The organism is Methylotuvimicrobium sp. (genome assembly GCF_050611805.1).
In the GTDB taxonomy this organism is placed as follows: domain Bacteria; phylum Pseudomonadota; class Gammaproteobacteria; order Methylococcales; family Methylomonadaceae; genus Methylotuvimicrobium.
The window spans coordinates 1-57,671 of sequence record NZ_JBNGHF010000003.1 but is presented as its reverse complement, the minus strand read 5'-3'; the positions used below and the strand labels follow the sequence as shown (position 1 = coordinate 57,671).

At 47.9% G+C, this 57,671-nt stretch carries 39 protein-coding genes (1 of these 39 running past the window's edge); 20 read left to right on the top strand and 19 right to left on the bottom strand.

Annotated features, from left to right (window positions below):
* Together ACRJJO_RS02570 and ACRJJO_RS02565 are read right to left on the bottom strand one after the other, a co-directional pair.
* On the bottom strand, positions 1-1,353 hold the 5' portion of the coding sequence (locus ACRJJO_RS02570) for a flagellar hook-length control protein FliK (RefSeq protein WP_431064378.1). It extends 210 nt beyond the left edge of the window; 1,353 of the gene's 1,563 nt are visible here — the first part of the coding sequence; the start codon lies at positions 1,351-1,353; its stop codon lies off the left edge, out of view.
* On the bottom strand, positions 1,320-2,516 hold the full coding sequence (locus tag ACRJJO_RS02565; RefSeq protein WP_431064377.1) for an alpha/beta fold hydrolase: 1,197 nt from the start codon (positions 2,514-2,516) through the stop codon (positions 1,320-1,322). Before ACRJJO_RS02565 ends, ACRJJO_RS02570 begins: the two co-directional genes overlap by 34 nt.
* Before the next feature lie 242 nt (positions 2,517-2,758).
* On the opposite strand from ACRJJO_RS02565, the gene ACRJJO_RS02560 reads away from it, so the two are divergent.
* Both ACRJJO_RS02560 and ACRJJO_RS02555 read left to right on the top strand, forming a co-directional pair.
* Complete coding sequence (locus ACRJJO_RS02560; protein WP_431064376.1) at positions 2,759-3,496, top strand: protein-L-isoaspartate(D-aspartate) O-methyltransferase; 738 nt, start codon at positions 2,759-2,761, stop codon at positions 3,494-3,496.
* Between the two features lie 3 nt (positions 3,497-3,499).
* On the top strand, positions 3,500-5,944 hold the full coding sequence (locus ACRJJO_RS02555; protein WP_431064375.1) for an SAM-dependent methyltransferase: 2,445 nt from the start codon (positions 3,500-3,502) through the stop codon (positions 5,942-5,944).
* A 1-nt stretch (position 5,945) separates the two neighbouring features.
* Here ACRJJO_RS02555 and ACRJJO_RS02550 read toward each other — a convergent pair whose 3' ends face one another.
* Positions 5,946-7,004, bottom strand: coding sequence for a PA0069 family radical SAM protein (locus ACRJJO_RS02550; protein ID WP_431064374.1), 1,059 nt, complete (start codon positions 7,002-7,004; stop codon positions 5,946-5,948).
* Between the two features lie 72 nt (positions 7,005-7,076).
* Complete coding sequence (locus ACRJJO_RS02545) at positions 7,077-7,511, bottom strand: hypothetical protein (protein ID WP_431064373.1); 435 nt, start codon at positions 7,509-7,511, stop codon at positions 7,077-7,079.
* A gap of 427 nt (positions 7,512-7,938) precedes the next feature.
* Here ACRJJO_RS02545 and ACRJJO_RS02540 point away from each other — a divergent pair, with 427 nt between their 5' ends.
* Positions 7,939-9,462, top strand: coding sequence for a sodium-dependent transporter (locus ACRJJO_RS02540; RefSeq protein ID WP_431064372.1), 1,524 nt, complete (start codon positions 7,939-7,941; stop codon positions 9,460-9,462).
* A gap of 67 nt (positions 9,463-9,529) precedes the next feature.
* On the opposite strand, the gene grxC is transcribed toward ACRJJO_RS02540, so the two are convergent.
* From grxC to putA, 5 genes are all read right to left on the bottom strand, one after another.
* Positions 9,530-9,784, bottom strand: a complete 255-nt coding sequence (grxC, locus tag ACRJJO_RS02535; RefSeq protein WP_431064371.1) for a glutaredoxin 3 — start codon at positions 9,782-9,784, stop codon at positions 9,530-9,532.
* A 33-nt stretch (positions 9,785-9,817) separates the two neighbouring features.
* On the bottom strand, positions 9,818-10,468 hold the full coding sequence (locus tag ACRJJO_RS02530) for a class II aldolase/adducin family protein (RefSeq protein WP_431064370.1): 651 nt from the start codon (positions 10,466-10,468) through the stop codon (positions 9,818-9,820).
* Between the two features lie 118 nt (positions 10,469-10,586).
* Positions 10,587-11,051 carry a bacterioferritin gene (bfr, locus tag ACRJJO_RS02525; protein WP_431064369.1) on the bottom strand — a complete coding sequence of 155 codons (465 nt, stop codon included), beginning with the start codon at positions 11,049-11,051 and terminating at the stop codon, positions 10,587-10,589.
* A gap of 246 nt (positions 11,052-11,297) precedes the next feature.
* Positions 11,298-11,495 (bottom strand): (2Fe-2S)-binding protein, encoded by a 198-nt coding sequence (locus ACRJJO_RS02520; RefSeq protein ID WP_404360832.1) that lies wholly within the window; start codon positions 11,493-11,495, stop codon positions 11,298-11,300.
* A 302-nt stretch (positions 11,496-11,797) separates the two neighbouring features.
* Positions 11,798-14,908: a bifunctional proline dehydrogenase/L-glutamate gamma-semialdehyde dehydrogenase PutA gene (gene putA / locus ACRJJO_RS02515; protein WP_431064368.1), complete on the bottom strand. Its 3,111-nt coding sequence runs from the start codon at positions 14,906-14,908 to the stop codon at positions 11,798-11,800.
* A gap of 131 nt (positions 14,909-15,039) precedes the next feature.
* Between putA and ACRJJO_RS02510 the strand changes: the two genes are divergently transcribed.
* Positions 15,040-16,035: a lysophospholipase gene (locus ACRJJO_RS02510; RefSeq protein WP_431064367.1), complete on the top strand. Its 996-nt coding sequence runs from the start codon at positions 15,040-15,042 to the stop codon at positions 16,033-16,035.
* Between the two features lie 554 nt (positions 16,036-16,589).
* Here ACRJJO_RS02510 and ACRJJO_RS02505 read toward each other — a convergent pair.
* From ACRJJO_RS02505 to ACRJJO_RS02470, 8 genes are all read right to left on the bottom strand, one after another.
* The gene (locus tag ACRJJO_RS02505; RefSeq protein WP_431064366.1) at positions 16,590-17,912 is read right to left on the bottom strand and encodes an erythromycin esterase family protein; all 1,323 of its coding nucleotides are present in this window, start codon (positions 17,910-17,912) and stop codon (positions 16,590-16,592) included.
* A gap of 1 nt (position 17,913) precedes the next feature.
* A complete protein-coding gene (locus tag ACRJJO_RS02500) occupies positions 17,914-18,489 on the bottom strand; it encodes a hypothetical protein (protein ID WP_431064365.1) in 576 nt (191 codons plus the stop codon).
* 276 nt (positions 18,490-18,765) lie between these two features.
* The gene (locus tag ACRJJO_RS02495; RefSeq protein ID WP_431064364.1) at positions 18,766-19,035 is read right to left on the bottom strand and encodes a hypothetical protein; all 270 of its coding nucleotides are present in this window, start codon (positions 19,033-19,035) and stop codon (positions 18,766-18,768) included.
* 211 nt (positions 19,036-19,246) lie between these two features.
* Entirely contained in the window at positions 19,247-20,533 is a 1,287-nt protein-coding gene (gene mtaB, locus ACRJJO_RS02490) for a tRNA (N(6)-L-threonylcarbamoyladenosine(37)-C(2))-methylthiotransferase MtaB (RefSeq protein ID WP_431064363.1), read from the bottom strand.
* Entirely contained in the window at positions 20,533-21,762 is a 1,230-nt protein-coding gene (locus ACRJJO_RS02485) for a nucleoside recognition domain-containing protein (RefSeq protein ID WP_431064362.1), read from the bottom strand. Before ACRJJO_RS02485 ends, mtaB begins: the two co-directional genes overlap by 1 nt.
* Before the next feature lie 581 nt (positions 21,763-22,343).
* Positions 22,344-23,294, bottom strand: coding sequence for a response regulator (locus ACRJJO_RS02480; protein ID WP_431064361.1), 951 nt, complete (start codon positions 23,292-23,294; stop codon positions 22,344-22,346).
* Positions 23,295-23,691: 397 nt separating this feature from the next.
* Positions 23,692-27,093: an ATP-binding protein gene (locus ACRJJO_RS02475; protein WP_431064360.1), complete on the bottom strand. Its 3,402-nt coding sequence runs from the start codon at positions 27,091-27,093 to the stop codon at positions 23,692-23,694.
* 928 nt (positions 27,094-28,021) lie between these two features.
* Positions 28,022-28,789, bottom strand: a complete 768-nt coding sequence (locus ACRJJO_RS02470) for a hypothetical protein (RefSeq protein ID WP_431064359.1) — start codon at positions 28,787-28,789, stop codon at positions 28,022-28,024.
* Between the two features lie 137 nt (positions 28,790-28,926).
* Here ACRJJO_RS02470 and ACRJJO_RS02465 point away from each other — a divergent pair, with 137 nt between their 5' ends.
* The 3 genes from ACRJJO_RS02465 (at position 28,927) to ACRJJO_RS02455 (ending at position 31,606) form a co-directional block, all read left to right on the top strand.
* Positions 28,927-29,100 carry a hypothetical protein gene (locus tag ACRJJO_RS02465; protein ID WP_431064358.1) on the top strand — a complete coding sequence of 58 codons (174 nt, stop codon included), beginning with the start codon at positions 28,927-28,929 and terminating at the stop codon, positions 29,098-29,100.
* Between the two features lie 218 nt (positions 29,101-29,318).
* Complete coding sequence (locus tag ACRJJO_RS02460) at positions 29,319-30,236, top strand: hypothetical protein (protein WP_431064357.1); 918 nt, start codon at positions 29,319-29,321, stop codon at positions 30,234-30,236.
* 515 nt (positions 30,237-30,751) lie between these two features.
* Positions 30,752-31,606: an SdiA-regulated domain-containing protein gene (locus ACRJJO_RS02455; protein WP_431064356.1), complete on the top strand. Its 855-nt coding sequence runs from the start codon at positions 30,752-30,754 to the stop codon at positions 31,604-31,606.
* Positions 31,607-32,169: 563 nt separating this feature from the next.
* Here ACRJJO_RS02455 and ACRJJO_RS02450 read toward each other — a convergent pair.
* Together ACRJJO_RS02450 and ACRJJO_RS02445 are read right to left on the bottom strand one after the other, a co-directional pair.
* Positions 32,170-33,087: a response regulator gene (locus ACRJJO_RS02450; RefSeq protein ID WP_431064355.1), complete on the bottom strand. Its 918-nt coding sequence runs from the start codon at positions 33,085-33,087 to the stop codon at positions 32,170-32,172.
* Positions 33,084-36,506 (bottom strand): hybrid sensor histidine kinase/response regulator, encoded by a 3,423-nt coding sequence (locus ACRJJO_RS02445; protein ID WP_431064354.1) that lies wholly within the window; start codon positions 36,504-36,506, stop codon positions 33,084-33,086. The genes ACRJJO_RS02450 and ACRJJO_RS02445 overlap by 4 nt, the downstream gene beginning before the upstream one ends.
* Before the next feature lie 550 nt (positions 36,507-37,056).
* On the opposite strand from ACRJJO_RS02445, the gene urtA reads away from it, so the two are divergent.
* The 13 genes from urtA to ACRJJO_RS02380 all read left to right on the top strand — a co-directional run bounded on the left by urtA (position 37,057) and on the right by ACRJJO_RS02380 (position 57,344).
* Positions 37,057-38,337 (top strand): urea ABC transporter substrate-binding protein, encoded by a 1,281-nt coding sequence (urtA, locus tag ACRJJO_RS02440; RefSeq protein WP_431064353.1) that lies wholly within the window; start codon positions 37,057-37,059, stop codon positions 38,335-38,337.
* A gap of 109 nt (positions 38,338-38,446) precedes the next feature.
* A complete protein-coding gene (urtB, locus tag ACRJJO_RS02435; protein WP_431064352.1) occupies positions 38,447-39,373 on the top strand; it encodes an urea ABC transporter permease subunit UrtB in 927 nt (308 codons plus the stop codon).
* A 12-nt stretch (positions 39,374-39,385) separates the two neighbouring features.
* On the top strand, positions 39,386-40,669 hold the full coding sequence (gene urtC / locus ACRJJO_RS02430; RefSeq protein WP_431064351.1) for an urea ABC transporter permease subunit UrtC: 1,284 nt from the start codon (positions 39,386-39,388) through the stop codon (positions 40,667-40,669).
* A complete protein-coding gene (gene urtD, locus ACRJJO_RS02425) occupies positions 40,659-41,408 on the top strand; it encodes an urea ABC transporter ATP-binding protein UrtD (protein WP_014148225.1) in 750 nt (249 codons plus the stop codon). Before urtC ends, urtD begins: the two co-directional genes overlap by 11 nt.
* Positions 41,409-41,432: 24 nt before the next feature.
* Positions 41,433-42,122, top strand: a complete 690-nt coding sequence (gene urtE, locus ACRJJO_RS02420) for an urea ABC transporter ATP-binding subunit UrtE (protein ID WP_431064350.1) — start codon at positions 41,433-41,435, stop codon at positions 42,120-42,122.
* A 35-nt stretch (positions 42,123-42,157) separates the two neighbouring features.
* Positions 42,158-43,387, top strand: coding sequence for a formamidase (gene fmdA / locus ACRJJO_RS02415; protein WP_125219964.1), 1,230 nt, complete (start codon positions 42,158-42,160; stop codon positions 43,385-43,387).
* 21 nt (positions 43,388-43,408) lie between these two features.
* On the top strand, positions 43,409-43,801 hold the full coding sequence (locus ACRJJO_RS02410; RefSeq protein WP_431064349.1) for a zinc ribbon domain-containing protein: 393 nt from the start codon (positions 43,409-43,411) through the stop codon (positions 43,799-43,801).
* A 522-nt stretch (positions 43,802-44,323) separates the two neighbouring features.
* On the top strand, positions 44,324-45,439 hold the full coding sequence (locus ACRJJO_RS02405) for an HD domain-containing phosphohydrolase (RefSeq protein ID WP_431064348.1): 1,116 nt from the start codon (positions 44,324-44,326) through the stop codon (positions 45,437-45,439).
* Entirely contained in the window at positions 45,436-49,746 is a 4,311-nt protein-coding gene (locus ACRJJO_RS02400) for a PAS domain S-box protein (protein WP_431064347.1), read from the top strand. The genes ACRJJO_RS02405 and ACRJJO_RS02400 overlap by 4 nt, the downstream gene beginning before the upstream one ends.
* A complete protein-coding gene (locus tag ACRJJO_RS02395) occupies positions 49,730-50,188 on the top strand; it encodes an Hpt domain-containing protein (protein ID WP_431064346.1) in 459 nt (152 codons plus the stop codon). Before ACRJJO_RS02400 ends, ACRJJO_RS02395 begins: the two co-directional genes overlap by 17 nt.
* Positions 50,189-50,202: 14 nt before the next feature.
* Positions 50,203-50,754, top strand: a complete 552-nt coding sequence (locus ACRJJO_RS02390; RefSeq protein WP_431064345.1) for a hypothetical protein — start codon at positions 50,203-50,205, stop codon at positions 50,752-50,754.
* Positions 50,755-50,836: 82 nt separating this feature from the next.
* A complete protein-coding gene (locus ACRJJO_RS02385; RefSeq protein WP_431064344.1) occupies positions 50,837-53,833 on the top strand; it encodes a chemotaxis protein CheB in 2,997 nt (998 codons plus the stop codon).
* Entirely contained in the window at positions 53,826-57,344 is a 3,519-nt protein-coding gene (locus ACRJJO_RS02380; protein ID WP_431064343.1) for a bifunctional diguanylate cyclase/phosphodiesterase, read from the top strand. The genes ACRJJO_RS02385 and ACRJJO_RS02380 overlap by 8 nt, the downstream gene beginning before the upstream one ends.
* Positions 57,345-57,671: the final 327 nt, after the last annotated feature.

Genomic DNA, 57,671 nt, shown 5'->3' with positions numbered 1-57,671 from the left:
TTTGCAGTGCAGCGTTCCTAAATTAGGCGGCGTTATCGTCAAAAAAACCGACCATTTGGTTTGTTCGTCCTGTTCGGAACCGTTACGTTTATCGCGCTCGATTTCTATTTTGACAGATTGCGCCTTGCTTTCGCCGAGGAATGGTATTTCCAGAAGCCAGACTTGTTTCGGCGAGTCGTCCTTGGGTAATGAGGCGAGTTGATCCAGAGTCAACTTAGCGACGCTATTTTCGGTCTTTTGCAGCAAATTTTTGAGTTGTTCCATTTCCGTAGCGTTGACCGGTTTTTCCGATTGAGGGGCCGTTTCCGGTTTGAGAATCTGGATCAATTTGAGTAATAAGCCTTTGAAATCCGATTTGAGAAGATCCGGTTGCTGTTTGGTCAATTCGAGCAATCGGGATTCGAGGAACAAACCGGAACGTTCGACTGCCGTTTTAAGTGTCTTACCGTCGGTCAATTGTTCCGGTCTTTGGAGATTTTGCAGTATTTCTTGGGCTAATTTTATCAATGTTTCGGAAACGGTTTTATTGGTTTGCAGAGACGGCAAGTCGGCAATGAGTTGATTGAGTAGTACGGTTGGCGTTTCGTGTCTCGGTAAAATGTCACGGACGACTGCCGGAATGTCACGGCGCGCGATCGGTAAGGTTTCGATTCCGCCGGTATTTTCGCGGCCAAGGGTAGCCGGAATATCTCTGAGAGTTGCCGGTACGATTTTAATTTCCCGGGATTGTCCGTGCCGGGCAATCTCCACAATAACGTTTTGTCCGGGCTTCAGATTTTGAACGGAATTTTTATCGGCCCGTAATTCAACCGTTTGCCAAGGCGTGCCCGCAGTTGATTTATCGGTCGAAAACGAAAGTTGAATTCTATCCGGGCCTACCGATACGACTTTAGCCTGTATCGATTCACTGGACGGTGGCGGTAAGCGGTTAAACGAGGTCTTGTCGGGCGTGGCGGTATCGAGTTTGGTTGCAGGAGCAGCCGCTTGTTCCGTTAGGGTAACCGGAGCGTTTTTGGTCTGTGACGGATTGGAATCTATTTTAAATTCGAGCGTCGGTATCAGCCGGGTAACGATGAGTTTTAAGGGTTGGCCATTTTCCAATGGTAAAGGCCGGTTGCTTTGAACCTCTACGGTATGATCGTTAATTTTTAAAGCGATGCCAGTTTGTTTGTTGTCGATTCGAATCACTGTAGCATCGAGCGCTTGACCGATTTTTTGTGCCAACGGATGATCTTTTACCTTGGCTAACGCGGTAAGCGTTTGAGTATTGACCGGTAATTTTATGTCCACCGCGACGACCTCAATCAGTATTCGTTCGGTTATTTGTGTTTCGCAATCAACGATTCGAGCCATCGATCGATTTTATCTACGATTTCTCGGCGCAACTTCGGTTTGGAAAACAATTGTTCGTGATGGCTTTTTCCGATAAGCGGCACGACTTCGTTCAGGGGGTGTTTTTCGATTGTTACGGCCGCGAAGTCGATGTTACCCCAAGCTGCGGTAATTGGGTCGAATTCGGAATAAATCAACAAATAGGGCGTGTCGAAATCGGCCATGTTTCGTCTGAATTGAATGATTTCCTTTTGCACGCCTTGCACGTAACGCAGTATCGTCCGATGCATGATGTAGCGATCATGTTTATGGCGTAAGCGCTCGACTTCCCAATCGCTGAGATAGGCTGAGACCCAGTCCGGGCTGCTGGGTGAAAATAAGTTTCGCATGCCGGGCAACGACAAAAATTCGATGATGCCGTTTTGTAAAGGCACGGTTAGCAAAGCCGTGATTTGATTGAACAGCATCAGCGGGAATGCTTCGTCATGCGGATGGAGGAAATGCTCCTGAGTATGATAGGAAAAACGGATCAAAGGGTTTTGAAACCAACCGCGCCAGCCCGGGACTTCGGTCACCGCGAACGCGGGGCCAGTAAAAATGATGCCGTCGACCGAATTTTGTAGTTTGGCTTCGAGTAAATAAGAAGCGCTGACCAATGACCCGAGGCTATGCGATAGAATAACCAGCGGCTTGTCGTCTCCCGCACTTTCATCGCAGCGTTGTCTCAGATGCTGGATCGCCAATCCCACGTCGCTACGCATCGCATCGAGGTTTCTGAGTTGGGCTTGTTTCAAAAACGCCGAGCCGACATCAAACTCATCGGCGCCGGCTTTGAGGCTTTCATGCGCCTCTAAATAGACCGGATTACTCAAACCATGTGCGGTCATATCGATGCCGGCGACGAGGTAACGGTTTGCGAAATGCCGGGCGATTTCAGCATAGCGGCCGGTGTGTTCGTTCATGCCGTGTACGATCAAAATACAAGCTTGGATGTCGTCGGTCGATTGCGAGGGTTGCCGGATTTGCATATGACGCCGTGATTCGCCGTTTTCCACCGGCAAAAAAATCGACTCTCCCCAAATCGGGAAAGGTTCCGTTGCGATTTGCGAATGCGAACAGCCGCTCCCGATAAGCGGCAGGGCTAAACAGCACGAAAAAGCGATAAGCTTGAAAGAGTTTGTCATAAAGTGAAGAATGCGACTCGGTTGGGTTTTTGGCAATGATTTTTTTGATCATGATAAGCAGGTGATGCCAACATCCCGATTAACGAAGATTTCGATTCACAATAAACCGAACTTTTTACGCTGACAAGTCTCGTAAATGATGAATCCGGCATGATTCATTTCATATTGAGACGCGGTTTATCATAACTAAGCCTAGACCTTTTCGGCGAATGCTGAAATGATCGGCGAGGAGGACGAAAACAGTGAATAAACAATTCCGATTATTATTTTTTGCATTCATGCTGTTTGGTGTGACTAACTATGCGCTGGCCGGCGAGATGGCCTATGAGCGGCAGCGCAATAGCCTGGTCGATGCGATTCAAGCAGATGTCAGGTCGACAAGCTATTTTCTCGGCAAAGACGCGTTGGATGAGAAAGTTTTGCAGGCCTTGCGTAAAGTGCCCCGGCATGAATTCGTGCAGGAGGCTCAGCGTCTTAATGCCTATCTGAATAGACCGTTGCCGATCGGATATGGGCAGACGATCTCTCAGCCCTATATCGTCGCGATCATGACCGATTTGTTGGACCTTGACGAAAATAGCCGCGTATTGGAAATCGGTACCGGTTCGGCTTACCAGGCAGCCGTTTTAGCGGAAGTGGCAGGTAGCGTCTATACGATAGAAATTATCGATGCTTTGGCGGAACGGGCCGCGGGTGATCTAAAACGCTTAGGCTACGATAAGGTACACTCGCGCGCGGGCGACGGTTATTATGGCTGGGAAGAGGCTGCGCCGTTCGATGCGATCATGGTGACCGCGGCCGCCAGTCATATTCCGCCGCCGTTGATTAAGCAATTGAAACCGGGCGGACGCATGATCATTCCGGTCGGAGGCCGTTTTACCGTGCAGCATCTCGTGCTGGTGAACAAGGATCAAGAAAACCGCATTACGAGCCGACAGTTATTGCCGGTCAGATTTGTGCCTTTAACGGGAGATCGTTAAGCCATGACACGAAGACCGGCTTTTCCGCTGTTATTGGCGATTGCGGCCACTTCGTCCGGTTCTTTGGCCTATGAAGTGCTGTTGATGCGCTTGTTTTCGATCGTACAATGGCATCATTTTGCTTATTTGATCATCAGTTTGGCCTTGCTCGGATACGGCGTGAGTGGTGTGTTTTTGGCATTCAATCGGGAGCGTTTGATCGGTGTCTACGGGTTGGCTGTCACGATCAATCTGCTGTTATTCGGCATGGCCGCGCCTGCTTGTTTTCTAATCGCGCAACAAATCCCGTTTAACCCGGCCGAACTGTTATGGGCGACAGAACAGCTTGGCTATTTAAGCGGTCTGTATTTATTACTGTCATTGCCGTTTTTTTTCGCCGCGAATGTGATTGGTTTGTCTTTTTTTCGCTATCGCCGCGATGTCTCGTCGATTTATGCGGCCGATTTATGCGGAGCGGGCATCGGTAGCCTGAGCATCATTGCCTTGTTGTTCGTCTTATTCCCGGAAAAAATATTGCCGGTCATCGGCGGTTTGAGCATTGTTGCCAGTTTGTTAGTGCAGCGTTTGTTTTTCCGGCGCTGGCGAGTCGGGGTGAGGTTTACCGTCGGTGCGGCTACCGTGGCCGCAATCTTCGTACTGGCCTTGCAGAACTGGACTCTAAACATCTCGCCTTATAAAGGCTTGAGCCAGCAATTGAGAATTCGGGGAACTAAAGTCGTCGAGAATTATTCCAGCCCGCTGGGTCTTTTAAGCGTCATCGAAAGCACGCAAATGCCGCTACGCCATGCGCCCGGATTGAGTCTGAATGCCGATGCCGAACCGCCCGAGCAATTGGGCGTCTTTACCGATGCCGACAATTTGTCGGCGATCACGCGTTATGACGGTAACCCCGATAATCTGGCTTATTTGGATCAAAGCACATCGGCCTTGCCTTATCATTTGCAAGACCTCGGAGAAGTGTTGATTTTGGGGGCGGGAACCGGTAGCGATGTGTTGCAGGCACTTTATCACAAGATACCGGCTATCGATGCGGTCGAGTTGAACCCGCAAACGATCGCTTTAATCAAGGATAAACATGCCGATTTCGCCGGCCATATTTACAGCGATCCTCGGGTTCGGTTGCATACCGCCGAAGCACGTGGTTTTGTTGCGACTTCGCGTGATCGCTATGACTTGATCAATCTTTCACTGCTTGACGCATTTGGCGCTTCGTCAGCCGGGCTTTATGCGCTGGCGGAAACCTATCTGTATACTGAGCAAGCGCTTAAGGCTTATTTGGAACATTTGACGCCGGGCGGTTATCTGAGCATGACGCGCTGGATCAAGATACCGCCGCGCGACACGCTTAAATTAATCGCGACCGCCAGCGCTGCCTTAAAAACGTTGGGTAGCGAACACCCTGAACGAAGCATCGTGTTGATTCGCAGTTGGCAAACCGCGACGATGCTGATCAAAAACGGGACGTTTTCCGAAGCGGAGTTGGCCGCTTTACGGCGATTTCGCGATGAACGAGGTTTCGATGCCGATTATTATCCGGGGGTTGCCGAGACTGAAGTCAATCGCTTCAATATTTTACAGGAGCCGTATTATTATCAAGCGGCAACGGCATTGCTAGGCGAGGAGCGCGAAGCGTTTATAGCCGATTACAAATTCAATATCAAACCTGCCACCGACGATCGGCCGTATTTCTTTCATTTTTTCAAATGGCGGACCTTACCTGAAATCTGGTCGCTGCTGGGCCAAGGCGGCATGTCCTTATTGGAAAGCGGCTATTTATTATTGATTGTCGGTTTAGCGCAGGCGGTCGCTGTCAGTTTTTTGTTGATCATCGTGCCGCTTTGGTTTTGGAAGCGCAAACTGGGTATCGAAACCGGCTCTGCGATGCATTGGCGTATCTTCTTTTATTTTTCATGTCTCGGTTTGGCTTTTCTGTTCGTAGAAATTGCGTTTATTCAAAAATTTATCCTGATTCTGCACCATCCGCTGTATGCCATTACCGTTGTGGTCAGTACCTTTCTGTTGAGCGCCGGGATCGGTAGCCGTTTTTCCAAAAAACTGTCCGACAAGAATAACCGGTTATGGATTGCCATGCCGATTGCCGCAAACGTGTTGTTAAGCGCTGCTTATATCTTGGAGTTTCAATTCATTACCGGCTTTTTATTGCAACGTAGCGAATTCAGTAAGGTACTCGGTTCGATAGCCTTGATCGTACCGCTAGGATTTTTCATGGGCATGCCGTTTCCGATGGGCATGGCGAGCCTTGGGCGTAGCGTTCCGGCATTGATTCCTTGGGCTTGGGGCGTAAACGGCTGTGCTTCGGTTATAAGTGCGATATTAGCGGCGCTGATAGCGACCGAGTTCGGCTTTACCGTCTTGGTGTTTTCGGCATTGTGGCTCTATGCGTTGGCGGCGTTGAGTTTTCCTGCCGCTGAGAACAGAGTTCGTTGATTCAGAATAGATCCATTTGAATCGGGCCAGATTTAAAACGGGAACAATCGAGTGCCGGCATGCCGGAATCGAGTCCGAGTCTGCGCGTAGCAATGCGAAAGCGTTGCGCTATTAGATCGGCATAGACGCCTTCTCCGCGTAGCCGGGTACCGAAACGCGGATCGTTAGCGCGCCCGCTTCGGCAGTCTCGAATACGATTGATTACATGCTTGGCTTGATTTGGAACGTGCGTATTCAGCCATTCTTCGAATAATTCCGACACTTCAAGCGGTAGCCGGATCAGGATATATTCGGCGGATTGCGCGCCGGCTTCGGCAGCGATTTTGAGAATGCTTTCCAATTCCGAATCGGTGAGTACCGGAATCACCGGGGCGAGCATGATATTGACCGGTATTTTATTCTCATGTAGCCGTGTAATGGTTTGCAGTCGGCGCTGTGGCGAACTTGCTCTAGGCTCGAGTGTTCGGGAAAGTTCGGGTTTTAATGTGGTGAGCGAAAGATTAACCTGAACTAAATTGCTTTCGGCCATCGGCGCTAATAAATCAATGTCGCGTTCAATCATGGCTGATTTGGTCGTAATCGTGCATGGATGGCGGAATTCGCTCAATACTTCGAGTATTTCCCGGGTGATGTGGTATCGGCGTTCGATGGGTTGATAAGGGTCGGTGTTGGCGCCTAAGGCTATCGGCGTACAGCGATATTTGCGGCTTTGAAGTTCTTTGCGCAATAATTCTGCGGCTTCGGGTTTTGCCGTGAGTTTGGTTTCGAAATCCAGACCCGGCGACAAGCCCAAATAAGCATGAGTCGGGCGAGCGAAACAGTAAATGCAGCCGTGTTCGCAGCCTCGATACGGGTTGAGTGATTGTTCGAAAGGAATGTCGGGCGATTGGTTACGGCTGATGATTGTTCTTGCGGTTTCCAGCGAAACTTCAGTGTGTAGCGGGGTTTCGATGTCGAAATAATCCCAACCGTCGTCAAACGCCTCACGGCTTTCTAGGTTATAACGGCCGTTAGGGTTGCCGGCCGCGCCTCGGCCTTTATGCGGAGGGATGGAAATCATTGGTTGAGTTGGGCTTTAGTTTGAAATCGCGGCCATGCCGGCCGCGACTTGAAAACGATCTTGAGATCGGTTTTACATTTTATGGCCTTTCATCATTTTATGCATTTTCATCATTTGCATATGATGTTGTTCCATTAGTTTTAATTGTTCGTCTTTAAGCTTTTGTTGTTTGGCGGGGTCTTTCTCGGCCAGAATTTTATTCGTTAGCCCATGCAATTTCAGTTGGTATTCTTGTTTCATTTTTAAATGTTCGCGCATTTTTTCATGATCCATACCGCCCATGTCACCCATGCCTCCCATTTTTCCATGGTCCATCTCGCCTTTTCCTTGCATCTTGCCGTGATCCATTTTTCCTTGGCCCATTCCTTCCATTTTCCCTTTGCCGCCCATGTCATGATCCATTTTCATTTCATGTTTCGGTTTTGCAGGCGTGTCTTCCGCTGCAACGGATACTTGGGTTAATGCGGATAATGCAATGATTGAAGCTAAGCTGATTATTTTTTTCATCGGGATTTTCCTCGGTTTTGTGATTATTTTTGATGTTCGCATTCAAAACTGGAAACATTCCTCGAACAAAGCATAGCCAATCCGAAAATGCGCCAAGTTTAAATGGAACGCTGATAAATCCTGACATAAAAGTCCGCGAATCGCTAGCGATAAAAATGCCCGTGTTAAGAACTGTCCGGTTTAATCATTTACACGCATCGTTAGTCGGGGGATTAAAAATGCTAAACTCGTAATCGAGAGAGTGATTCGATCGTTAATTTATACCTTTCGCACTTCAAATTTCGGCAGTGCTTGAGGAGGCACCGGGGTGTGCGACAAAGGCTTTGCCAGCATGGAGCTGGCATAGAGCCTACAGGGATGTATTCACGGCGTCCTTTGACGGACACCCCGGTGCCGAATTTTGATCTACGGGGTATAGGAGGCAATCATGGCGCGTGAAAGGTGGAACTCGCAGCTTGGTTTTTTGATGGCCGCGGTCGGTTCGGCGATCGGATTAGGTAATATCTGGCGGTTTAGTTATCTGGCTTACCAACACGGCGGCGGGGCTTTCCTGATTCCTTATTTGACGGCGTTACTAACGGCCGGCATTCCGCTGTTGATACTGGAAAACGGCATCGGTCATGAGCGCGTCGGTTCCGCGCCGTTGGCTTATCATAAAATAAGCCCACGCTGGGAATGGCTCGGCTGGTGGTCGGTGATTTTCGTCATGTTCGGTATCGAGCTCTACTATTCGGCGATTATCTCGTGGTGTTTGAATTATTTTGCGCTCTCGTTCGATTTGGCTTGGGGAGACGATCCTAACGCCTATTTTTTCAAGCATTTTTTACGAGTAAGCGATAGTCCTTTTCGATTAGGAGAAATTCGAACGCCTATTTTATTCGGTCTTATCCTTACATGGCTCGCGATTTGGTTAGTGGTTTACCGTGGAATCCAAAAAGGCATCGAGCTGGCCAATAAAATCATGATGCCTGTTTTATTGTTACTGACCGTTGTCTTAGTGGCTTGGTCTCTTCAATTGGACGGAGCGTGGCATGGCATTCAAGTGTATATCACGCCGGATTTTTCCCAGCTCAACGATCCGCAAGTCTGGATCGATGCCTACAGCCAGATTTTTTTCACGCTGAGCCTCGGTTTCGGAATCATGATCGCTTATGCCAGTTATTTGCCGGATAAAACCGACATCACTCGAAATGCGGTGTTGATTGCATTGATCAATAGCGCGTATTCGTTGCTAACCGGTTTCGGCGTGTTCGCGGTGTTAGGCTTCATGGCGCAAAGCGAAGGCAAGGAAATTGCCGATGTGGTGACGCAAAGCATCGGTTTGGCGTTTGTCGCTTATCCGAAAGCCATCGGTCTAATGCCGGGCGGTAATCTGTTCGGTGCGTTATTTTTCTTAAGTTTGACAGTCGCCGGATTATCATCGGCGGTATCGATCGTCGAGGCTTTCGTTTCGGCGGTAATCGATAAATTCAATTTCGATCGTAAATTGCTGGTGACCTTCGTTAGCGTATTCGGTTGTCTCGGCAGCATCGTGTTCACAACGCAAAGCGGTTTACTTTGGCTGGATATCGTCGATCGTTTTATCACCCATTACGGCTTGGTCACGGTCGGTATTTTGGAATGCATCGTGATCGGTTGGGCTTTCGACTTGTTCAAGTTGCGCCAGCATATCAACCGGATATCCAGTTTGAAATTAGGAATGGGCTGGATATTGTTAATCAAAGTATTCGTTCCGTTGATGCTCGGCATCATCTTTTTCGGCGACATTTACAACGAACTGCAAAGGCCCTACGGCGGTTACAGTTGGGCGGCCTTAATTCTAATCGGAAGGGATTGGTTGATTCTGACTTTGATCGCGGCCTTTATCGTTGCCGGCAGACCTTGGCGAAGCGATCGCCCGAGTAAACCGGGGCGATCGATCAAGAGCAGAGTGGGGCCGAGTGCCTCATAGCCGCGCCTTGGCTATCGAAGCCATTGACGGTCAAATCGGTGAAGAGGGTATTTTGGCTGGTACTTGTTTATGAGGTCAACAACGGGTCTAATCGGCTTTGTTGCTCCAGCGCGTACAAATCGTCGAAACCGCCGACATGGAAATCGCCGATATAGATTTGCGGTACCGTTCTGCGCTTGGTTTTGAGCATCATTTCCTGTCTCAAACCTGGTTCGGAGTCGACATTGATTTCGTTGTAAACCGCGCCTTTTTTGTCGAGTAGGCGTTTGGCCATTGTGCAGTAAGGACAGAAATTCGAGGTATAAATAATGATATTCGACATAATATTAATAGTTTCTAATATAGCCTAGTTATTCTACTGTTTATCGATCGTGTCTTCAATGCGTAATGCATCGCCCAGTGCTTTTATCAATAGCCATGCCGCGTGTTCGATCGAATCGCCGAAGGCGACGATGCCGTCTTGATGGCCGAGCATACTGAATATCTGTCTATCGTCGAGTCGTCCGGATTGAAAGAGTTCGGCGACGGCTCGGGCCATTTGCGGAGTTCCGTAAGCGGCATCGGCCGGCGTATGGGGGAGGGCGAGTTCGGCGGTTTTTTGCCAAATTTCGGGGCTATGAATATGAATGACCGATCGAATCGAGGCGTCTTGACTATAAACGCAGGCATGAGTAATCGCTTCCGAAGACGGCTTGGACAGGCCTTTAGATTGAAGAAAATAGCGCTCGATATCGGTATTCCACACTTTGCAGTAATGCTCGCGGCTCAATTCTGCGATATGGCCGGTTTGCGTTCCGCTGATCATAAACGCATTGCTATTGAGATCCGGTTTCAAACTGATGTTGCCGTATCCGAGCCCGCCGTAACGCGCGGGATCTCTGCCAATCAAGCCGAGTTTGAATAAGATCGAACGCCATGCGTTGAGAGAGCTTAAGGAAATTACTTGATCGATAGGCTGGTTTTGATGATCGAAGCGAAATTTAATGACGCCTTCTTGTTCTTGCATAAATGATGGCGATTTACGAGGGAAGGGAGGCGCTAAAGCCAATCGGCTTGGCAGTGTGCTTGATAAGAGGTCGGTTTCGTTGAATACGAAGGCGCTGCCGAAGCAGCGCCTGATAGAGTTACATCTGCGATTGCAGATAATTTTGCAGGCCGATTTTGCCGATCAATTCCAGTTGCGTTTCCAGCCAATCGAGATGATCTTCCTCGCTGTCGAGAATATGCTCAAAAATTTCTCTGGAGACAAAGTCTTTTACCGTTTCGCAATAAGCGATCGCTTCTCTGAGAACCGGAATCGCTTGTTGTTCGAGTTTTAAATCGCAAGCCAGCATTTCTTCGGGGTTTTCACCGACCAATAATTTACCGAGGTTTTGAAGATTTGGTAGGCCTTCGAGAAACAGTATTCTTTCGATCACTAGATCGGCGTGCTTCATTTCATCGATCGATTCGTGATATTCCTTCTCGTTGAGTTTGGCAAACCCCCAGTTTTTATACATCCTGGCATGCAAAAAATATTGATTGATCGCGGTGAGTTCGTTTTCCAAAACTTGGTTAAGGTATTGGATGACTTTTGCGTCTCCTTTCATGGCGGCTCCGATAATGATAATGAGATGGTCGATGTTCGGCAAAGACTTATGCAGCGTCTATTGGTCTTTGACGAGATATGGAATTCAATAGGTTCTGAATAATACAATATTTTATAAATTCTGCACATTCAAAAAAATGGTGCTGTACTGGCGTGATGGTTCCAAGGCTTCAAGAAATTTAAGCAAAAAAACGGGCAAACCGACGGAGGTCAAGCATCGGTTTGCCCGGTAACAGCAAGTAATCAATTAGGCGAAAGCAGCTTGCGGCATCAACTGATGTTCGGCATGGCTTTCGTCGAGAATTTGTTTGACGTGGCGGCTGCATTTGCCGCATACACTGCCGACGCCTAAACACTGATTTAGGTGTTTGCGTGAACAGTGGCCGTTTTCAATAGCGGATTTGATTTGCTTATCGGTAACCGCCTTACAGACACAAACATACATGAGTCATGCTCCAATAAATGTTGGTTATGCAAATAATAACAATTCTCATTAGAATGTAAAGCAGTTTTTTATAATTTGAGCAATTGATCGCAAATAGAGGGATGAGGGGAAAGATGAAAGAGGGTAACTATTTAGTCCCCCGGAAATTATCGTTCCCACGCTCTGCGTGGGAACGCCTGAGTACCGCTCCAGCGGTACGAGACGCTAGAGCGTCTCGGTCTTCATTCCCACGCCAGAGCGTGGGAACGATAGGGGGGTGAATAATTACGAAAGAGGAAAGGTGTACGGTGGCTTTTTGGTGTTTAGCGTAAATCTTGGTTCAAAAGGCTGGCATTGCCGCCGATCGCTGCGGTATTGATTGTGACGGTTTGTTCGACTGCGAAGCGTTTTAGATAATCGGGTCCGCCGGCTTTCGGACCAGTTCCGGATAGGCCCATTCCGCCGAAGGGTTGTACGCCTACCGTCGCGCCTATCATGTTGCGGTTGATATAAAGATTACCGACTTTGGCTTGCTGCTGAATCTTGCGTGCCGTTGCGTTGATTCGGCTGTGAATGCCCAGCGTCAAGCCGTAGCCGGTAGCGTTGATGTCGTCGATTACTTGCTCTAGGGCATCGTTTGGATATCGGACGATATGTAGTATCGGGCCGAACACTTCTTCTGTCAGTTGCGCAAGCGAGTCGATTTCGATTAATGTGGGGGCAAAATAGGTCCCTTCAGGCAAGTCGGGCGGTAACGGCGATTGATATATGACTTTGGCTTGTTGCCGCATGGCTTCAACATGAGCGTTTAATTTATCCAAGGCCTTATGGTCGATGACCGGGCCGATATCGCTGGCATAATGACCGGGGTCGCCGATCGTCAACTGCTGCATCGCGCCGGTCAGAAGTTCGATGATTTTATCGGCGGTTTCGTGGGGCAGGAATAATGCCCGCAAGGCCGAGCAGCGTTGGCCGGCGCTATTGAATGCGGATTGCACTGCATCCAATACCAATTGTTCCTTGTGCGCCGATGTGTCGGCGATCATCGCATTTTGACCGCCGGTTTCGGCGATCAATGGCGCGATAGCCTGGTGTTCGGCGAGTTGCCGATTGATCGAACGCGCCGTTTCGGTTGAACCGGTAAACGCGACGCCGGCAATACGCGGATCCCTAAGCAACAGGGGGCCGATTTCAGAACCGATGCCCGGTACGAAATTCAATACCGAGCCCGGAATGCCGGCTTGATGCAGAATTTTGACGCAAGCTGCCGCGGTGAGCGAAGTCGCTTCGGCCGGTTTAGCCACGACCGTATTGCCGGCCGCTAGCGCTGCAGCGATTTGGCCGGTAAAAATGGCAATTGGAAAATTCCACGGGCTGATGCATAAAAATACGCCGCGGCCGCAATAAGTCAAAAAATTATCTTCGCCGCACGGTCCGGGTAAAGCCATCGGGCGATCGAACAACTCAAGAGCGCGTGCGGCATAGTAGCGGCAAAAATCGACTGCTTCTCTGACGTCGGCCAAGGCGTCTTTGATTGTTCTGCCGCCTTCGCGGACGCATAAAGAGACCAGTTCGGTACGGTTATACTCGAACAAATCGGCAGCATTGTTAAGATAGCGCGCTCGTTTTTGCACGTTAGTCGAACGCCATGCATCAAAAGCCTCAGATGCGGTGTCGAGAGCGTCGGCAACGGTATCGGAATTGCAAAATGCAACGCTACCGACTTTATGCGAATGATTGGCGGGATTTACGATAACCCGTTCGAAACCGGCAGGGCTTATTCCGTTAATCAACGGGCCGGCATGATGAGAGATGCCGGATAGTTCGTCGAGGCGTTTTTGCAACGAGTACAACTGTTCGGTATCGGCCAGATTGAAGCCTTCCGAATTGCGTCTTTCCTTACCGAATAGATCGACCGGCAGCGGTACGCCGGTTTTCTCGAAATCATTGAGTTCAAGCCAGAAAGTGACTGGATTTTGCACGATGCGTTCAATATCGATATCGGAGTTTTCGATTTGATTGACGAAAGAGGTATTCGCTCCGTTTTCCAGCAAACGCCTGACCAGATAAGGCAATAGTTCTTGATAATGGCCGATCGGAGCATAAACCCGGCACGGAATAGACCAATTCGGGCGCTTCGCCAAATTTTGGTAAAGCGCTTCGCCCATGCCGTGTAAACGCTGAAATTCGTAATCGGCTTGATTGCCGGCCATTTGTTTGATTGCGGCGACGGTATGGGCATTATGGGTCGCGAACTGCGGATAAAATGCATCGGGTTCTGCCAATAAGCGCGTTGCGCAAGCCAGATAAGAAATGTCGGTCGCCGATTTTCGCGTGAATACAGGATAAGCGGAGAGTCCTAATTCCTGAGCGCGTTTGATTTCTGTGTCCCAATACGCGCCTTTGACTAAACGGACTGGTATTTTTCGTCGTTCCGATTTCGCCAAGGCAGAAAGCCACCCGATGACATGCGGCGCCCGTTTTTGATAGGCTTGGACCGCAAGGCCCAATCCGGGCCAATCTTTCAGGCTCGGATGAGTGAAGACCGCCTCGAAAATCGTCAGTGACATGGCTAATCGCTCGCTTTCCTCGGCATCGACTGTAACCGTCAAGTCGCTTTGTCGCGCGCATTTAGCCAGGGCGAGCAGTTTTGCAGTCAACTCCGGGACTGCTCTTAGGTGTTGCAAAGGCTCATAGCGCGGACATAATGCCGACAGTTTGATCGAAATGCCCGGCTTATCGTACAACGAAGCGCTCATGGTGGCATGCGACAGTTGCCGAATGGCATCGAGATAGGCCGAAAAGTAACGCTCCGAGTCTGAGTCGGTGACCGCCGCTTCGCCGAGCATATCGAAGGAGTAACGGTATTCCGGATGCTTTTGGCTGGCATGTAGCGCATCGGAAATCGTTTCGGCCATCACGAATTGCGCCCCCAAAAAATGCATCGCTTTTTGTAATGCCTTTCGAATGACGGGTACACCCAGTCGGCCAAGCAATTGATCGAATACTTGTTTTCCGTCCGGCTTGAAATGTCGTTCGAATAATCCTGTCAATAATAAAGCGCCGGTCGATAAATTTACCAGCATCGAGTCGCTTTGGTTGAGATGTTCTTGCCAATGGGCCGAAGTCAATTTATCGGCGAGAAAACGATCTTGGGTTGCGGCATCCGGAATGCGCAGCAAGGCTTCGGCAATGCTCATCAATATCAGGCCTTCAGCGCTATCGAGTCGGTATTCATGCAAAAAAGCATCGACAACGGATTGCTTGTCTTTATCGGCCCGGATCTGTTCAACCAGTAAACGAGCCAACGCTTCGACATCAGCGGGATTATAATCGGTCAAGCCAACCATTAATTCGATTACGCTAGCCGTTTCATCGTTCAAATAGGCTTGATCGATAGCTTTGCGCAAGGCAGATAAAGAAAGATTAACCATAGAAAGTTTACGTTATTATGTGAACGAATTAACTATTTTAAGGAAAAGATCTGCCGATACCATATTTAAGTTGAATCCTTGGTATTTTTTATACTCCAAAAAATGTTTGTCCACAAATAACTGTTGTATTGATGATTAGATTTTCGAGAATTTTGTTTGTTGTGCTTTTAAGTTGGCTCGTCGGGTGCGCGCCGGCCGTTTATAAGCCAGGTCAACCCGTCATAGAAGCGCTATTGCTGGAAGATCGCTATATCACACCGGACGGTTCCTGGTTGCCGGTTAGAAAGTGGCTCCCGGAGCCGGGCCAAACAAAGGCTGTATTGATCGCTTTACACGGTTTCAACGATTACAGCCGGTTTTTCGAGGAGCCTGGGGCATTTCTGAAAGAAAAAGGAATCGCCAGTTATGCCTACGATCAACGCGGTTTCGGTCAAAGCCCGCGTCGGGGTTTGTGGAGCGGTATCGATGCGTATACCGAGGATCTGGATTTATTTGTCAGACTCATAAAAAGCAAGCATCCTGGGTTGCCGGTTTATCTTTTGGGCGAAAGCATGGGCGGAGCCGTCATCATCGCGGCTATGTCCCGCGAGGAGGCGACGCCGGTCAGTGGTTTAATTTTATCGGCGCCTGCCGTTTGGTCCCGCGAAACGATGCCGTGGTATCAACGCAGTTTGTTGTGGCTTATGTCTCATACGATGCCCTGGATGACATTGACCGGGCGGGGCTTAAAAATACAAGCCTCGGATAATATTGAAATGCTTCGAGAGTTGGGCAGTGATCCGTTGGTGATCAAGGAAACTCGCGTCGAAACGATTCATGGCCTAACCGATTTAATGGATTCTGCATCCAATAATGCTCAGAATATTCATGTCGATACTTTGATGCTGTATGGTGAAAAGGACGAAGTCATACCAAAGCAGCCGACGCTGCGTTTTTTGCGGGATTTTCTCGACACCGAAGGCGCCGATAGAACCGTTGCTTTCTATGAGAACGGCTATCACATGCTGTTGCGCGATTTACAGGCGAAAGTGATTTGGCGGGATATCGCTGCATGGGTCAAAGCATCGCACAAGCCTTTGCCATCAGGAGCCGATCAGCGCGATTGGCGAATGTTGGCGAAAAGATAAACTTAGAAAAAGTATTTTGCCTACGCAAATTATTTTTGCTCTCCTAATGCTCATGAAGGACTGGCAGTAGCCCTGCAAATGAAAGTTCGAGGGGTGGGTGAGAGTGCGGTCACTCGCCCGACAGGACGCCGTGAATACGTCCGTGTAGGCTCGATGGCGGCTGTCCCTGCCGCCGTCGCCTGTCGGTCGAGCAACCACACCCGCTTCGGTTCGCATACTTTCACAGTAACGTTCATGAATGCCCGGCCATCGCCCCGGCAAATGAAAGTTCTCAGGTGGCGGAGGGTGCGGTCACTCGCCCGACAGGTCGCCGTGAATACGTCCATGTAGGCTCGACGGCGGCTCCCTGCCGCCGACGCCTGTCGATCGAGCAACCGCACCCTCTCCGGAACCGGCATTGTGTTGAATATCAAAAAATTAGATAAGGAATGCAAAACTGCAAACTTTCACAGTCAAAGGCTATTCAAAATTTTAGAAATTTTAGGGCAAGCCGTTGTAGGACTTCATGAACTTCATGTTTAAACAGCCGAACTTAGGTTCCTGCGAACATAGAACTATCGAACCGGCGTCAATTCCTGAGTCTTTTTGATGAAAACAAAACTATCGTAACGCCGCGCAATGCGTGATCCGACATACTGGCCGTAGTCCCGTCTTGGATCATAAATTACCCCGATCGCTCGGTTTCCAATCAGTTGATCGAGCGGTTCGTGGCGCCGTTCTTCGTCACCGAACATCAAATAAAACGCTTCCGGTTCGAGCCTTGCTAAGACTTCCTCGATGCTGCCTGGCTGGGCTTTGGGTATGGTCATGATCGACATCGGCGCGCCCCAATAAGCCCCGGCGTTTACCTTGCCTTGATCTGTTCCGAAACCGACGATATATACCAGGTCCGCGCCTAGCGATTGCCGGCTCAACTGACCGATATTCAAGGTTTCTCGCAGAATCATCGTGGATTTACTGGCATCGCCGACATGCGTGTTGTGCGCCCAAATAATACCTTTTGCATCGGAGCCATGACGTTCGAGTAAGCCTTCAACCGATACCCACATGTGTTTTGCGCGGCTGTTCCAGGCATCGGGGCCTTCTCGGATCGCCAAGCGGAAAAAATCCTCGGCATTCTTAATGACCAAGGCTTTTTGCCTGGCTCGAAAGCGGATTTTAGAATCGTTATCAGCGGCTTTAGGCTTTAGGTCTTGAATGATTTTAAGGACTTCGGCCAACTCCTTTTCACATGAAAAACCGCCTTGCGCCGTAGCTTTCGCATACATCCATTCATCACGGTCGTATTCCTTGAAACAGTTCAGCCGGCGTTCGATTTCGGGAAGCGTCTCGGGAAAATACGCTCCGGTTAGCGCTAGTAGGTCGTCGATCGCTTCCCATTGCCCGTAGACATCCATGCCGAACAAGCCGATTTTATCCGCTTCTGGACGGGTTTTGTTGAATTCGCGAAGCCATTCGGCTAAGCCCTCAATGTCCCGGTTCGCCCACATCCATTGCGGCCAGCGGGCGAAGGTTTTGAGCACATCGACAGCCGTCGTGCCTGGCTTGGTACGGCCTTTGACATAGTCGTTGAGGCGATAGAGCGAAGGCCAATCGCCTTCAACGGCAATGAATGAAAAGCCTTTTTCGGAAATCAAGCGTTTGGAAATTTCGCTTCGCCAATGGTAGAACTCATGCGTGCCGTGCGTCGATTCGCCGAGTAAGACCAATTTTTTGTCGCCGGCCGTTTCGATTAAACGGTCGAGGTCCGAATTTTGTCTGAGAACAAGGGCTTTCGGCGCTAAATAAGCCGACAAAGAGTCGGAATCGGCATGCGCAAACATTACGCCGAACAATAAAAAGACTGAAAAAAACAAAAATTGAGTGATGATTTTCATATCATGTAAGAGATTTGAGATACCGAATGAAAGCAAGCCGGGATCGGTTTATCGATAAGAATAACGATGATTTCTTAACGGTTTGAACCCAATTTTTCGGTAATAGTTTCTCAAGTTTTTGTTTCAAATTGACGATTTGGCCAACGATACTTTGATGTATTGCGCTGGTCTTGATCGTATCGATGATCCATATCAAAAAATCATAGGATACTTTGAACCACGCAAATGTTAGGAGCTTGGTCTTGGCAATGCGAAAAAGCCAGAAAGTAAATGCAGCGACCGGAATTTTACCGATATAAAGAGTAATGCCAAAAGCTAGACTGCCTTTGGCAAGCAAGCCGATTGCGATAAAGCCGAGCAGCTCGACCTGAATGAATAAAAACAGAAAAACGCACAGCAGCGCGTAGCGGTTCAAGTCGACAACCGAGGATTCTATTCGTTGCAAAACCTTCAGGCTATGGACAAACCTAAAAACCGGAATAGCAATCGTATCCCAGATCAGCTCTTCCAGCAGAATATAAATAAAAACCCAAAAGCCTAAGAATAAATTGCTGATTTTCTTTATAAATTTTGCCATAGAAAAGCCCGGGTGCAAAAGTAATCAAGCGTTGGGTGAAAAAGATTAGAAAAGCGTATGTTTTTTAAGGCTATGTTTGCGTTAATAATTGAAATTAATACTATGCGAATGCCGAAAAGACTGTAGGGTACGCTGTGCGTACCTCAGGAGACCACCCGTAGCTTAACGTGCTCCGTTGTGCCGACATTAGGTACGCGCAGCGTACCCTACAATTCGCTTTGAGTTTTTAAGTGTTTCCGGTAGCGGTGACAACTATTACCGCATACATAGCATTTATTAAACAGTGCAAGCCGAGACGATTTCGCCTTTGTTGTTCAACATCAGTTTTAAACGGCCATAGCAAGACTTTTGGTCGCATTGGCATCCTGAACCTTCCATGATGCTTTCAAGGAATGTGACATAAATCAACCATTCGCCGGGTTGCCGGTCCAAAACCTCATATTGTATCGATTCGTTGATAATCCACCCGTTTTGGCTGCAAAAATCAGTCAATACATGGGTGGCTTCCAAAAACTTTTTTATCGGGTCGTCTTTTGTTTCAAGCATCGCCGTTAGCACTCCCAGTTATTTGTTGTCGATTAAGATAAACAACCGGAACGGCTAAAGCAACCGACTAAGCGGAATAAAGTCGAATCAGGTTTCAAGCATTGTTGAAATCTATCTGGAAGGAGAAACGGACAGTTTCCATAAGGTGCGGTATGTGTTGTGTTTGGCGAACGCCTCACTGTCTCAATACCTTAATGCTGAATTATATTTCCTAAACCAGTGTCGCAACTAAATGATTGTGATCGGTTGCCATTAGCTTGGCATCGATAATTCGGTTTTCAATCGCTTTGGGTTCGTCGACCTCACAGCCGACTCGAAGATAATTCGGCGTATAACCGAAAATTCGATGTTTACCGTTGTCGAGGGGCTCGGTTTGGCTTTCCCAGAGTATCGGTATAATTTGTCCGAGATTTTCTATTTGGAATTGCCGTTTCATCATGTCGGCGAGTGAATGTAATTCTCGGCTGCGTTGTTTCTTGATCGTTTCCGATATTTGATTCGGTAATGTAGCGGCTTTCGTGCCTTCGCGGCGCGAATAGGCGAAAATATGAATATGACCGAAACCGGTGTTTTCGATGAAATCGAAGCTTTCTTGCCATTCTTGTTCAGTTTCGCCTGGGAAACCGACGATGATGTCGGTCGTGATGTTGAAGTGCGGAATCGCAGTTCTCAAGCCGGTCACGATTTCACTGAACTCTTCGGTTTTGCAGCGTCTGGCCATGCGTCGCAGCACCGAATCCGAACCGCTTTGCAGCGGGAGATGCAGATGCGGCATCAAGCGCGGATTATCGAAAAGATTGGCAAAATCGTTCGGCAATTCCCAAGGCTCCAGAGAACCCAGCCTGAGTCTCGGAATATCTGTATCGCTAAGAATTGCTTTGATCAGGTCGGACAGGCTTCGATCGGTGTCGGATCCGTAACCGCCGAGATGCACGCCGGTGATGACGGCTTCATTGATGCCTTGGCTGTGTAGCGCATTGATTTCGTCGACGATTTCTCGTATCGGTCGGCTTTTTTCCTCGCCGCGAGCGACCGTTACGATACAGAACGTGCAGCGATAACGGCAGCCGTCTTGTACTTTGATAAACGCACGTTGTCGGCCTCGGCTGAATAATGAGACTTCGCCGGGTTCGGTCGACATGGCCGGCATGCTGTCCATGTTCAGTTCGGTCAGGGTTTTGGCGACCAAACTATCTTTGTCTTGATTGCCCACGACGAGATCGACGCCCATCAATTGTTCGGCTTCTTCGCGGTTGAGTGTGGCGTAACAGCCGCTTACGACCAGTTTCGCTGCCGGATTGGTTCTGTGTATACGCCGTATCAGTTGGCGCGATTTACGTGCCGCATCTTGCGTAACCGCGCATGAATTAATCACGATCAGATTCGCGTTCTCGGCTTGGCGAGTGATTTGATGGCCTTTTTGTTGAAAGGCCTGAGCCCACGTTTCGAGCTCGGCTTCATTGAGACGGCAGCCCAATGTTTTAAGATGTACGTACATTATCCAAAAAACCAATAGGTAATGAGTATGGCGGCTAAGATGCCGAAAAAGTCCGCTATTATCCCACAAGCGGCCGCATGGCGAATATTTTTGATGCCGACTGCGCCGAAATACACGGCTAAAACATAAAAGGTTGTTTCGGTGCTGCCTTGCAAGATAGAGGCAAGACGTCCCGCGAATGAGTCGGCGCCGAGCGTTTGCATCGTATCGATCATCATCGCCCGCGCGCCGCTGCCGCTGAACGGTTTGATCAACGCGGTCGGCAATGCGTCGATGAAACGGTCGTCCCAAGACAACATTTTGACCAGTGCTCTAACCCCTTCAGCTACCAAATCCAACGCGCCGCTCGCGCGAAACACGCCGATGCCGACCAGCATTGCGACCAGGTATGGAATGATGCCGATTGCGGTTTGAAAGCCTTCCTTTGCGCCTTCGATAAACGCTTGGTATGCGTCGATTCGCCGGTATATCGCACCGCAGATAAATATGACGACCAACGTGAATAGAATGATGTTGCTGATCAGTGCGGACTGTTCGAGCATTTGTTCCTTAGGTAGCCGGTAAAAATATCCGACCACGGTAGCAATCAATATACTGAAGCCGCCAAGATATAATGCAACGACTCGATCGAACAAGTTGATTTTCTGAACCGCCGCGACAGCAATCAAGCCTGCCACGGTTGAAAAATAAGTGGCAATCAGTATAGGAATGAAGACGTCGGTCGGATTAGCGGCACCCAATTGTGCGCGGTATGTGAAAATCGTCACCGGAAACAAAGTGACCGCCGAAGTGTTGATGACCAGGAATAGGATTTGCGCGTTACTCGCGCTATTCGGGGTAGGATTCAAGGTCTGCAGTTCCTTCATTGCCTTGATGCCGAGCGGTGTAGCGGCATTGTCGAGACCGAGCATGTTCGCGGCGATATTCATGACCATCGCGCCCAAGGCCGGATGGTTTTTCGGTACTTCAGGCATCAGGCGCGTGAACAGCGGCGTCAAGCCGCGTGTTAGTAGGAGTATGAAGCCGCTACGTTCTCCGATACGCATGATACCGAGCCATAAGCTCAAAACGCCGGTCAAACCTAACGATATTTCAAAAGCCGTTTTTGAAAGCGCGAACATCGAAGACATGATGCGCTCGAAAACCTGATGGTCGCCCATAACGATCAGTTTGATGACGGCCGTCATGAAGGCGCTCAAAAAAAAGAAAATCCAGATGATGTTCAGCATGATCGGCGATGGTGTTATCGCGGGGTTCGGAGGACATTATAATTGCCGAAGTATAGCATGTACCGATTAGCGATAAAGCGGAGGTACGACGTAAGGAAATGCAGGAGCAAAAATCGATCGACTATCCTGGTGCCGTCTTACGTTAATACCGCAATCGGAAGTAAAAAAGACACAGATGATGAACGTTTGTTTGAGCTAATTTTAACTGAGATAAATCGGGAAAAAGAGGGCTGCCTCCAGGCAGCCCTAAAGTGGGGGTCAATCGAAAATTGACTATCTTGTACTGCGATATTTAAGTTCAAAGCCTAAAATCAAAAAAGATAGCGGTTACAATTGTTTCAGACGTTACCGTTATTAATTGCGATTTTGTCCGCAGAATAAACCTTTCGCACTTAAAATTACGGCAGTGCCTGAGGAGGCGACGGAGTGTCCGATCCTTCACCTAGCGTTAGGTGCTGGGTGAATGCAGATTTTGCAGGGAGCAAAATCTGCCCTGCTGCCGACATTCTCGCTAGCCACCCCCCCATACCTTCATAAAGTTAGTCATCTTTTGAGTATAAAAGGAGTAAGTCATTTCGTGCTCATTCCTTAGCTTTTAGCATGACCATGGCTACGGCGGCAGCTCGCGTGACAACGCCGAGTTTTTCGAAAATATGCTCCAAATGCTTGTTGACGGTGCGCGGACTGCTGCCGAGGATGATGCCGATTTCTTTGTTGGTTTTGCCGCGGGAAATCCACATTAGTATTTCCGCTTCTCTCAAGGTAAGGCCTAAGGAGTCTTTCAGCGACTCAAGATCCCATTCTCGTGAGACTACTCGATTTTGTAATAAGAGGAGAAATTCACGGGAATCGGCGCTTCGAGACAGTTTGATCGATAATTCTCCGAGTGTGTGATCTATTTCCAGAGGTAATTTCCGGCCTATATGATCGGCCTGGATTTGTTCTCGAAGCCATTCCGAAATCGGTTTCGGAGGGAGTGCGCCGATTTCGATTTGCGGGCCTGATTCAAGTTTTTCGGTTAATTGATTCAACAACTTTTCCGCGGATGGCGTCAACCAAGTAATACGCCCGGAGCTATCCACAGTTAAAGCGGCGAACGGGGCATGCTTTAACGCGGTTTTGGCGCGTAGGATCTTTCTGGTTTGAGTCAGATGGACTTCGACTCGTGCCAATACTTCGTTCGGTTTGATCGGTTTGACGATATAGTCCAAGCCGCCTTCGTCGAAGCCTCTTAATAGATTATCCAATTCGCTTAAGCCGGTCATGAACAAAATAGGAATGTCGGATGTTACAGGGTTGCTCTTTATTTTTCGACAGGTTTCGAAACCGTCGATTCCCGGCATGACGACATCGAGTAAAATGATATCGGGGGGCAAAAAGTCGATTTGCTCAAGCGCGGAAAGCCCGTCTGTGGCGACTAATACCCGATAACCGGCTTCCGAGAGCGTGTCGGATAAAAACGCCAAGTTACCGGGCGTATCGTCGATGATCAATACTGTGCCCTTATTATCGGAATGATTTGCCGCAGTCATAGTTTAAAATTGATTCCAAGCCATTTTGGTAAATGTTAAAAGCAGGCCCATAAACCTAAAAAAGCGTTTCACCATGAATAACATGAAGAATATAAATTTAATTCAATAACTTGCTATGAATTTGTATGGATCATTCACTCACCCAAGGTAAATATTCAGTCTCCTAGCAACTATCGTTCCCACGCTCTGCGTGGGAACGCCTGAGTACCGCTCCAGCGTCTCGGTCTTCATTACAACGCTGGAGCGTGGGAACGATAGGGGAGGGATGTGAATAATTACCACTCAAGATGTTAGCGAGAACGCTTAGATAATATATTGAAATTCTTCAGTAACTTCATGTGCTTCATGGTTAAGCTGCTGAATTTAGGATAAAGGCTGAATATTCATAATCGCAAGTTCAAAGCTTATCGATCGAATCGGTCTTCACTCGCGTAATTTCAACATCATTACTTGATAACAGCAGTTTTTTGATTTCCCCGATTTGAAATTCGTGGGCCAAATTTTTTATTTTGGCGGCGAATATCGCGTATTCCGACGCCAAAGGGTCTAATCGAGTCTTCAATCCAGTTAAATCGCCGATTCGAACGAATCCGGCGAGTTCGTCGATTACTTGTTGCGGTGGGAATACGATCGCATTATCTGCCGATTGATTCAAAACGTGCGTGTCATCATGGTGCGGAATCCATTCCAGCGAGAGATGCAGACCAAGTTTGAATAATAACTCGCGAATGTTTACCGGCTTCGAGAGAAAATCGTTGCAGCCGGCGTTGATTGCGGTGATTCGGTCCGTTAAATAGGCGTTAGCGCTCAGTACAACGATGGGGTTTTTAAAACCTTTCTCGCGTAGCTTTGTGGCAGTTGCTAAACCGTCGATATCCGGCATCGAAAGATCGAGTAGAATGAGGTCGAAAGGAATGTCCGAAACGATGTCGATACAGGCTCTACCGGATTCGGCTTCGTCCATGGCGAAACCGAGGGGTTCCAGAATCGAGATGATTAAATCGCGGTGTTCGGCCTGATCGTCGACGACGAGCAAGCGTTTACGGTGTCCCGAGTAGCCTTGGACGTCAGTGTCTCTGACGGCTTCCGGCGTCGCGCCTTGATTCGGTAAAAATAGGCGCACCGTGAATGCCGAGCCCCGACCGGGCTCGCTCGTGACCGACAGTTCTCCACCCATGATTTCGGCGAATATTTTGCTTATCGTAAGCCCGAGTCCGCTGCCTGAAACGGCATTGCCGCCATTGTCGTGTATTCGTGTGAAGGGTTGGAAGATGTTTTGCAATTGATCCGGTTCGATGCCCTTGCCGGTGTCGATAATTTGAAAGTTGGCGACCTCGCCGCTGTAACCGATGCGAAAGATAATGCCTCCCGTTTCCGTGAACTTGACGGCGTTACTGAGCAAATTCATCAGAATTTGCCCAATCCGTTTTTCATCGCCGCGAATTCGCTGGGGCAGGGAATGGGTGAACTGGCAGCAAAACGATAAACCTTTTGATTCGGCCTGGGGTTTGTAGACACGCACCAAATGATCGATAAAAGCCGGAAAATGAAACGGCGCCGATTTAATTTCGAATTTACGCGCCTCGATACTCGCGATATCGAGAATATCTTCGACCAGCGATGATAGATGTTCGCCGCTGCGTTTCAATGTTGCGACTGCTTGTCGGCGGCGTTCGGGTATCTCCGGATCTTTTTGAAGAATATAGGCGTAACCGATGATACTATTAAGCGGCGTTCTGATTTCGTGGCTCATGTTGCTCAAAAAACGACTCTTCGCGCTATTGGCAGCGTCGGCCATTCTTAAAGCTTGGGCCAATTTTATGTCGGTCTTTTTATGTTCCTCGATTTCCATCAATAATAATTGCGTTTGTTTAGCCGTTTCTTCATGGGCGACGCGGCGGCTCTCATCGTTCAAAATCAGCCACCAGGTACACAAACCGATAAAAACCAACAGCGACGCATAAATCTTGACGAAATTTTCCAATAGCAGTCGAAAAGCAGGCAAATAAGGCTGAGCGGTCAACAAATCCTGATAATAAATAATTCCGACAAAAATACTGGTCAATACCGTTAGAAACAAAAACAGCAGGCCAAAACGCAGCAATCGCAAACGAGTCTGTAGCGATAATGTTTTCGGCATGAAGCGCCGGGCTACTATTTCCAAATAGTCGTCGAGTCGTGCTCCGGGCTTGCAAGCATCCAGGCAACGCGCCTCAAGCGTGCAGCACAACGAACAAATACTGCCTTGATAAGCGGGACAATAGGCGACGTCTTCCTGCTCGAATGAGTTACCGCAAATGCTGCAGTGTTGATGAGACGCTTTGTTGTTTTCGTCCCGGTCGCGGGCTAGATATTGTTTCGGTCCGGCAACGACTGCGATGAGAGGAACAAGAATAAAAGCTAAGCCAAGCGAAATAAACGCCGAGAAAGCGCGCGGATAATCGCCGAATGCGCCAAGGTAGGCCAGTATCGAAACGATCGACGCGCATAAGGTTGCGATAATACCGACCGGATTGAGGTCGGGCAGGTAGGCGCGCTTGAATTCGACGATTTTGGGGCTGATGCCCAACGGCTTATTGATCATCAATTCAGCGGCAACCGCGCTGATCCAAGCGATCGATATATTGGAAAACAAACCCAAAACTTTTTCCAAAGCGCCGAAAACACCGAACTCCATCAACAATAACGCGATCGAGACATTGAATACTAACCAAACGACGCGTCCAGGATGACTGTGCGTCACGCGCGAAAAAAAATTCGACCAGGCGAGCGAGCCGGCATAGGCATTGGTTACGTTAATCTTTATTTGGCAGATGACGACGAATAGCGTCGTGACGGCCAGTGCAATTGCCGGATTGCCGAATAGGTCGTTATAAGCGATTAAATACATTTGAGTGGGTTCGTGCGCGTGCTCCGCTGCGATGCCGTTTCGCAATGCGAGATGTGCGAGTAGGGCGCCGCCTAATTGTCTGAGCATTCCGAATAATACCCAACCGGGGCCGGCGGCAATGGTGCCGAACCACCAACGAAAGCGGTTCTTCTGAGTTTTTTCGGGCATGAAGCGCAAAAAGTCTACTTGTTCGCCGATTTGAGCGATCATCGAAAATGCCACCGTCGCGGCGCTGCCGAACAGCAGCCAGTCGAAATCGCGTCCGCTGCCGGCGATCCAAAAATAGGTTTTGAGTGTCAGTAGTGCTTCGGGTTCGTGCCGGTAAACGGCGATATAAGGCGCGATCAACAAAACCAGCCAGATCGGCTGAGTCCATAGTTGCAGCCGACTGATCGTCGTGATTCCGAAAGCGACCAGCGGTATTACGATCACCGCGCTAATGACGTGGGCCAGTGCGATTGGGATTTGAAAATAGAGTTCGAGCGCGAGCGACATGATCGACGCTTCGAGTGCAAAAAGCGTGAAGGTAAACGAGGCATAAATCAAAGAGGTAACGGTCGAACCGATATAGCCGAAACCGGCGCTGCGAGTGAGCAAGTCGATATCGATGTTATACCTGGCGGCATAATAGCTAATAGGAAAGCCGGTGATAAAGATAACTAGGCCAACCACTAAAATTGCCCAGAACGCATTGGTAAATCCGTAATTGATCGACAGAAAACCGCCGATGGCTTCCAAAACCAGAAACGAAGTCGACCCGAAGGCCGTATTAGCCACTTGGAATTCGGACCATTTGCGGAAACTACGCGGCGCAAAACGCAGAGCGTAATCTTCCAAAGATTCGTTAACGACCCAGGCGTTATAGTCGCGGCGAATTTTCGAGATGTTCTGATGAATCGGGGCGCTCATTGATAGTCAAGCATGAGGTTTCGGCATTGAAAGCAAGTCATTGAACAATGAATAATTACAGCAATTTATATGCCGTAATTGAAATAGACTGTTGTCGAGGCGGACGGCACCCGATCGGTGCGCATGTGTCGAATAAAGGCGGCGGCGTGTTTTGATATGGTGCGAATGACGAAAAAACGCACATTATTAGTGCTGCGGAAAAAGGGCAGTGCGCGGAGCAAGGTTTTCCTATACCTTGTGCATATCGAACATTGTCATCATGCACTCTCCCCGAAAGGGAGAGTGCAGATATAAATTTTAAACCTAATGCTCATGAAGGCCCGGCCACTCGCCCGACAGGACGCCGTGAACCCAGCACCTAAATTATCCACGGTAGTTAACCATATGGAATTTAGGTGCTGGGTGAATACATCCATGTAAGCTCGACGGCGGAATCTGATTGCCATGGATGGCATGAATGCAGATTTTGCAGGAGCAAAAATCTGCCCTGCCGCCGAGGCCTGTCGATCGAGCAACCGCACCCTCTTCGGAGCCTGCATTTTTACAGCAGCGTTTTGCATATCGATAAATTAGATAAGGAATGAAATTCCGCGAACTTTCACCGGCTTGGTGAAGCCTCAAACTACTCACTTTTGATCGAAAAACCGTCTAAGAAAAAAGGTATGGGATATGTCTATCGAGGACCGCCGTAAACCCATCCATGGGGGCTTGACGGCAGCAATCCCTGCTGCCGACATCCTCGCTAGCCACACCCATACCTTCATAAAGTTAGCCATTTTTTGAATATAAAGGGAGTACCATCCACCCTTCGACAGAGCACCCCTGAGCGCAGCCGAAGGGTATAGGTCGAACAGTAGTTTGAGGCTTTCAACTGCTCTCATTAGGTTAAAAAATCGGAAATTTAACAAACGAGCGCGATAATTCCGATTTATTTTCTTTCATGGCCGAGTTTCAAAATAACGGGCGAGCCTTGGTTATGGATCGTAATTTGTTTATAGCTTTTCTTTTCGACGTTAATGTCATTTGACTTGGAGGGCTTGGGCTTGCCTGGTTCGATTTGCGTTTCCGGCTCTTCAACGGTTTCAATTAAAACATCCGGAGCCCAGCTCGGACTGATCGCTTGAAGCGTATCCACACGTTCTTCCGGTTGAACCTTGAGCGATTTCAACAAATTCAGGCAAACGGTGCTCACTTGGTCGATCAATCGCGAACGTTTTTCGCCCCCTGACAGCGGTTTTGCGATAAATTCCATCGTATAGTCCGCCGACTCGTTACTGTTCTCGGCCGAGATTAGTTTACAGGTTACCGGCACGATTTCCGCTTTTTGAAAATTTACGGCTCGCGGGTCGGAATTTCCGGCAGTAAATGAAAAACCGGTCGGGGTGCTACCGTGCTTGACGGCTTCGATCGTTGCCTGCATCCGATGGTCGGCGGGTTTATCGGTATCAATGCCGATGGTATAACCCCATTCGTTTAAATGACTTGCGATTGAGTCGGCCATTTCATGCTTCGCCGTGTCATCGGCTTCATAGCCGGCCGCTTCGATATCGATTTCGAAAAAGATTTGCTTTACCGAAGCGGCATCGATCGGCGCTCGTTTCATATCGGGGACTATCGTGCATCCGGTTAAGGTTGTCGCGATAACCGAAAGAGCTATGAAAACGCTTGATTTTAGGTGATGCAACGGTTCGATCATGGCTATCCTGTGATTGGTAAAAATAAAAATCTACTTCTTTATGCCTTTCGCACTTCAAATTTCGGCGTAATCGCTTCCACTCTCTTAGGAAAAGTTCAGGGGAGAGGGAAGCCAAAAAATGAAAATGGGTGCGATCAATGAAAATTAAGCAACAGCGATGCCAAATCGAATCCGATCGCTTGGTAACCGATTTGGTTATCAGCGATTTTAGTATCGAGTCATTCGGCATATCGACACGCAAAAAGTATGCTTTCGTTTCGGTTTTGGCCGGTACATTGCGAGCGTGTTTAATAAAGCTTGAAACACTTTAGAATGCCTACCGGTATTTCGGTATACGTCATTTACCCGATAGGCTAAATAAAACGAAAAGGGGTCAGGTTACTTTTTTTGATTGATGGCGTCCGATAAGAATGGTAACCGGGCCGCATTTTTCAAACCGAAGTCGATTATGTTTATGTGAAAAAACTTTCCGACTAATTTCAATCCGCAATTAAAATGGTTGATCTCGAATTATCGCGGCCAATTAAGCATGAAAGAGCAATTGTTTACTTTTGAACAAATTCATATTGAAGTCGCGCGAAATGCTTCCGACGATTTCAACCTGTTTCACGACAAACACAAATGGTTGCAGATTACCCACAATCCGTTCAAAGGCCCCATCGTGCTCGGTTTTCAGTTGAATACGCTGATCGAATACCAGATGCGACTTTACCGCGAGGCGCAGCATGAGGAGCAGATCATAGCCGATAAACAATTGCGATTTAGCAATTACCAGATTATTTTCGTCAATGCCTTACGGCCGAGCCAGGAATTTTCGCTGGAAATTAAAAAAACCTTGATTAACACGATTCCCGATTTGACGTTGACTAACCGAGTCGTCATAAAGTCGCAAGGCAAAACGATTTTGCTCGGCTATAAAAAAGAAACCCAAGCGCCGCTGTTTCTAGCGAATACTGATTTAAACGGCTTGCCGGATCTGAAAACGGTCGCCGATAAAACCCTGGTGCCGGGCAGCGATTACTTTTTAATGCGAAAATGGATGCATAACGGCAATGTCAAGAATTTTCTGTCGGGTTCTCTGGCCGAGCAATCCGATTATTTTGACGAACTAGCCGAGGTGGCTCGTTATCCTGAAATATTTCCTTGCAGCTTAACTTCCGGAGTCTTACTGGAAAAGGCACAACTTGAGAATCACGATTTCAAGGCTAATCCAATGGTCTATACATCTCATGAATTATCGATCGACCGTCATTGGGTCGGGCAACTGAAAAACAACGATAAAGTTTATATATTGGTCAAACAACTGCCGGAGTCCAAGGATAACACACTCAATAACACTAGAATCTTGTTGCGTTCTTACGAATGTTACGGGGTACTGGAAAACAAGGAGATTCTATTCAGAATAAAACTAAACTTGGTGCCGTTGGAGGAAATCTTAAAAATTTGAAATTGAAAAGTAAAACGGGGTAGTCGGTAGTAGACCTTAATATACCTTTCGCACTTCAAATTTCGGCAGTACCAGGCGCCGAATTTTGATCTACGACGGGTATAATATGAACATCCAAAAAAGCAAAAAAGGGTTCCTTGTTGTTGCGATGTTTTGGTATTTAGGTGTCATTATCCTAAATTTGGCAGCTTAACCATGAAGCAGATGAAATTCCTGAAAAATTTCAAGATATTACCTAAGCTTTCTCGCTAACCTTTTGAGTGAGTGAATGTTCTATACAATTTCACAGCAAGTTATTGAATTGACTTCATATTTTTCATGGTGAAATGCTTTTTTAGGATTATTAGGTTGTTTCCTGTTTCTTTAAACGGATCGAAAAAGCATAAATGCCATGTTGCGAATTCGATGGTGGATTCCCGTTTGTAAATATTATTAATTTTTAATTTAAGTTCGAGTTAACATAAACAATCGAGAATCCAAACTTATGTAAATTTACGAAGGTGTAATGAAATCCAGTGTCAGGAAAAAAACGTTTGTGGTTGTTATTGCCGTTGCTACTTTTGTCTGGATGGATTGCATGGCATTTTCCTGATAGCTCGCCTTTAATAAGCGGAATAGAAACGGATTGGAATCTGAGTCGCTATCAACCGATTGGACCTGCTCGACGTGTCGACGGCATCCGAGAAAATCTCTCGGGAATTACCTATCACCCTCCATCGGGTCTGCTTTATGCCGTGACCAATAACCCCCGTAAGATTCATGTTCTCAATAAAAATGGCGAGTTGCAGCGGACAATTGATTTACCCGGTTTTCGGGATACCGAGTCCATAACCTATCTGTATGATAATTTTTTTGTGATTGCCGAAGAAAATCTCTACAACCTTATGCGGGTGGAAATCACTGAGGCAACAGAATCGATATCGCACGATCAGGCTGTAAGGTTTAATCTGGCAGAAAAAGATGATGACAATAGCGGTATCGAAGGCGTAGCGTGGTCGCAACAATTTGGCTTATTTGCGGTGAAAGAAACGCCTCCCGGCATTTTGCATCAACCAGTTGATGGGCGGGGTATGGGCGTAGATTTGTCAGGATTATTGTCTATGCGACTGAAGGTAAGGGATTATGCCGGATTGAGTGTATTGCCTGGGAAGGAACATGGGTTATTGATATTGAGTGAATCCTCCGACAGTCTGCATGTCGTCGATATGCAGGGGCGGGAATTATCGCGGCTCAGTTTACGCGAAGGAAAACTGGGATTGATTGGCTGGCTATGGCAACCGGAAGGCGTGGCCGTTGATGACGACGGCAGAATTTATGTGGTCGGAGAACCGAATCAATTTCTGGTTCTGAAACGGCGTCCGGAATTATAGGCTTTGCAGCAAATCGCAGCAATTCCCAATTTGAGGATAAAAAAGGGTGCGGGGTGTGCTTGGCGAGGATGTCGGCGGCAGGGCAGATTTTTGCTCCTCGGCAATTGTTCCCGCATTGCCCTAATACACGCCATCCTTGGTGTTCGAGCCGCCGTCAAGCCTCCATGGATGAATTTACGGCGTTCCTTGACAGGCATACCTCGCATCCTGAATACGGCGAAATTTCTCAAACTGGGAATAGCTGCAGCAAATCGCCTAACAAATATTGGAGAACATTCAGCGTAGGCGATAAAAAGAAGCAGGACGGTATGTGCTAGAGCGTTGGAAGTGTTGAGCAAAAAATGGGCTCATAACAAAAAATAAGCTCACCTATTTGCCTGTCGTAGTCTGCGTATTAGCCTTGAAAAGTAACCCGACCGCTTTTCCAAAAAACCAAGTTTTCTGTCTTGCTTTAGTTGTAGGGAGTAACAATTGCTCCGTGAGCGGAATCATTAAAAAATCATAAATCAAAAGCCCCTCGTGCGTTTCTTTTTTGCTAAATACTTAAATGCTTCATACCGGCATCACGATTTCAGATATTTCAATGCCATTACTGCGGCGCTGGTGCGGTTTTCCACGTTCATTTTTTTAAACACTTGCTCTAGATGTTTGTTGACGGTGCGAGGGCTCATTTCGAGGATTGATCCAATCTCGCGGTTGGTTTTACCTTTGGCTATCCAAAGCAGTACTTCGGATTCGCGCTCTGTTAAAAAAAGGTTGGCTCGTAATATTTCCTCTTCCGTTGCGCGTTCGGAATCAACGATTCGTATCAGATGTTCTTTGTTACCGGTTTGACCGATATATTTCATTTCAAGTGATTTTGTTTCCAAGTTTACCGTTTGCCCTTTTTCTCTGTTGTATTGAGGCGATAGCATGAGTCTGAGCGGTTTTATCAACGATTCATCGAGCTGTTCGGTATTCAAACCGGAGACCGAGAATAATTGAACGGCTTGTGGAGTGGCCCAAAGCAAGCGGCCGTTAGAATCGATCGAAAATAAATATTGTCCTGCTGAATCCAATGCGGCGCGGGCGCTTTTTGTTAATCTGGCATTTGCCAAATGAACCCGCATTCTTGCGATGAGCTCCTCACCTTTTACCGGTTTCGTGACGTAGTCGACTCCGCCGGCTTCCAATCCTTTGACGATACTTTCAGAGTCCGACAAACCGGTCATGAAAACGACGGGAATATCGGCCGAATTGCGATGTTGTTTAAGTTTTTTGCAGGTCTCGAAGCCGTCCATGTTGGGCATGAGTGCGTCCAACAAGATAATGTCGGGATTGATATTGTTTAGGATTGTTAGTGCTTGCGAACCTTCTAGTGCAACTAAGACGGCAAATCCCGCTCTATCCAATGTATCGTTCAGCATGCTCAGCGTGTCCGGCGAATCGTCGACGACCAGTACGACATCTTTTTTCAATTCTAACGGGCGTGTCGGATTCATAACATTTCTTCAAGGCAAGTAACGAGTTCATCGAATCGGTAGTTTTTGGCGAGGTTTGTAAGGCGATCGGCATGTTGCTTTTTTAGTTTTCGATCTCCTTCTAAGCCTTTCAAGAAACTGAGTAATTCGTTTATATAGCCGATTTTAGCTAACTGGATGATTGTTTCTCGATCCGATCGATTGAGCATTCGGTAGGGTAGCAACGTTATTTCTGATTTGTTTTCGATCTTCCTAGGTGGAGAATTTTCACTCGCTAAGGGAGGGGGTATTTTCCCTTCATCGGAAAAAGAGTCGCCGGTGCTGTAGACCCAACGAATCGGCAAATATTTTTCGATCAGATCCATCATATTGGCCAATTTTATCGGTTTGACGAGATAAGCATCGTAGGGTAGGTGTTCCGCGAATATCGAATTCGGTTGATGGGCGTTAGCGGAAACCATGATTACGGTTGCCGATGGAATTTGGCTTCGAATGCGACCGGCCAATTCCCAACCGCTCATGCCGGGCATGGCTATATCCAATAAAAAAATTTGGGGTTTTTTTTTGCAATATTGCAACATATCCAGGCAAGTTAACCCGTCTTGGGCTTGAAACACGTTGAATCCCAGAGGAGATAGCATGTCAATCAACAAGCCGCGATGACTGGGGTCGTCGTCAACGATAAAAATCGTCTGCTCGATGCCTTGATAGCCGCTGGGTATGGCGGCCGGTTGATCGTGCGGTGCCTTAATAGCGTTGACACTGGAAAGCATTAAAGAAACTTTGAAAAGACTGCCTTGATTGGGACTGCTTTTTACGGTGATCTCGCCACCCATGATATCGGTCAAGAACCGCGTAATTGTCAGGCCAAGGCCTGTGCCGGAAATGTAAGGCGCTCCGGCTTTTCTAATTCTTTCGAAAGGTTGAAAGATTTTTTCAATATTTTCCGGTTCGATGCCTTCACCGGTGTCCTTGATCGAAAAGACGGCGACTTGGTTGCGATAGGATACCGAAAAATATACTTCGCCCTGATGCGTATATTTAACGGCGTTCGAAATCAAATTGATCAATATTTGGCGTAACCGTTTTTCATCGGTTCGAATGGTTTTCGGTAAAGGTGTCAACTGTTCGTGCACGAATTGAATACCTTTGGCTGTAGACTGAACCTTAAACATATTCACGATTTGATCGAGCATCGCGATAAAGTCGACATCGTTCTTGGAGATTTGTAGCCGGCCGGCTTCTATTCTGGAAATATCCAATAGGCCTTCGATAATGTCCGCCAAATGTTCGCTGCTGCGCCGAATGACCGACAAAGCGTCTCTCCGGTTGCCGGGAATGGCTTTATCTTTCTCCAGTAGTTGAGCATAGCCGAGTATCGCATTGAGCGGCGACCTCAATTCGTGGCTAATGCCGGTCAGATAACGGCTCTTCGCTTGATTCGCGGCTTCCGCTACCTCTTTCGCTTGTTGCAGCTTAAGATCGGTCATTTGATGGGCTTCGATTTCAGCAATCAAGAGATCGGTTTGATTGCTGGATTCCTCCAGCGCCAGTTTTCTGCTTTCATGAAGCAGTGAGAACATCCACGATACGACACCTGAAATAATCAGCAAGATGAAGAAAATATTGATTAGGGCATCGGTGATCAAAGCTTTATCGATAGTTTCGTCCGACGTAATCTGGAAATAAATCAGCGCAAGCAAGGAGGACATCAAAATTCCGGTAAGTACAAACAAGCCGAAAAAGTTTCCTAGCCTTGCCGTGATGATTCCGCTCCAAGCGTCCGGCATGATTTTGTTCAATGCCAAGGAAATTTGATCCGCCATGCCGGCATTGGTTTTACACATATCGTGACACCGGCTGTCGAGCGAGCAGCATAGCGAGCAGATCGCTCCGGCATAGGCCGGACAGAGCGACATGTCTTCGGACTCGAAGTGATGCTCGCAAATACAACAAACCTGATTGGGATTTTTGCCGGCATTCTCCGGATCCCTGGCAATGTAATAACGTCCATTCGTCAACCAAGCAATCAAGGGCGTACAAAAAAAAGTAAGGGCTAATGTGAGATAAGGCGACATGGCCTGAAAGTTAATACCAAACAAGCCGCTATAAGCGATCAAGCCAATCAAAGAGGCGGTCAGCATAGAACCGATACCGACCGGGTTAATATCGTATAAATGAGCCCTTTTGAATTCCATTTTTCGGGGTCTTAGGCCAAGAGGGAGGTTGATAGTCAAATCGGCTACCAATGAACCGACCCAAGCAATTGCGATGATGGCAAATAAGCCAAGGATTTCTTTAAGTGCATGATAAATTCCCAATTCCATCAACATCAGTGCGATGACGACATTGAAAACCAACCAAACCACGCGCCCGGGATGATTTTGAGTCGTTCTGGAAAAAAAATTAGACCATGCGATGGACCCGGCATAGGCATTCGTCACATTGATTTTCAGTTGCGAGAATATGACAAAAATGCCGGTCAATAACAACGGCAGTTCCGGGGATGTGGTCAAATAGCCGAATGCGGTCAGATACATGTGATTCGGGTCCGAAGCTTGCTCGAAACCGATGCCGTGCTCGATGGCCAAAACGGCAAGAAATGACCCGATGAGGATCTTAGCCATTCCGGGGAAAATCCAGCCGGGGCCGCCGGAAATCAAAGCGGCCCACCAGGTAAGCTTGTTCTGGTTGTTTTTTTCGGGCAGAAATCTGAGAAAGTCGACTTGTTCGCCGACTTGAGCAATCAAGGAAAATGCAACGACGGATGCAGCGCCAAAAGCCGTTATATCAAAGCCTTCAGTCGCCGTTATCGGCTTATACCCTGTCCAGAGAGCCATCGCATCGTCCGATTTGAGAGCGATACAGAAAAGAGGAATGATTTGCAGAGCTATCCAAAGCGGGTGAGTCCATACTTGAAACCGGCTGATTAGCGTAATGCCATGCGTGACTAGAGGGATCACGACCAAAGAACTAATAAGATAACCGATAGATAATGGGATGTTTAGCGTGAGCTCCAGCGCCATTGAGAGTATGGTGGCTTCCAGTGCAAAAAAAATAAAAGTGAACGACGCATAAATCAATGAAGTGACCGTGGATCCGATATAGCCGAATCCGGCTCCGCGGGTTAGAAGATCGATGTCCGTGCCCAGTTTGGCGGCGTGATAGCTGATCGGTAAACCGGTTAAAAAAATGATCGCGCCGACGGTTAAAACGGCCGACACCGCATTGACGAATCCGTAGGTCAAGGTCAAGGTGCCGCCGATCGCTTCGAGCGCGAGAAACGAAATCCCACCCAGCGCAGTCAACGATACTTGCCATTCGGACCATTTCCTGGATTTTTTAGCGGTAAAGCGGAGCGCATAATCTTCGAGCGTTTGATTGGCGACCCACCGGTTGTAATTGCGCCTTACTCGAAAGATTTTTTGTTGTCCGTTCATGCAACAAAGCTCCAGCAATTCCCAGTTTGAGCAGTTTCGCCGATCTTAGGGTGTGGGGTATGCCTGTCGAGGAACGCCGTAAACCCAGCACCTAAATTACCCAAAATAGTTAACCATAGCCAATGAACTATGGAATTTAGGTGCTGGGTAAACCCATCCATGGGGGCTTGGCGGCAGCTCCCTGCTGCCGACATCCTCGACAAGTACACCCCACACCCTTTTTGATCCCTAAATTGGAAATTGCTGACAAAGCTCATGGCTTGAATCGATCGATGCCGATGGGTGTTGGGTTGCTGAAAAGTACTCTTCTCGACTTTATATCTATTGAATTCATAACGAAATATACTCGTTGGAATGGCTTGCTATATGTTAAAAAATAATAATAAATCAGCATGTTATGAGATTTATAGTGAAAGATTAACAGTAAGCTATAGAGAAGGGCATACGTCAAATGACGTAACGCGGGTGAGCATCCGCCTAATGGTTAAACGAAGCGCTTTGCCGGACACTGTCAGCGAACCAAACAAAATTTAATTTGGAGAGCTTAAACATGTGTATCTTTAATTATGAAAGTGGGAGCCGGGATAATTCTCCGGTATTCAAGCGCCGGAGTTTTATTAAAACATTGATCGCTTTTCCGCTGGGTCTGATCTTGGCATCTTCCCCCCTTAGTTGGGCCAACCCCCCGACAAGTGAGGTCAATACGACAGGACTGGCGGTGACCGACGATACGGTTACGGTCGGTATTTTGCACTCTGTTACCGGTACGATGGCTATTAGCGAAACCGGCTCGGTGCAAGCGGAAAAGCTTGCAATCGATCAGATTAACGCCATGGGCGGCGTACTCGGCCGCAAGATCGAATACATTCAAGAGGACGGCGCCAGCGATTGGCCGACTTTCGCCGAAAAATCGAAAAAATTATTGGTCAACGACAAGGTAGCCTCCGTGTTCGGGTGTTGGACTTCGGCCTCGCGCAAGGCCGTCTTACCTGTTTTCGAGCAGTATAACGGCATGCTGTACTATCCGACTTTCTATGAAGGACTCGAACAATCTCCGAATGTAATCTATACCGGCCAGGAAGCGACGCAACAAATCATCGCCGGTATCGATTGGGTGGTCAAGGAAAAAGGCGCAAAAACTTTTTACTTGTTGGGTTCGGATTATATTTGGCCCCGTACCTCCAATAAAATTGCTAGAAAACATATCGAAAAACTGGGATTAAAAGTTGTCGGCGAAGAATATTATCCATTAGGGCACACGCAGTTCAATTCGGTGATCAACAAAATCAAGTTGAAAAAGCCGGATGTGATCTATGCCATCGTGGTCGGCGGTTCCAATGTTGCTTTTTATAAACAGCTCAAGGCGGCCGGTATCGACTTGACCAAAGAGAAGCCGCTTCTATTGACGATTTCAGTGACCGAAGACGAAATTTTGGGTATCGGCGGTGAAAATATCGAAGGCGCTTATGCCGCGATGAAATATTTTCAAAGCCTCGACAATCCGAACAATCAAGCGTTCGTGCAAGCATTCAAAGACAAATGGGGTAAAGATATCGTGATCGGCGACGTCACCCAAGCAGCCTACTTGGGCCCCTGGTTATGGAAAGCTGCCGTCGAAAAAGCCGGTTCGTTCGATATCGATAAAATCCGTGCCGCATCGCCAGGTATTGAGTTGACGACCGCACCGGAAGGCTATGTTCGCATTCATGAAAATCATCACTTGTGGTCCAAGACTCGAGTCGGTTTAGCGCAAAAAGACGGTCAATATAAAGTCGTGTATGAAAGCGAGGAATTGATCGAACCGAACCCTTTCCCGGTAGGTTATCAATAAAGCCTTAGGATTTCGGCACTGCGACGTTTCTATTCGAAACCTCTCTCCCGGTATTTGAGGGAGAGAGGCAATTTAAAAAAATCCGACCGTTAGCAAAGAGGATCGAGTCATGTTTGAAGAATATTCAATGGCGGAACTGACAGATATTTTATTCATGCAGGGTTTTGCCGGTTTGATTTTATTTTCGGTTTTGGTGCTCATGGCATTGGGATTGGCGATCATTTTCGGTCAGATGGGCGTCATCAATATGGCCCATGGCGAATTCATGATTTTGGGTGCCTATACAACCTATTTAACATCCCATATTTTTGAAACCTATCTGCCGGCTTTATTCGACGGCTACTTTTTTGTGGCGATGGCTTTGGCTTTCTTAGTGTGTTTCGCGCTGGGCGTGTTGGTTGAATGGGGTATGATCCGGTTTCTATTCAAGCGGCCTCTCGATACCTTGTTGGCGACTTGGGGGCTCAGTTTGATTCTTCAGCAATCATACCGTACCTTTTTCGGTGCCCGAGAAGTCGGCGTGACTCTTCCAGAATGGATGATGGGATCGTATGCCATGACCGAAACGATAGAGGTACCTATCAATGGCATCTTCGTGATGGTTTTAACCTTGTTTATAGCGTCGGGCGTCTATTTCTTGATGTTTCGCTCACTCTGGGGCAAGCAAGTACGGGCCGTCGTTCAGAATAGGCCCATGGCAGGAGCGGTCGGCATCGATACGGGGAAGGTCGACCGTTACACATTCGGCATCGGTTGCGGCATCGCCGGTATTGCAGGCAGTGCGTTCACGATGATCGGTTCGACAGGACCGACTTCGGGTCAACTCTATATTGTCGATACCTTTCTAGTCGTCGTATTCGGCGGTGCGCAGAGCCTTATCGGTACCATCGCCTCCGCGTTTACGATTTCACAATCGCAATCGACTTTGGAATTTTTCTTAAGCGGCTCCATGGCTAAGGTCATCACGCTTTTGATTGTGGTCGGCATACTGATGCTGCGTCCTCAAGGGCTTTTTGCTCTCAAAATTCGTCAATAAGGGGAGTTTCCTATGCAGCAACGGAGCAATATTCGATTTATGTCAAGGCAGGAAGTGCTTGGCTATATCATGTTGGCGGTCATCCTGTTAGCGATTATCCCGCTGTCTTTGGATGTATTTCGATTGAATTTGATCGGTAAATATCTGACCTATGCCTTTGTCGCGCTCGGCTTGGTTTTGTGTTGGGGATACGGCGGCATTTTGAGCTTGGGGCAGGGAGTATTTTTCGGCTTGGGCGGATATTGCATGGCTATGTTTCTCAAATTGGAAGCCAGCGATCCCGAGTCGACCAAAATTCAATCCACTCCCGGCATACCCGATTTCATGGACTGGAATCAGATCACCGAATTGCCATGGTGGTGGGAGCCTTTTCGGCAACTTCCTTTTGCGTTGTCGGCGATCGTTCTATTGCCGACGCTATTTGCATTCATCATAGGCGTGGCGATGTTCAAGCGCCGGGTCGGCGGGGTTTATTTCGCGATCATCACGCAAGCCGTCGCGGCGATCATGACGATTTTAATTATCGGCCAACAAGGCTATACGGGCGGAGTCAACGGTATTACGGATTTACGCACATTGTTAGGTTGGGACATTCGTTCCGATTCAGCCAAAGTGATTTTGTATTATGTCTGTTCGGCCGCTCTTTTTATATGTTTGTTACTTTCACAATTTATCCGTTATAAAAAACTTGGACGTATTCTGGTCGCGATGCGCGATCGAGAGGATAGAGTCCGGTTTTCCGGTTACGACGTAGCCAACTTCAAAATATTCGTCTTTTGTCTGAGCGCGATGTTTTCTGCGATCGGCGGCGCGATGTTCACGCTGCAGGTCGGCTTTATGTCGCCTTCCTTCGTCGGCATCGTTCCATCGATCGAAATGGTGATTTATTGCGCCGTGGGCGGTCGGCTTTCCTTGCTTGGCGCAGTTTACGGTACTTTGTTGGTGAATTGGGCTAAAACGATATTTTCCGAGACATTCCCCGAGCTTTGGCTGTTTGCGATGGGAGCGCTGTTCATAGCGGTCGTGATGGCATTTCCAAATGGCTTGGCCAGTCTATTCAAACGCTACATCGAGCCGAAATTGCCTGCTTGGTATACCGGAAAAACCATTGATTTCGAACCGGAGGCCTTGCGCACAAGTTTGTTGAAAGCAGATGAGGATAAGAGCGCGCACCCGGACGTTTTGGCTTTGGAGAGCAACATAACAGCCTCTCAACCCGCTCGTAAAACCGATACAACCGGGAAAATTTCGCCTCATTCCGATGAAAAGTTGGACGGAGGCGTATATGTCGACTAAGCACGAAGATTTCGTTTTAGCCGTCGAAGGGTTGACGGTTTCTTTCGACGGTTTCAAGGCGGTCAATGACTTGTCATTCTACGTCGACGAAGGGGAGATACGCGTCATTATCGGACCCAACGGCGCAGGAAAAACGACGGTACTCGACTTGATATGCGGACGAACTCAAGCCACCTCCGGGTCGATCAAGTTTCGCGGAGAAGAGTTAACGCGGATGAAAGAACACCAAATCGTCCATCACGGTGTTGGACGAAAGTTTCAAAATCCTTCGATATACGATGATTTGAGTGTGTTTGAAAATCTTGAAATTTCATACCCGCGAGGACGGTCCGTTTTCGGCTCGTTAATGTTCAAGCGCGACCGTGAAGTGATCGAAGAAGTCGAAAACATAGCTGAAATCATTTTTTTGCAGAACGATCTCGATAAACCGGCCGGCTTATTGAGCCACGGACAAAAGCAATGGCTTGAGATCGGCATGTTGCTGATTCAAAAACCGGATTTATTAATGCTGGACGAACCGGTTGCCGGCATGTCGGTTGCGGAACGCAAAAAAACCGCCGAGCTGTTGAACCGGATTACGCAAGGCCGCTCGGTAATCGTCATCGAGCACGATATGCAGTTTGTCGAAGACATCGCTCATCGGGTTACCGTTATGCACCAAGGCAAGGTGCTGTCCGAAGGTTCGATGGAGCGAGTCAAAAACGATCCCAAAGTCATTGAAGTCTATCTCGGCCACTAATCGGTTGAATCAGGAGAAAACAAAATGCTGAGCGTTAAAAATTACCACGTGGCCTATGGGCAAAGCGAAGTGCTGCACGGATTGAATTTCGATGTAAAACCGAAAGAAATCGTAGCCGTGATGGGGCGCAACGGCATGGGCAAGTCTACGTTGATGAAATCGTTAATCGGAATGATCCCTACCGCAAAGGGCGAGGTTCAACTTGACGACGTCGACTTGACGCTACTCAAAAGCCATCAGCGAGTGTCTAAAGGCCTGGGTTTCGTTCCGCAAGGGCGAATGATTTTTTCGACGATGACGGTCAAAGAAAATATTGAAACCGGTTTGACCATTACCGGTGAAAAGACGGTTCCTAACGATCTATACGAATTGTTTCCGGTTCTCGAAGAGATGCGAAATCGCCGAGGCGGAAATTTATCCGGAGGACAGCAGCAGCAATTGGCAATCGCCAGGGCATTGGCCAGCAAGCCGAAGTTATTGCTGTTGGATGAACCGACCGAGGGCATTCAACCTTCGATCATTCGCGAAATGGCTCGGACGTTAAAAAAAATACGCGATACCCGTGGCCTATCGATTGTCGTGTCGGAGCAAGTGTTGAGTTTTGCGCTTGAAATCGCCGACCGCATCATCGTTCTCGAAAAGGGGGAAATCGTTCATCAGGAAGAGCGGGCAACGCTCAATGAAGCCAAGGTAGCGGCTTATTTATCGGTATGAGTATTAATCATTAAAACTTTGTCAGGAGAAAGGCTATGGCTGAAACCATTATCAAAATCGATTTAAGTAAATCACCTTATGAAAACGACATGATTCATAACCGGTGGCACCCGGACATACCAATGGTGGCGATGGTTAAACCCGGTGACGATTTCATCATCGAATCCTACGATTGGACCGGCGGACAAATTCACAATAACGACAGTGCCGATGATGTGCGCGACGTCGATTTATCTAAAGTGCATTTTTTATCCGGGCCGGTCGGTGTGGAGGGTGCGGAGCCCGGGGACTTGTTGGTCGTCGATATTCTCGATATCGGGGCTTTTGAAAACAGTCAGTGGGGGTTTAACGGTTTTTTTTCAAAAAAGAACGGTGGCGGCTTTTTGACCGAGCATTTTCCCGAGGCGCAAAAATCGATTTGGGATTTCAACGGTATGTTTACCAAGTCTCGTCATGTTCCCGGCGTCGAGTTTGCCGGCTTGATTCATCCCGGATTGATTGGCACACTGCCGTCTAAAGAAATGTTGGATGAATGGAATACGCGGGAAAAAGCCCTTTACGACACGGAGCCGGACCGGGTTCCGCCCTTGGCAACGTTGCCTTATGCCGATACGGCTCATATGGGACGTATGAGCGGCGATGCTGGAAAAGCGGCGGCGGCCGAAGCAGCGAGAACGGTGCCACCGCGCGAGCATGGCGGAAACTGCGATATCAAAGATTTATCTCGGGGTTCGACAGTCTATTTTCCGGTTTATGTGAAGAATGCCGGTCTTAGCTTAGGGGACTTGCATTTTAGTCAAGGCGACGGCGAAATCACATTTTGCGGTGCGATAGAAATGGCCGGTTGGACACACCTGCGTGTCAGTTTGATCAAAGACGGCATGAAAAAATATGGAATCAAAAATCCGATTTTCAAGCCGAGTCCGATCAAACCCCAGTATGACGACTATTTAATCTTCGAAGGTATTTCAGTCGACGAGTCCGGCAAGCAACATTATCTCGATGTGCATATCGCTTATCGTCAGGCTTGTTTGAATGCGATCGAATATTTGACGAAATTCGGTTATTCGAGTGCTCAAGCTTATGCCATTTTAGGTACCGCGCCGGTGCAAGGGCACATCAGCGGTGTCGTGGATATTCCGAATGCCTGCGCGACGCTTTGGTTGCCGACCGATATCTTCGAATTCAACGTCAAGCCGAATTCGGAAGGGCCGAAAAAAGAGCTGTCCGGCGATGTCGACGTACCCTTGTCTCCTGATCTGTAATAGTAACTTTGGAGGATAGCGATGCCGCTCTATGACTATAAATGCCCGAAACACGGCATTTTTCACGACTTAGCAACGTTCGAAGAAAGCAGCGCTCCAAAGGCTTGTCCGCACTGCCAAACCTCGAGTCCGCGGATTATCATGATACCGCCCGAGGTGCTTGCAATGGCGCCGGACAAACGTAAAGCGATGAGTATCAACGAGAAGTCGCGTCACGAACCGGCTTTCTCGACGGTAGACAGCCGGGAGGGTCAAATACTCGAACACAAGCACACCAAGAATTGCGGGTGCAGTAGCAACAAAGGGTTGTTTCTGAAGCATCCCGATCGTAGCAGTTTGAGACAGCAAGTGATATTGATGCAAGATGGAAGTAAAGTCTTTCCTTCGCAACGGCCTTGGATGATCAGCCATTAAGCGTGTTCAAGCAAACCGTCTCTTACACTTGAGGGTAAGAGACGGTTTGCTTTAATGAGGGCTACTTTTTGAATTCGGCACCGGGATGTCCGTCAAAGGATGCCTTGAATGCTTTCCTGAAGATACTCTTTGCTAGCTCCAAGCTGGCAAAGCCTTTGTTCCTGCATTGCCCTAATATACGCCATCCATGGTGCAATACAAAATCTGCATTCATGCCATTCTTGGCAATCAATCGCCGCCGTCAAGCTACAGGAACGTATTCACGGCGGTCCTCGATAGACATTCTCATACCATTCTATTCTTAGACGTTTTTGCGATCAAAAGCGAGTATGTCCGACAATTTAATCGGTATAACCTCCATAATAACGCTAACCCAATCTATAGAAACGTTGAAAGTCCTTCGGCGATAATTGAAAAATGATATGCGCTAAGTAATCATTCGAAGGTATGCTATTCTTTAATCCAAAAAATAGTGAGTTCGATGATATCCATCAGCTCTCGGCATTTTTACTCGAAGGAACCATGACTCAATCGACTGTTCTTATCGTAGACGACGAGCCTTCCAATCTGGCGCTGATCAGCGAAATTCTAAAGTCCGATTACAGCGTGCGGGTCGCCAATTCCGGTCGTCGCGGTCTAATGCTGGCCCAAACGGAACCCGTACCCGATTTGATTTTGCTCGATGTCATGATGCCGGATCTAAGCGGTCACGACGTTCTGCAAACACTCAAATCCGAGCCTTCGACCCAAAACATTCCCGTCATCTTCATCACCGCGATGGATAGCCAAGAAGACCAAGTCAACGGTTTCCAATTAGGCGCGGTCGATTATATTACCAAGCCGATCATGCCGGCGGTCGTCCTGGCTAGAGTGCAAACGCATATCGAATTAAAAAGCGCCCACGATCGTCTGATCGATCAAAACGCATGGCTTGAGAGCGAAGTCCAAAAACGCATGTTCGAAAACGATTTGATTCAACAGGTCAGTATTCGCGCATTGGCCCATTTGGCCGAAACCCGCGACCCTGAGACCGGCAATCATATTCTGCGCACGCAACATTATGTGCGCGAATTGGCGATACAACTGAAGCAAGATCCGCGTTTCAATGCCATCTTAGACGATCATTACATCGAACTCTTGACTCGCTCGGCACCACTGCACGATATCGGCAAAGTCGCGATTCCGGATCAGATATTATTGAAACCGGGGCCACTAAGCGATAACGAATGGATCATCATGAAAACCCATGCCGAACGGGGTGCGGCGGCAATCGAGCTGGCCGAACAAGATGTTTCGATTAAAGTCGACTTTTTGATGCTGGCCAAAGAAATCGCGCATTGGCATCACGAACGCTGGGACGGTAAAGGCTATCCGGATGGGTTGAGCGGCGATGCGATTCCGCTTTCTGCACGCATCATGGCTGTTGCCGACGTATTCGATGCACTGACGACGAAGCGCGTTTATAAACCGCCAATGCCGTTCGGTGAGGCGAGAGACCTGATCGTCGCCGGTCGAGGCAGTCAGTTCGACCCCGATATGATCGATGCATTTCAACACTGTTACACGACATTCAAACAGATCGCCAAACGATTCGACGATGATACCGCAGCGTCGTTATCGGCAATCTCAGCGACATGAAAAACACGGCAAAACCGATTCAGCGAAAAACTTATAAACTTTTCATCGCATTACCGTTGTTATTGGCGATTAGTGGAGTGACGCTGACCGGGCTCTATTGGCAACAAGTCAAGATCAATCAAGAAAACACCTCTCAACAACTCTTCGAACGTCAATTCGACCGATTGCTCTATTTGATTGAGAACAAAATCAAAGACAGTGAACAAGTATTGCTTAGTATTGCAAGTCTGTTCGGGAGCAGCGAACATGTAGACCGTCAGGAGTTTCAGCAATTCATTACCGGACTCGACATCCAAAACTATTTTCCCGGCGTCAACGCGTTCGGTTTCGCGCCGTTGATCGAACGCAATGCACTTAATTCGCACATCGAAGCGGTAAAGGCCGAAGGCTTGCCGGGCTATCGGGTCTGGCCGGAAATGCCGAATGACAGGCATGCTCCGATTGTCTATATCGAACCGTTCGACGCACAAAACCGGCAAGCGCTAGGTTATGACAGTTATTCGGAACGGTTGCGCCGTATGGCAATGGATAGGGCTCGAGACAGTGATCGTGCAGCAATGACGGCAAAAACGATACTCATTCAGGAGCCCGCAGCCGAAGCACAACCCGGATATATTCTGTATATGCCCGTTTATAATCCGGTTACGCCCGGCAATGCCGACTCCCACAAATCCAACCGCAAATTTATCGGTTGGGTGTTCTCCGCCGTGCGCATCAACGACATGATGCAAATTTTACTGTCGCGTCCACAATACAATCTGTGTTCATCGCTGTCTCTGAAAATACATGACGGTATCACGACCACGCCCGAACATTTACTCTTCGCACAAAACAGCGACACAGCATTGGACGCTAGATCGCTGAGCCGCCGCTTGACCTTGGCCGGAAACACCTGGACCGTGACTGCTGCAATGCCGCCTGAATGCGTTATGGCATCCGCGTCGCATCAACCTTTATGGATCGCATTTGCCGGACTCGGCATGACATTACTGCTGACACTGATCGCCGCGATACTACCCCATCATTATTTGCTTATCCAACGTTACCTGGGACAAAAAGAGTCCTTACAAGAATATGCATCGCTTTTGCGTATCGCCGAACGCTTAGGTCGCATGGGTGGATGGAGCGTCGATTTAAGCAGCAACCGGGTCAAATGGTCCGATACGGTCGCGGCGATTCATGACAAACCGGCCGGTTATTCGCCGACACTCGAAGAAGGCATAAGCTTTTATGCGCCGGAATGGCACGATAAAATCCGCGAGGTATTTAATCTCTGCGCCACGCAAGGAATCGCTTATGATGAAGAAATGGAAATTGTTTCAGCGACAAGCCGACGGGTCTGGGTTCGCGCGATCGGTGAATCCGTTCGTGACGATGCTGGAAAAATTATTAAAGTGCAAGGCGCATTTCAGGATATTTCTGAAAAAAAACGCGCGGAACTGGACTTGCGCAACATTGAACGCCGCTTTCGATTTTTGTTCGAACAAACGCCCAGTATTGCCGTGCAAGGTTATGATGAAGAGCGCCTCGTGATATTTTGGAATAAAGCCAGCGAAACTTTGTATGGCTATACAAGGGAAGAGGCGTTAGGACGCCGTTTGGAAGACTTGATTATTCCCGATGCAATGCGAGAGGACGTGATTACTCATGTCAATAACTGGATAGCCGGTGGCCCTAGCATTCCGGCTGCGGAACTGACATTGCGATGCAAAGGCGGCGGCTCGGTCACGGTCTTTACTAATCACGTCATGCAAGAATGTCCAGTCGGTAAGGAAATTTATTGTATAGACATCGATTTAACCGAACGCAAACGAATCGAAGAGGCCTTACAGGAGAGAGAAGAGCGCTTTCGCATCGCTTCGACGATTGCGAACGATTTGGTTTACTCCTGTAAAAAGGGGCGAGACGGTCATTACCGATTGGATTGGATTGTCGGCAACGCCGAGGCGATATTCGGTGACGACAATGATACGCTGATGGCGCGCGGTTGTTGGCACCAATATGTCACGCCAGACGATCAAATGCTGTTTTTGAAGGCCATTACCGCGCTCGAACCCGGCAAATCGAGTCATGTCGTTTTGAGCATAAAACATCGTAGTGGCGAACGACGATACATTCAATCGGCGGCTTATGTTGAAACTAAACATAACGATGACGGACAGCCGGTGCTATTCGGTGCCTTAGAGGATATCACCGCGCGCATTCAAATGGAGATGGAATTAACGCATTCGTATGAACTGATGCGCTATGTCATCGAACATAGCCGAGGCGGCATTGCAATTCACGACGGCGACTTGAAATACTTATATGTTAGCCAGCGTTATCTCGATGATTATCGTGTTACCGACCCCGGCATCATCGGCAAGCACCATTACGAAGTGTTTCCCAACTTGCCGCAAAAATGGCGTGATGCGCATCAAAAAGCGTTGCAAGGGATGGCCTCGCATAACGATGAAGATACCTATTTGCGCGAAGACGGAAGCGTGGAGTGGGTTCAGTGGGAATGCCGTCCTTGGTATAACGCCGATGGTTTGGTTGGTGGGATTATTGTTTACACCGAAATGATTACCGAGCGCAAAAAATCCGAAGATCAGTTGAAAAAACTTGCACTCGCGGTCGAGCAAAGCCCCGAGAGTATCGTGATTACCAATGCCGACGCGCAAATCGAATACGTCAATCAGGCTTTTACCGCCAACACCGGCTACACGATCGACGACGTTCTCTTGCAAAATCCGCGTATTCTGCATTCCGGTAAAACGCCGCAAGTGAATTATCAAACGATGTGGCAAACCTTGAAACACGGCGAAACCTGGAAAGGCGAGTTTTACAACCAACGCAAAGACGGCAGCGAATACATCGAATTTGCGGTCATTACGCCGCTTCGTCAACAAGATGGATCGATTACACATTATGTCGCAGTCAAGGAAGATATTACCGAAAGAAAGCGAATTGCGACCGAACTCGACAATTATCGCAATCATCTCGAAACCCTGGTCGAAGCACGCACGGCGGAATTGCAAACTGCCCGGCAGCAAGCCGAAGTTGCGAATAGAGCTAAAAGCGCGTTTATCGCCAATATGAGCCATGAAATCAGAACACCGTTGAACGCGATACTCGGTTTGGCGCATTTGATGCGCATCGACGCGACCGCCGCGCAAAGCGACCGTCTGAATAAAATTGAAATCGCCGGTCGGCATCTGTTGTCAATCATCAATGATATTTTGGATTTATCTAAAATCGAAGCGGGTAAGATACAGTTAAATCATGTCGATTTTCATTTATCGGCGCTACTCGATCATGTTCGGTCTTTGATCGGCGAATCCGCTCACATGAAAAATTTAACGATTACGCTCGACGATGATTCAGTTCCGGAGTGGCTGTATGGAGACGTAACGCGGCTGCGCCAGGCGCTCTTGAATTTAGCCAGTAATGCCGTTAAATTCACCGAACAGGGTCGCATCGACATAAGGGCAAAATTACTCGAGGTACACGATAACGATTTGCGGGTGCGTTTCGAAGTGCAAGACAGCGGTATCGGTCTCGAAGCGGAACAGTTGCAACGTTTATTTCGCCCCTTTACGCAAGTAGACGAAACGATTACGCGGCAATACGGTGGAACCGGATTGGGCTTGTCGATTACCCTCCGGCTTGCCGAATTAATGGGAGGTGAAGCTGGCGCCGAAAGCGAGCCGGGACAAGGCAGCACGTTTTGGTTCACCGTCAATCTGCAAAAAGGTCACGGCGTATTACCGGCAGCGGCAGAAACCGGACCAATAGACGCCGAACAACAATTGCGCGATACCCGGCGGGGGCAGCGAGTGTTATTGGCCGAAGACAATCCGATCAACCGCGAAGTCTCGCTCGAACTTCTGCATAGCGTCGGCCTATCGGTCGATGTCGCCGAAGATGGCATCGAAGCGGTCGAAAAAGCGAAACAACAACACTACGATTTAGTGTTGATGGACATGCAAATGCCCAATATGGACGGATTGGCCGCGACTCTGGCCATTCGCGAATTACCAAACTACTGCGAAACGCCGATTTTGGCGATGAGCGCTAATGTATTCGATGAAGATCGAAAGTCTTGTAAAGCGGTCGGTATGAATGACTTTATTGCCAAGCCGGTCGATTTGGAGCAACTTTATACGACTTTGCTGAAATGGCTTCCTGCATCGCCCAAAACAGTTAGCTCCGCGCCTATTCAAACCGATCCGGCACCGCTCGGCACGATGTTTCAGCCCGATTTACCGCAGCGATTATTGTCATTATTTGTCGAACATCACCGAGACGATGTACAAATTGCATGACGCTCTTCAAACCAACGATACAGACCGGCTTCAACAGCTTGCCCATGCCTTGAAAAGCGCCGCCGGCAATATCGGCGCGCAATCGTTGTCGGCACTGGCCGTACAGCTCGAAATTGCGGTGCGTACAAAACGCGATAACATTACGGATTTGACACGGGATCTCGCGCAACAGCTTGAAGAGGCGATGCAACAATGGCTGGAAGTACTCGAAGCTCGTCAAACCGAAGAAATCGAGATCGATTCGGATAGGGCCGAATTAATTATCGAACCACTTAAAGCCTTGCTTCGAATCGGCGATATCAAGGCCATCGATATCGCCGAACGCGAAGCGGCGTTATTACGCGGCGTTTTGGGAAAAACACAAGGCAACGAATTGCTGCATCTGATTTCAATATTCGAATGGGAAAAAGCGCTCGATATACTCGAGCGGCACGATGATTAGGGCCATGTTAGACCATGAAAGACACAATCCTTTTAGAATTTAGCGTTGACGCCAATAATGTCATTATCGCCATTAATGGCCACTGGGATGAGTTTGCCGACGCTAATGACGCACCGCAACTCAAGAAGCAACAAGTCATTGGTAAATCATTGTTCGATTACATTAGCGGCAATGTCACTCGCCAGTTTGTGCAAAATTTACTCGATATTGTCCGGCAAAAAAATACTAGCATCTGTTTTAATTATCGGTGTGATGCGCCAAACTTGCGCCGTTATTTACAAATGCAGCTGATGGCGAATGAGCGTGGCGAAGTGCGAATTAGTAACTACCAATTGCATACCGAGCCGCGTGTGCCCCCTATTTTTTTTATACGATCCAACCAGCGTGATCGGCACACCCGAGTACGTTGCAGTATATGCAATTTACTCAAGCAAGATGAGCAGTGGGTTGAAGCGGAAAGCTTGCAAAAAGATAAAGAGCCGTTAAAACTGTCGGTGATCTATGGTGTTTGTCCGTCGTGTCAACATCAACTGCAACAATTACAATCCCTCCAAAATAACGTTTGAAAAATACCACTAAGGCTTATAAGTCTTGTTACAATGAGACCGTTTTAATTGCTCCTAACATTTAAATAGGTTTCTTCGCATCATGGCGCGAAACAAAAAATACTCCAGGCGAGTCATCGCTAGCGGCCTTTCCACGCCTATCGAAGACCCGCTCGATTTACAGCAAATCCCTACTCTCAATCCCTCACCAAATACTACTCGCCTGTTTAACGGTTATGTGGTCGCCATTGGCGCATCCGCCGGTGGTTTAGATGCTTTAGAACGTTTTTTTGACAAACTCCCGGTCAACTCGGAGGCTGCCTTCGTTGTCATCCAGCATCTTTCCCCCGATCACAAAAGCATGATGGATAATTTGTTGGCAAGGCACACCGCGATGCCGGTGTTGATGGCCGAAAACGGCATGCAAATCAAGCCTAACCAGGTCTTTTTGATTCCGCCGGGGAAGAATATGACGGTGGCTGGCAGTCAGCTATGTTTGTTGCCCAAAAACCCGCATGGCTTGAGTTTACCGATTGATTTATTTTTCACCTCCCTCTCCAAAGAATTTGGCAAGCATTCGGTTGGCGTGATTCTCTCCGGCACCGGTTCTGACGGAACTCGAGGCGCGGTGGCCATTAATGATGCCGGTGGTTTTCTTCTGGCGCAAGATCCAGAAACTGCTAAATTCGATGGCATGCCGCGTAGCGTCATTGCCACCGGCTTAGTCGATGAAGTTATCCCGCCCGAAATGTTGGCGGCCAGAATTGTCGGCCATGTTAACAATAGCATTCAACCGACTGTAAAGTTGAATGATACTGGTCAAACGTTGCTTGGTGATCCTTTAGAAAAGATTTTGCATTTGCTGTATCAAGTCGGCGGTATTAATTTTAAGGAGTACAAATCGGCAACGGTAGAACGTCGCATTGAACGACGTATGCAAGTACGGCATGTGCGTGATTTAAGCAATTATTTACACTTACTGGAAAGTGATCGCAACGAAATCATTACGCTGAAACGCGATATTTTGATTCCGGTGACCAGTTATTTTCGTGATGTCGAAACGTTTGAATCATTAGAAAAAATGGTCATTCAGACCTTGGTGGAAGAGCACCGCGATAATCAACCACTACGCGTGTGGGTGGCGGGGTGCGCGACCGGTGAAGAAGCTTATACACTGTCCATTTTATTTGCTGAAGCTTTCGATAAATTGCGCCGTTGGCCTTTGCTCAAAATTTTTGCCACCGACGTTGAACAGCAAAACATTGATTTTGCAAGCGCCGGGGTTTATCCGGAAGCCATCGCCAACGAGTTGTCGTCCGAACGCCTCGAACGCTTTTTTAATCGCACTGGCAATCAGTTTGTCGTCAAAAATGAAATCCGCCAGCATATCGTTTTTGCGCGGCACAATATTCTCGACGATCCACCATTTACACGTATGAACTTAGTCAGTTGCCGCAATACATTGATTTATTTTGATGTGGCGGCACAAAAACGCGCCTTGCTGTGTTTTCAATATGCATTGGCGCATAACGGTTATTTATTACTCGGTTCCAGTGAATCTTTAGGGGCTTTACATAAAGATTTTAGTGTCATTAACGCAAAGCATAAAATCTATCGCGTGCTGCGGCCGGTTTCGTTACCGCTAAATTTTAAAAGCAGTACTAACAGCAATGATAACCGCTTGCGGGTGAGTCAGCCGCACCGAGAAAAATATCGAAACGCTGAAACCAGTATTATCGAAGCGGGCCAAGCATTGTTAATGCAAAGTTATGCGCCGCCTGCATTATTAATCAATGAGGACCGCGAACTAGTGCATGTATATGGCGATGTGCAACGCTATATGCAAATTCAACCCGGCAGCGCCAGTTTAGAAATTTCTAAATTGCTGGTAGGCAAGTTAGCACCGGTATGCGTAGCCTTGCTGCATAAAGTTGCTAAAGACAATACCCCCTTAAATTCAGAAATTCAGTTGCTGGATGCGGGTAAGCATCAAAGCGAACGGGTGCGGATTGTTGTTAGACCGCTAGTGGACGAAAGGCAGGCAGAGCGGCATTTTTTAATGTCCTTTGAAGTGCTGGCGCAGAAAGAAATGTCCTTAGTCGGCGCCGATAATATTGATGTCGCGGAAGTTTCGGCTGATCGTATTCAAAGCTTGGAATGGGAGTTGTCGATCACCCGCGATAGTTTACAAGCGACGATTGAGGAGCTAGAGACTTCTAACGAAGAATTGCAAGCGACCAATGAAGAATTAATGGCTTCGAATGAAGAGCTACAAAGCACCAATGAAGAATTACAGTCGGTGAACGAAGAGCTGTATACCGTTAACGCCGAAAATCAGGAAAAAATTGATATTCTCAACCGCCTGAACGCCGATTTAGACAATATGACGCGCGCCGCGCTGATTCCTACGATATTTGTGGACAACAACTTGAAGTTAACCCGCTTTACTCCAGAAGCAGGGTCTATTTTCCGTATTCGAGAAGGGGATATTGGGCGACCGATTGATGATTTTACTCATCAAATGGAATATCCCGAGTTCTTGCACGATTTGCAGCGTGTAATCGACACTGCACAGTTGATGGAGCGTGAAGCCAAAACCCACACTGATCATTGGTATTTGGTGCGTATCTTACCGTATATCGATCGCCCGAAAAACCTCAATGGCGCGGTATTGACCTTTGTCGATATTACTCACATTAAAGATGCGCAACGCCTGCAAGCGATTTTAGATTCCCTGCCCGAACATATTGCCGTATTAAATGCTAAAGGAGTGATTACCGTGGTTAACGAAGCCTGGCGAGAATTTGCCGAAAGCAATGGTGATCATGAACTGGCTCATACAGGTCCAGGCATTAACTATCTTGACGTATGTAAGACTCAACATGCCCCTGATAATGCGATTGCCCGGCAAGTTCTGATTGGCATGAGGCAGATTCTGAGCGGCGAGCTAGCGCATTTTTCGATTAAATATCCCTGTCACTCACCTACCGAGCGCCGCTGGTTTTTGATGAACGCCACGTCAGTCAAACATCCGTTGGGCGGCATTATTGTCAGTCATGTCAATATTACAGCCTGGATAGAGGGGGAACAGGATGAGTAAGATTAAAAAATTAGCTAGCGAGGCATTGCACCGCGGCGATTTTGATTTTGCCCTAAAAGAAGTGGCGCGTGGTGAGACGGATGTCTCCCGCTTAATTGAAGACCTTAAAATTTATCACGCGGAATTAGAAATTCAAAACGAAGAGTTGCTTGAAAATCAAGCTTTTACTGAAAAAGCCATGCGCCGCTTTAGCGGTTTGTTTGCGGCTTTGCCGGTACCGGCTTTAGTTATTGATGAAGTTGGGGTCATCCATGAGTGTAATGCGATAGCTGAACAACGGTTCGCCTTAGGTCGCAAGCAATTACGTTCACATTATTTTCCTCGCCTGCTACCTAAAAAAGAGCATGGCCGTTTGCGGGAATTATTACAGATAGCTCGCAACGAAGACTGTGCTAGCCAAGCTGGTATCGAAATAAAAACGGCCGATGAACAACAGTTTATAGCGGATATGCATGTTTCGTCATTGCCCGAGTTAATAGAAAATAATGCGTATCATTTTGTCGTTTTAATGGTCGATCAAACCGCAGTGGTTAAGCAACATGTGCTGCTAGAAGAAAGTCGCCGACACTTTCAGGCTTATTTTGATTCCGCACCGGTCGGCATGGCAGCCATCAGTGCCGATAAACAATGGCTAGAAGTCAACGATAAACTCTGTGACTTGTTCGGGTATTCGCGTAATGCGCTGATTAAGCAGACCTGGATGGATTTAACGCATCCTGTCGATCTTGACGCCGAATTAGAGCAGTTTAATGACATACTCACAGGCAAACTTGAGGGTTATGCGCTGGATAAGCGTTGTATTCGCGGTGACGGCAAACTCATTGATGTGCATGTGATCAAGCAAGGGGTGCGTGATGCCAACGGCCAACTTGATTATATAGTGGTCATTATCGAAGATATTTCTGCACGCAAGCAGGGAGAGCTTGCCTTGATGGAGCGAGATCGGGCCCTCGAAAATCAGTCCTTGAGCTTACGCGAGCGTATTAAGGAGCTAAAAGCGATTTATGCTATTTCCCGAGCGTCACAATTAATTAGCGATCAAGATGCTTTTTTTGCCGAGGTGTTAAAACTGTTGCCAATGGGCATGTATTACACGGACGATGTCTCGGTGTCTATTAATTTAGCTTCCAAAACCTATGGCAACAATACCTTTTCAGCCACAATGGATAAGCTGGAAAGCGATATTCAGGTTGACGCGCAAGTGGTCGGTAAAATTAGCGTCGGTTATAGGGAGCCGCGTATTTTACCAAACAACAAACCGTTTCTTGATGAAGAAAAACAATTAATTGATGGCATAGCGGAATTAATTGGTTTATTTCTCACGCGTATACGGAGTCAACAAGCCCAAGATTTAACCAGTCAACGCAATGCCGCTCTATTAAGCTTAACCAGGCAAGCTACAAAAATGGATGAACAGTCTTTGCTACGTTTTGCCCTAGAGCACGCCGAGGCGCTAACCGATAGCAACATCGCTTATGTACATTTTGTCAACAGTGATCAAAATACCATTAGTTTAGGGGTATGGTCAGGTAAAACGCTGCAAAATTGTGCAGCGGTGCATGATAATCATTACCCGTTAGCGAATGCCGGTGTGTGGGCGGATTGTTTCCGTTTGCGTCAGCCGGTTATTCATAATGATTACCCGGCATTGGATAATAAAAAAGGGTTGCCGGAAGGCCATGCGACCTTATTACGCCACATGAGCGTGCCGGTTCTCGAAGACGATAATGTCGTGATGATTATGGGAGTAGGTAATAAACAGGACCCTTATGATGCGGGTGATTTGGCCATTTTAGAAATGTTTGCCAATAATGTATGGGCCTTGGTACAACGTAATCGGCAACAACGCAAACTCGAACTCGATGCGATGGTGTTTCGTTATAGCCGAGAAGCAGTAGTCGTCACGGACGGTGAACAACGGATTCTCTCGGTTAACCCTGCCTTTACCCAAATTACTGGTTACACGGAAGCCGAAGTGCTGGGTTTAACCCCACGTTTGCTCAAGTCAGGGAAGCATGATGATGGTTTTTACCAACAGATGTGGGCGAAACTGAATCGTGAAGGCTATTGGCAAGGAGAAATTTGGAATCGGCGTAAGAATGGAGAAATCTATCCGCAATGGCTTGGTGTTTCGGTAGCGCATACGACAACCGAGGGGCATCCGAGTGAATATATTGCCGTATTTATGGATATTACCGAACATCAACAAGCCCGAGAGTATATTGAATTTCTCGCTCATCATGACCCTTTAACGGAACTGCCCAACCGCACTTTATTAAAAGATCGTTTTCAACAATCGGTGTCCTATGTGCAACGTCAAGGTAAGAAGCTAGGGTTGTTATATCTGGATTTAGATAATTTTAAAAATGTTAACGATAGCTTAGGTCATCCAATAGGTGACAAGCTGCTATTACAAATAGCCCGTTGCCTTCGCGATTGTGTGCGCGAAGCGGATACCGTCAGTCGTATAGGTGGTGATGAGTTCGTTATTATGCTGGGTAACATCCACCATGCCGAGAATTTAGCCGAGATTTCCACTAAAATTTTGGCAGCGCTGTCACGCCCATTTGACATTGACGTCCATAAATTGCAGCTATCATGTAGTATCGGCGCGTGTTTGTACCCCGATGACGGTGAAGAATTTGATGGCCTGCTTCAAAAAGCCGATACCGCTTTGTATCAGGCTAAAGCCAGTGGTCGCAATAACTATAAGTTTTTTACCGCAGCCATGAATGTGCAGGTGATGCGCCGCATGTCTTTAGAAAATGCCATGCGTTTGTCGCTGGAGCGCGAAGATTTCTTTGTGGTTTATCAACCCCAATTTGACATTAAAAGCGGACAGATTGTCGGTGTTGAAGCCTTAGCGCGCTGGCATCATGCCGAACTGGGGATGATTTCACCGGCAGAATTTATTCCGGTTGCCGAAGAGTGTGGATTGATTGTTACTTTAGGGCAGTCGGTGCTCCGTCAAGCCTGTCGGCAAATGCAACAATGGTTGCTACAAGAGCATTATTTGCGCGTGTCCGTCAATGTGTCTTGCGTGCAATTTTTAAGGCACAACTTATTGCAATCGGTCACCGAAATCTTGGAAGAAACCGGTTTGCCGCCGCACCATCTGGAGCTGGAATTAACCGAATCCATCTTGGTTACCGATCCAGAGTATGTGTTGCAGGTGGTGAATACGTTAAACCAACGAGGCGTACAATTTTCGATTGATGATTTTGGTACCGGTTATTCCAGTTTAAGCTATCTCAAACGCTTCGCGGTGGACAAGCTTAAAATTGATCAATCCTTTGTGCGAGATATTCCAGGTGACGCCGACGATGAAGTATTGGTCGAAGCCATTGTGAATCTTGCCCACAATTTACGCCTTAAATGTATTGCCGAAGGCGTGGAAACTCAAGTGCAAGCGGATTTCTTACGCCAATTAGGCTGCGATCAAATTCAGGGGTATTTATTAGGCAGGCCGTTATCAGTAGATGCGATGCAGCAATTATTGAGTAGTCAGTAGGTAATGATTCACACCCCCTATCGTTCCCACGCTCCGGCGCTCATCGTTATACACAAATATCGGTAAACTTGCTAAACAGATGTCATCGTACACCTGGAAACGGTGCTGTTTGATAAATCTGCGGATATTGAACATCGGTGGCTTCGAAATCGCGACGAAGGCGTCGCTCCCACAAGGGGGCCGGATGCTCTGTGGGAGCGATCCCCAGATCGTCCCTCTCCTAACGCTAGATGAGGGAAAGTCGGGAACGTTAGGCGACAAAAAATGGTATTGAGGCCTCATTGGCTAAGATTGCAAAACAGTAATTTTTTTCTGGTTCCCACGGTC

Bases quoted from the DNA above. Each gene is read 5' to 3' on its own strand.
- mtaB (WP_431064363.1), bottom strand. From the start codon at position 20,533: ATGTACGTACATCTTAAAACATTGGGCTGCCGTCTCAATGAAGCCGAG.
- ACRJJO_RS02405 (WP_431064348.1), top strand. From the start codon at position 44,324: ATGACTCAATCGACTGTTCTTATCGTAGACGACGAGCCTTCCAATCTG.
- bfr (WP_431064369.1), bottom strand. From the start codon at position 11,051: ATGAAAGGAGACGCAAAAGTCATCCAATACCTTAACCAAGTTTTGGAA.
- ACRJJO_RS02460 (WP_431064357.1), top strand. From the start codon at position 29,319: ATGAAAGAGCAATTGTTTACTTTTGAACAAATTCATATTGAAGTCGCG.
- ACRJJO_RS02550 (WP_431064374.1), bottom strand. From the start codon at position 7,004: ATGATTTCCATCCCTCCGCATAAAGGCCGAGGCGCGGCCGGCAACCCT.
- ACRJJO_RS02470 (WP_431064359.1), bottom strand. From the start codon at position 28,789: ATGATCGAACCGTTGCATCACCTAAAATCAAGCGTTTTCATAGCTCTT.
- ACRJJO_RS02540 (WP_431064372.1), top strand. From the start codon at position 7,939: ATGGCGCGTGAAAGGTGGAACTCGCAGCTTGGTTTTTTGATGGCCGCG.
- ACRJJO_RS02555 (WP_431064375.1), top strand. From the start codon at position 3,500: ATGACACGAAGACCGGCTTTTCCGCTGTTATTGGCGATTGCGGCCACT.
- ACRJJO_RS02385 (WP_431064344.1), top strand. From the start codon at position 50,837: ATGGCGCGAAACAAAAAATACTCCAGGCGAGTCATCGCTAGCGGCCTT.
- ACRJJO_RS02480 (WP_431064361.1), bottom strand. From the start codon at position 23,294: ATGACTGCGGCAAATCATTCCGATAATAAGGGCACAGTATTGATCATC.
- ACRJJO_RS02400 (WP_431064347.1), top strand. From the start codon at position 45,436: ATGAAAAACACGGCAAAACCGATTCAGCGAAAAACTTATAAACTTTTC.
- ACRJJO_RS02390 (WP_431064345.1), top strand. From the start codon at position 50,203: ATGAAAGACACAATCCTTTTAGAATTTAGCGTTGACGCCAATAATGTC.
- ACRJJO_RS02445 (WP_431064354.1), bottom strand. From the start codon at position 36,506: ATGAACGGACAACAAAAAATCTTTCGAGTAAGGCGCAATTACAACCGG.
- urtD (WP_014148225.1), top strand. From the start codon at position 40,659: ATGTCGACTAAGCACGAAGATTTCGTTTTAGCCGTCGAAGGGTTGACG.
- urtC (WP_431064351.1), top strand. From the start codon at position 39,386: ATGCAGCAACGGAGCAATATTCGATTTATGTCAAGGCAGGAAGTGCTT.
- ACRJJO_RS02465 (WP_431064358.1), top strand. From the start codon at position 28,927: ATGAAAATTAAGCAACAGCGATGCCAAATCGAATCCGATCGCTTGGTA.
- ACRJJO_RS02520 (WP_404360832.1), bottom strand. From the start codon at position 11,495: ATGTATGTTTGTGTCTGTAAGGCGGTTACCGATAAGCAAATCAAATCC.
- ACRJJO_RS02530 (WP_431064370.1), bottom strand. From the start codon at position 10,468: ATGCAAGAACAAGAAGGCGTCATTAAATTTCGCTTCGATCATCAAAAC.
- ACRJJO_RS02545 (WP_431064373.1), bottom strand. From the start codon at position 7,511: ATGAAAAAAATAATCAGCTTAGCTTCAATCATTGCATTATCCGCATTA.
- urtE (WP_431064350.1), top strand. From the start codon at position 41,433: ATGCTGAGCGTTAAAAATTACCACGTGGCCTATGGGCAAAGCGAAGTG.
- fmdA (WP_125219964.1), top strand. From the start codon at position 42,158: ATGGCTGAAACCATTATCAAAATCGATTTAAGTAAATCACCTTATGAA.
- ACRJJO_RS02485 (WP_431064362.1), bottom strand. From the start codon at position 21,762: ATGCTGAACATCATCTGGATTTTCTTTTTTTTGAGCGCCTTCATGACG.
- ACRJJO_RS02380 (WP_431064343.1), top strand. From the start codon at position 53,826: ATGAGTAAGATTAAAAAATTAGCTAGCGAGGCATTGCACCGCGGCGAT.
- ACRJJO_RS02500 (WP_431064365.1), bottom strand. From the start codon at position 18,489: ATGGCAAAATTTATAAAGAAAATCAGCAATTTATTCTTAGGCTTTTGG.
- ACRJJO_RS02510 (WP_431064367.1), top strand. From the start codon at position 15,040: ATGATTAGATTTTCGAGAATTTTGTTTGTTGTGCTTTTAAGTTGGCTC.
- ACRJJO_RS02395 (WP_431064346.1), top strand. From the start codon at position 49,730: ATGTACAAATTGCATGACGCTCTTCAAACCAACGATACAGACCGGCTT.
- ACRJJO_RS02410 (WP_431064349.1), top strand. From the start codon at position 43,409: ATGCCGCTCTATGACTATAAATGCCCGAAACACGGCATTTTTCACGAC.
- ACRJJO_RS02495 (WP_431064364.1), bottom strand. From the start codon at position 19,035: ATGCTTGAAACAAAAGACGACCCGATAAAAAAGTTTTTGGAAGCCACC.
- putA (WP_431064368.1), bottom strand. From the start codon at position 14,908: ATGGTTAATCTTTCTTTATCTGCCTTGCGCAAAGCTATCGATCAAGCC.
- ACRJJO_RS02505 (WP_431064366.1), bottom strand. From the start codon at position 17,912: ATGAAAATCATCACTCAATTTTTGTTTTTTTCAGTCTTTTTATTGTTC.
- urtB (WP_431064352.1), top strand. From the start codon at position 38,447: ATGTTTGAAGAATATTCAATGGCGGAACTGACAGATATTTTATTCATG.
- ACRJJO_RS02565 (WP_431064377.1), bottom strand. From the start codon at position 2,516: ATGACAAACTCTTTCAAGCTTATCGCTTTTTCGTGCTGTTTAGCCCTG.
- ACRJJO_RS02475 (WP_431064360.1), bottom strand. From the start codon at position 27,093: ATGAGCGCCCCGATTCATCAGAACATCTCGAAAATTCGCCGCGACTAT.
- urtA (WP_431064353.1), top strand. From the start codon at position 37,057: ATGTGTATCTTTAATTATGAAAGTGGGAGCCGGGATAATTCTCCGGTA.
- grxC (WP_431064371.1), bottom strand. From the start codon at position 9,784: ATGTCGAATATCATTATTTATACCTCGAATTTCTGTCCTTACTGCACA.
- ACRJJO_RS02450 (WP_431064355.1), bottom strand. From the start codon at position 33,087: ATGAATCCGACACGCCCGTTAGAATTGAAAAAAGATGTCGTACTGGTC.